The 54,646-nt window shown below is 64.0% G+C and carries 57 protein-coding genes and 1 riboswitch (1 of these 58 running past the window's edge); of the genes, 30 read left to right on the top strand and 27 right to left on the bottom strand.

Translation table 11 applies throughout. The annotated features are described in order from the left end of the window. On the top strand, positions 1–271 hold the 3' portion of the coding sequence (locus NFJ07_RS15065; protein ID WP_269995511.1) for an MFS transporter. It extends 1,214 nt beyond the left edge of the window; the window shows 271 of its 1,485 coding nt (coding positions 1,215–1,485); its start codon lies off the left edge, out of view; its stop codon occupies positions 269–271. Here the strand turns inward: NFJ07_RS15065 and NFJ07_RS15060 are convergent. After that, a complete protein-coding gene (locus NFJ07_RS15060) occupies positions 268–960 on the bottom strand; it encodes an SAM-dependent methyltransferase (RefSeq protein WP_269995509.1) in 693 nt (230 codons plus the stop codon). The two genes, NFJ07_RS15065 and NFJ07_RS15060, sit on opposite strands and share 4 nt — an antisense overlap. A 330-nt stretch (positions 961–1,290) precedes the next feature. Between NFJ07_RS15060 and NFJ07_RS15055 the strand changes: the two genes are divergently transcribed. Further along, complete coding sequence (locus NFJ07_RS15055) at positions 1,291–3,024, top strand: DEAD/DEAH box helicase (protein ID WP_269995508.1); 1,734 nt, start codon at positions 1,291–1,293, stop codon at positions 3,022–3,024. 3 nt (positions 3,025–3,027) lie between these two features. On the opposite strand, the gene NFJ07_RS15050 is transcribed toward NFJ07_RS15055, so the two are convergent. The 5 genes from NFJ07_RS15050 to NFJ07_RS15030 form a co-directional block, all read right to left on the bottom strand. Continuing rightward, on the bottom strand, positions 3,028–3,678 hold the full coding sequence (locus tag NFJ07_RS15050; RefSeq protein WP_269995506.1) for an MBL fold metallo-hydrolase: 651 nt from the start codon (positions 3,676–3,678) through the stop codon (positions 3,028–3,030). A 36-nt stretch (positions 3,679–3,714) separates the two neighbouring features. Then, positions 3,715–4,734 carry an aldo/keto reductase gene (locus tag NFJ07_RS15045; RefSeq protein WP_269995504.1) on the bottom strand — a complete coding sequence of 340 codons (1,020 nt, stop codon included), beginning with the start codon at positions 4,732–4,734 and terminating at the stop codon, positions 3,715–3,717. A gap of 69 nt (positions 4,735–4,803) precedes the next feature. Further along, positions 4,804–5,169 carry a DMT family transporter gene (locus NFJ07_RS15040; RefSeq protein ID WP_269995502.1) on the bottom strand — a complete coding sequence of 122 codons (366 nt, stop codon included), beginning with the start codon at positions 5,167–5,169 and terminating at the stop codon, positions 4,804–4,806. A gap of 2 nt (positions 5,170–5,171) precedes the next feature. Beyond that, the gene (locus NFJ07_RS15035; RefSeq protein WP_269995500.1) at positions 5,172–5,486 is read right to left on the bottom strand and encodes a DMT family transporter; all 315 of its coding nucleotides are present in this window, start codon (positions 5,484–5,486) and stop codon (positions 5,172–5,174) included. Between the two features lie 9 nt (positions 5,487–5,495). Next, a riboswitch (guanidine-III (ykkC-III) riboswitch) is annotated at positions 5,496–5,561 on the bottom strand. Between the two features lie 78 nt (positions 5,562–5,639). Continuing rightward, the gene (locus NFJ07_RS15030; RefSeq protein ID WP_269995498.1) at positions 5,640–6,284 is read right to left on the bottom strand and encodes a HutD/Ves family protein; all 645 of its coding nucleotides are present in this window, start codon (positions 6,282–6,284) and stop codon (positions 5,640–5,642) included. A gap of 133 nt (positions 6,285–6,417) precedes the next feature. On the opposite strand from NFJ07_RS15030, the gene NFJ07_RS15025 reads away from it, so the two are divergent. The 6 genes from NFJ07_RS15025 (at position 6,418) to poxB (ending at position 11,096) form a co-directional block, all read left to right on the top strand. Further along, positions 6,418–7,014, top strand: coding sequence for a phosphoribosylanthranilate isomerase (locus NFJ07_RS15025; protein WP_269995497.1), 597 nt, complete (start codon positions 6,418–6,420; stop codon positions 7,012–7,014). A 242-nt stretch (positions 7,015–7,256) separates the two neighbouring features. After that, positions 7,257–7,607, top strand: coding sequence for an ArsR/SmtB family transcription factor (locus NFJ07_RS15020; RefSeq protein WP_269995495.1), 351 nt, complete (start codon positions 7,257–7,259; stop codon positions 7,605–7,607). Continuing rightward, the gene (locus NFJ07_RS15015) at positions 7,604–8,065 is read left to right on the top strand and encodes an SRPBCC family protein (protein WP_269995492.1); all 462 of its coding nucleotides are present in this window, start codon (positions 7,604–7,606) and stop codon (positions 8,063–8,065) included. Before NFJ07_RS15020 ends, NFJ07_RS15015 begins: the two co-directional genes overlap by 4 nt. 351 nt (positions 8,066–8,416) lie before the next feature. Continuing rightward, positions 8,417–8,680, top strand: coding sequence for a hypothetical protein (locus NFJ07_RS15010; RefSeq protein WP_269995491.1), 264 nt, complete (start codon positions 8,417–8,419; stop codon positions 8,678–8,680). Between the two features lie 196 nt (positions 8,681–8,876). Then, positions 8,877–9,278, top strand: coding sequence for a YccF domain-containing protein (locus NFJ07_RS15005; protein WP_268020242.1), 402 nt, complete (start codon positions 8,877–8,879; stop codon positions 9,276–9,278). 81 nt (positions 9,279–9,359) lie between these two features. Further along, a complete protein-coding gene (gene poxB, locus NFJ07_RS15000; protein ID WP_269995486.1) occupies positions 9,360–11,096 on the top strand; it encodes a ubiquinone-dependent pyruvate dehydrogenase in 1,737 nt (578 codons plus the stop codon). Positions 11,097–11,116: 20 nt separating this feature from the next. Here the strand turns inward: poxB and NFJ07_RS14995 are convergent, their stop codons facing one another. The 9 genes from NFJ07_RS14995 to NFJ07_RS14955 form a co-directional block, all read right to left on the bottom strand. Beyond that, positions 11,117–12,838 carry a sialidase family protein gene (locus NFJ07_RS14995; RefSeq protein WP_269995484.1) on the bottom strand — a complete coding sequence of 574 codons (1,722 nt, stop codon included), beginning with the start codon at positions 12,836–12,838 and terminating at the stop codon, positions 11,117–11,119. A gap of 40 nt (positions 12,839–12,878) precedes the next feature. Beyond that, positions 12,879–13,640, bottom strand: coding sequence for an ABC transporter permease (locus NFJ07_RS14990; RefSeq protein WP_269995483.1), 762 nt, complete (start codon positions 13,638–13,640; stop codon positions 12,879–12,881). Next, the gene (locus NFJ07_RS14985) at positions 13,637–14,437 is read right to left on the bottom strand and encodes an ABC transporter ATP-binding protein (protein WP_269995482.1); all 801 of its coding nucleotides are present in this window, start codon (positions 14,435–14,437) and stop codon (positions 13,637–13,639) included. Before NFJ07_RS14985 ends, NFJ07_RS14990 begins: the two co-directional genes overlap by 4 nt. Further along, positions 14,434–14,814 carry a DUF1048 domain-containing protein gene (locus NFJ07_RS14980; protein WP_269995481.1) on the bottom strand — a complete coding sequence of 127 codons (381 nt, stop codon included), beginning with the start codon at positions 14,812–14,814 and terminating at the stop codon, positions 14,434–14,436. The genes NFJ07_RS14985 and NFJ07_RS14980 overlap by 4 nt, the downstream gene beginning before the upstream one ends. 2 nt (positions 14,815–14,816) lie before the next feature. Then, positions 14,817–15,146: a PadR family transcriptional regulator gene (locus NFJ07_RS14975; RefSeq protein WP_269995480.1), complete on the bottom strand. Its 330-nt coding sequence runs from the start codon at positions 15,144–15,146 to the stop codon at positions 14,817–14,819. Positions 15,147–15,246: 100 nt separating this feature from the next. Further along, the gene (locus tag NFJ07_RS14970; RefSeq protein ID WP_269995478.1) at positions 15,247–16,026 is read right to left on the bottom strand and encodes a 2-phosphosulfolactate phosphatase; all 780 of its coding nucleotides are present in this window, start codon (positions 16,024–16,026) and stop codon (positions 15,247–15,249) included. Then, on the bottom strand, positions 16,023–16,892 hold the full coding sequence (locus NFJ07_RS14965) for a DUF4031 domain-containing protein (protein WP_269995476.1): 870 nt from the start codon (positions 16,890–16,892) through the stop codon (positions 16,023–16,025). Before NFJ07_RS14965 ends, NFJ07_RS14970 begins: the two co-directional genes overlap by 4 nt. Before the next feature lie 16 nt (positions 16,893–16,908). Next, complete coding sequence (locus tag NFJ07_RS14960) at positions 16,909–17,376, bottom strand: SRPBCC family protein (RefSeq protein WP_269995474.1); 468 nt, start codon at positions 17,374–17,376, stop codon at positions 16,909–16,911. Between the two features lie 119 nt (positions 17,377–17,495). Continuing rightward, positions 17,496–17,834 (bottom strand): hypothetical protein, encoded by a 339-nt coding sequence (locus tag NFJ07_RS14955; RefSeq protein WP_269995473.1) that lies wholly within the window; start codon positions 17,832–17,834, stop codon positions 17,496–17,498. Positions 17,835–18,057: 223 nt separating this feature from the next. On the opposite strand from NFJ07_RS14955, the gene clpB reads away from it, so the two are divergent. Then, complete coding sequence (clpB, locus tag NFJ07_RS14950) at positions 18,058–20,727, top strand: ATP-dependent chaperone ClpB (RefSeq protein WP_269995471.1); 2,670 nt, start codon at positions 18,058–18,060, stop codon at positions 20,725–20,727. A gap of 10 nt (positions 20,728–20,737) precedes the next feature. Here clpB and NFJ07_RS14945 read toward each other — a convergent pair whose 3' ends face one another. Then, entirely contained in the window at positions 20,738–21,454 is a 717-nt protein-coding gene (locus NFJ07_RS14945) for a septum formation family protein (protein ID WP_269995470.1), read from the bottom strand. A gap of 221 nt (positions 21,455–21,675) precedes the next feature. Between NFJ07_RS14945 and NFJ07_RS14940 the strand changes: the two genes are divergently transcribed. Continuing rightward, on the top strand, positions 21,676–21,909 hold the full coding sequence (locus tag NFJ07_RS14940; protein ID WP_028265518.1) for a DUF3073 domain-containing protein: 234 nt from the start codon (positions 21,676–21,678) through the stop codon (positions 21,907–21,909). Positions 21,910–22,065: 156 nt separating this feature from the next. Here the strand turns inward: NFJ07_RS14940 and NFJ07_RS14935 are convergent, their stop codons facing one another. Continuing rightward, on the bottom strand, positions 22,066–22,692 hold the full coding sequence (locus NFJ07_RS14935; protein WP_269995467.1) for a GntR family transcriptional regulator: 627 nt from the start codon (positions 22,690–22,692) through the stop codon (positions 22,066–22,068). Positions 22,693–22,803: 111 nt separating this feature from the next. Between NFJ07_RS14935 and NFJ07_RS14930 the strand changes: the two genes are divergently transcribed. The 7 genes from NFJ07_RS14930 (at position 22,804) to NFJ07_RS14900 (ending at position 28,828) form a co-directional block, all read left to right on the top strand. Continuing rightward, positions 22,804–23,838 carry a succinylglutamate desuccinylase/aspartoacylase domain-containing protein gene (locus tag NFJ07_RS14930; protein ID WP_269995466.1) on the top strand — a complete coding sequence of 345 codons (1,035 nt, stop codon included), beginning with the start codon at positions 22,804–22,806 and terminating at the stop codon, positions 23,836–23,838. Further along, complete coding sequence (locus NFJ07_RS14925; RefSeq protein WP_269995465.1) at positions 23,825–24,769, top strand: ABC transporter substrate-binding protein; 945 nt, start codon at positions 23,825–23,827, stop codon at positions 24,767–24,769. Before NFJ07_RS14930 ends, NFJ07_RS14925 begins: the two co-directional genes overlap by 14 nt. Then, positions 24,766–25,752 carry an amino acid ABC transporter permease gene (locus NFJ07_RS14920; protein ID WP_269995464.1) on the top strand — a complete coding sequence of 329 codons (987 nt, stop codon included), beginning with the start codon at positions 24,766–24,768 and terminating at the stop codon, positions 25,750–25,752. Before NFJ07_RS14925 ends, NFJ07_RS14920 begins: the two co-directional genes overlap by 4 nt. Further along, positions 25,749–26,549, top strand: a complete 801-nt coding sequence (locus NFJ07_RS14915) for an amino acid ABC transporter ATP-binding protein (protein ID WP_269995463.1) — start codon at positions 25,749–25,751, stop codon at positions 26,547–26,549. Before NFJ07_RS14920 ends, NFJ07_RS14915 begins: the two co-directional genes overlap by 4 nt. A 64-nt stretch (positions 26,550–26,613) precedes the next feature. After that, positions 26,614–26,943, top strand: coding sequence for an ArsR/SmtB family transcription factor (locus NFJ07_RS14910; RefSeq protein WP_269995461.1), 330 nt, complete (start codon positions 26,614–26,616; stop codon positions 26,941–26,943). Continuing rightward, the gene (locus NFJ07_RS14905; RefSeq protein WP_269995459.1) at positions 26,940–27,920 is read left to right on the top strand and encodes a TIGR03086 family metal-binding protein; all 981 of its coding nucleotides are present in this window, start codon (positions 26,940–26,942) and stop codon (positions 27,918–27,920) included. The genes NFJ07_RS14910 and NFJ07_RS14905 overlap by 4 nt, the downstream gene beginning before the upstream one ends. A gap of 122 nt (positions 27,921–28,042) precedes the next feature. Continuing rightward, the gene (locus tag NFJ07_RS14900) at positions 28,043–28,828 is read left to right on the top strand and encodes a VOC family protein (protein ID WP_269995457.1); all 786 of its coding nucleotides are present in this window, start codon (positions 28,043–28,045) and stop codon (positions 28,826–28,828) included. Positions 28,829–28,899: 71 nt separating this feature from the next. Here the strand turns inward: NFJ07_RS14900 and purM are convergent, their stop codons facing one another. From purM to NFJ07_RS14885, 3 genes are all read right to left on the bottom strand, one after another. After that, positions 28,900–30,060: a phosphoribosylformylglycinamidine cyclo-ligase gene (gene purM, locus NFJ07_RS14895; RefSeq protein ID WP_269995455.1), complete on the bottom strand. Its 1,161-nt coding sequence runs from the start codon at positions 30,058–30,060 to the stop codon at positions 28,900–28,902. Next, on the bottom strand, positions 30,057–31,676 hold the full coding sequence (gene purF, locus NFJ07_RS14890) for an amidophosphoribosyltransferase (protein ID WP_269995454.1): 1,620 nt from the start codon (positions 31,674–31,676) through the stop codon (positions 30,057–30,059). Before purF ends, purM begins: the two co-directional genes overlap by 4 nt. Before the next feature lie 62 nt (positions 31,677–31,738). Next, on the bottom strand, positions 31,739–32,086 hold the full coding sequence (locus NFJ07_RS14885; RefSeq protein ID WP_269995452.1) for a hypothetical protein: 348 nt from the start codon (positions 32,084–32,086) through the stop codon (positions 31,739–31,741). A 136-nt stretch (positions 32,087–32,222) separates the two neighbouring features. On the opposite strand from NFJ07_RS14885, the gene NFJ07_RS14880 reads away from it, so the two are divergent. The 6 genes from NFJ07_RS14880 to NFJ07_RS14855 are packed head-to-tail and all read left to right on the top strand — an operon-like array spanning position 32,223 to position 38,957. After that, positions 32,223–33,767 carry an amino acid permease gene (locus tag NFJ07_RS14880; RefSeq protein ID WP_269995451.1) on the top strand — a complete coding sequence of 515 codons (1,545 nt, stop codon included), beginning with the start codon at positions 32,223–32,225 and terminating at the stop codon, positions 33,765–33,767. Positions 33,768–33,825: 58 nt separating this feature from the next. Then, on the top strand, positions 33,826–34,560 hold the full coding sequence (locus NFJ07_RS14875) for a FadR/GntR family transcriptional regulator (protein WP_269995450.1): 735 nt from the start codon (positions 33,826–33,828) through the stop codon (positions 34,558–34,560). Then, entirely contained in the window at positions 34,557–35,957 is a 1,401-nt protein-coding gene (locus NFJ07_RS14870; protein ID WP_269995449.1) for a glutamine synthetase family protein, read from the top strand. Before NFJ07_RS14875 ends, NFJ07_RS14870 begins: the two co-directional genes overlap by 4 nt. Before the next feature lie 3 nt (positions 35,958–35,960). Beyond that, positions 35,961–36,770, top strand: a complete 810-nt coding sequence (locus NFJ07_RS14865) for a gamma-glutamyl-gamma-aminobutyrate hydrolase family protein (protein ID WP_269995447.1) — start codon at positions 35,961–35,963, stop codon at positions 36,768–36,770. Continuing rightward, complete coding sequence (locus NFJ07_RS14860; protein ID WP_269995445.1) at positions 36,767–38,131, top strand: aldehyde dehydrogenase family protein; 1,365 nt, start codon at positions 36,767–36,769, stop codon at positions 38,129–38,131. Before NFJ07_RS14865 ends, NFJ07_RS14860 begins: the two co-directional genes overlap by 4 nt. Positions 38,132–38,174: 43 nt before the next feature. Continuing rightward, positions 38,175–38,957 carry a 3-oxoacyl-ACP reductase gene (locus NFJ07_RS14855; protein WP_269995443.1) on the top strand — a complete coding sequence of 261 codons (783 nt, stop codon included), beginning with the start codon at positions 38,175–38,177 and terminating at the stop codon, positions 38,955–38,957. Between the two features lie 141 nt (positions 38,958–39,098). Here NFJ07_RS14855 and uraH read toward each other — a convergent pair whose 3' ends face one another. Both uraH and uraD read right to left on the bottom strand, forming a co-directional pair. Beyond that, positions 39,099–39,440, bottom strand: coding sequence for a hydroxyisourate hydrolase (gene uraH, locus NFJ07_RS14850; RefSeq protein ID WP_234754367.1), 342 nt, complete (start codon positions 39,438–39,440; stop codon positions 39,099–39,101). Beyond that, positions 39,437–39,967, bottom strand: a complete 531-nt coding sequence (uraD, locus tag NFJ07_RS14845) for a 2-oxo-4-hydroxy-4-carboxy-5-ureidoimidazoline decarboxylase (protein ID WP_269995441.1) — start codon at positions 39,965–39,967, stop codon at positions 39,437–39,439. The genes uraH and uraD overlap by 4 nt, the downstream gene beginning before the upstream one ends. A gap of 395 nt (positions 39,968–40,362) precedes the next feature. Here uraD and NFJ07_RS14840 point away from each other — a divergent pair, with 395 nt between their 5' ends. Further along, positions 40,363–41,457, top strand: a complete 1,095-nt coding sequence (locus NFJ07_RS14840) for a pyridoxal-phosphate-dependent aminotransferase family protein (RefSeq protein WP_269995440.1) — start codon at positions 40,363–40,365, stop codon at positions 41,455–41,457. A 95-nt stretch (positions 41,458–41,552) separates the two neighbouring features. After that, positions 41,553–44,078 carry an OpgC domain-containing protein gene (gene opgC, locus NFJ07_RS14835; RefSeq protein ID WP_269995439.1) on the top strand — a complete coding sequence of 842 codons (2,526 nt, stop codon included), beginning with the start codon at positions 41,553–41,555 and terminating at the stop codon, positions 44,076–44,078. Between the two features lie 34 nt (positions 44,079–44,112). Here opgC and NFJ07_RS14830 read toward each other — a convergent pair whose 3' ends face one another. The 5 genes from NFJ07_RS14830 to NFJ07_RS14810 all read right to left on the bottom strand — a co-directional run bounded on the left by NFJ07_RS14830 (position 44,113) and on the right by NFJ07_RS14810 (position 49,002). Further along, positions 44,113–44,544 (bottom strand): ATP-binding protein, encoded by a 432-nt coding sequence (locus NFJ07_RS14830; protein WP_269995437.1) that lies wholly within the window; start codon positions 44,542–44,544, stop codon positions 44,113–44,115. Next, complete coding sequence (locus tag NFJ07_RS14825; RefSeq protein ID WP_269995435.1) at positions 44,537–44,869, bottom strand: STAS domain-containing protein; 333 nt, start codon at positions 44,867–44,869, stop codon at positions 44,537–44,539. Before NFJ07_RS14825 ends, NFJ07_RS14830 begins: the two co-directional genes overlap by 8 nt. Beyond that, positions 44,859–46,808 (bottom strand): glycosyltransferase family 2 protein, encoded by a 1,950-nt coding sequence (locus NFJ07_RS14820; protein WP_269995433.1) that lies wholly within the window; start codon positions 46,806–46,808, stop codon positions 44,859–44,861. The genes NFJ07_RS14825 and NFJ07_RS14820 overlap by 11 nt, the downstream gene beginning before the upstream one ends. Positions 46,809–46,841: 33 nt before the next feature. Further along, entirely contained in the window at positions 46,842–47,996 is a 1,155-nt protein-coding gene (locus tag NFJ07_RS14815) for a PP2C family protein-serine/threonine phosphatase (RefSeq protein WP_269995432.1), read from the bottom strand. A 79-nt stretch (positions 47,997–48,075) separates the two neighbouring features. After that, entirely contained in the window at positions 48,076–49,002 is a 927-nt protein-coding gene (locus NFJ07_RS14810; RefSeq protein ID WP_269995544.1) for an Lrp/AsnC family transcriptional regulator, read from the bottom strand. Between the two features lie 298 nt (positions 49,003–49,300). On the opposite strand from NFJ07_RS14810, the gene NFJ07_RS14805 reads away from it, so the two are divergent. The 5 genes from NFJ07_RS14805 to NFJ07_RS14785 all read left to right on the top strand — a co-directional run bounded on the left by NFJ07_RS14805 (position 49,301) and on the right by NFJ07_RS14785 (position 54,458). After that, positions 49,301–50,149 carry a transporter substrate-binding domain-containing protein gene (locus NFJ07_RS14805; protein ID WP_269995431.1) on the top strand — a complete coding sequence of 283 codons (849 nt, stop codon included), beginning with the start codon at positions 49,301–49,303 and terminating at the stop codon, positions 50,147–50,149. Positions 50,150–50,215: 66 nt separating this feature from the next. Further along, a complete protein-coding gene (locus NFJ07_RS14800) occupies positions 50,216–50,950 on the top strand; it encodes an amino acid ABC transporter permease (protein WP_269995430.1) in 735 nt (244 codons plus the stop codon). Then, positions 50,947–51,753, top strand: coding sequence for an amino acid ABC transporter ATP-binding protein (locus NFJ07_RS14795; protein ID WP_269995428.1), 807 nt, complete (start codon positions 50,947–50,949; stop codon positions 51,751–51,753). Before NFJ07_RS14800 ends, NFJ07_RS14795 begins: the two co-directional genes overlap by 4 nt. Continuing rightward, a complete protein-coding gene (locus tag NFJ07_RS14790; protein WP_269995426.1) occupies positions 51,743–52,741 on the top strand; it encodes a C-terminal binding protein in 999 nt (332 codons plus the stop codon). Before NFJ07_RS14795 ends, NFJ07_RS14790 begins: the two co-directional genes overlap by 11 nt. Positions 52,742–52,784: 43 nt before the next feature. Continuing rightward, on the top strand, positions 52,785–54,458 hold the full coding sequence (locus tag NFJ07_RS14785; RefSeq protein WP_269995424.1) for an amidohydrolase: 1,674 nt from the start codon (positions 52,785–52,787) through the stop codon (positions 54,456–54,458). Positions 54,459–54,646 lie beyond the last annotated feature (188 nt).

Below are 54,646 nucleotides of genomic sequence, written 5' to 3'. Positions count from 1 at the left end.
CAAGCCGGAAGACCAAGGCTTCAACAGTTCGGCAATGTCCATCGCCGATTCCCTCGGCGGCGCCCTCTCGCTCGCGGTGACGGGACTCGTCTTTAGTGCGCTGACGACGACGGCGGCTTCCTTCGCTGGCGTGTTCGCGCTGACGTCGACCATCGCCGTCGTCGGACTCATCATTGCGCCGCGGGTTGCCGTCCGGAGGTCCTCGGGTGCTGAAAGTGCGGGGGTCGCCGAGGCGCACCGCGCTGCCGCGGCGGACGACGTGCGGGCCTAGGACTTTCGGGTGGCCCGGAACACGCTGTCGATGGTGGTGGCCTCCTGGCCCTCCGGACCCGTCACTGCGCGCTCCCTGGAGTCGGCAACATTGATCCGCCACGAGCCGGGGCCGAGCGTGAGCGCCTCCACCAAGTCCTCCGGCGTGAAGAACTTGTCCAGCATGTCCTTGTGCGGGCTCCACGGAGTCAGGCCGGCCGGATGATGCCCGACCACCAGCAAAGCGCCTCCGGGAGCCACAGCCGCTGCCGCCGAGGCAAGGGAATCGCGCCACGCGATAAGCGGAGAATGAAGGAATTGCGAGGACACCAGATCGAAGAGCTCTTCCGGTTGCCACGAGCCGAAGTTGCGCTGCAACCAAGCGATCCGGTCCTGTAGCCCGACCTCGACGGCATGGGCTGCTGCCCGTTCAAGCGCGACGGAGGAGACATCCACGGCGGTCACCGTCCAGCCGTGCTGGGCGAGCCAGATGGCGTCCGCGCCCTCCCCGCAGCCGAGATCCAGGGCGGTGCCGGGAGCCAGGCCCGTGGCTTCCGCGATCAGCTGCGGATTGGGATTACCGCTCCACCTCTTCGCCTTTTCCCGGTACACCTCGTCCCAAAACTGCCCCGGGTCTCTAAACTGCGCCGGGTCGGCGTCGTGGTGGGTTTCGCTGTGCAGGTGGGCTCCGCCGTCGTGCTGATGCGTCATGGCTCAAGCCTGCCCTGACGTGCCCCGTGAAGCAACGGCCAGACCAGAAGCCCCCGTGGAAAGGCGGGCTGTTCTCGGATGCTAGAATGGATCTACTTGATGTGCAGTGATGCCCGCTTAGTCCCCGAATTTGGCTTAGTTCCAAACTTGGGAAGTGGGCTTTTTTCATGTGAGAGGCACATCCTGCGTCGATGAACGCGTTTTCTCTGGTCCCGGCCACGGCTTCTTGCCCACCGGTCGATCACTGACTTTTTCCTCGGCGAACCCTTGGCCCAACCGGCGTCGGGGGACGATGTCCGTTGGACACCGCCAGAAAGACCCTAGAAACACATGACTACTTTTGCTGCCCTTGGCACGCCCAAGGCCATCGCCGAGTCCCTCGCTGCAGATGGTATCGAAGAAGCTTTCCCCATCCAGGTCAAGACCCTCCCGGATACGCTCGCAGGCCGCGACGTCCTGGGCCGTGGCCGTACCGGCTCCGGCAAGACCATCGCTTTCGCTATCCCGCTCGTGGCACGTCTCGCCGAGCGCGAAGCCAAGCACTTCCGCAAGCCGGGCCGCCCCATGGGCCTGGTCCTCGCACCGACCCGCGAGCTGGCCACCCAGATCAACGCCACCATCGAGCCGCTGGCCAAGGCCATGGGCCTGAACACCACGGTCATCTACGGTGGCATCTCCCAGGCCCGCCAGGAAAAGGCGCTGCGCGCCGGCGTCGACATCGTCATCGCCTGCCCCGGCCGCCTCGAGGACCTCATCCGCCAGCGCATCCTGACCCTCGAAGCCGTCGAGATCACCGTGCTGGACGAGGCCGACCACATGGCCGACCTCGGCTTCCTCCCGGTGGTCAAGAAGCTCATGGACATGACCCCTACCCAGGGCCAGCGCCTGCTCTTCTCTGCGACGTTGGACAACGGTGTTGACAAGCTGGTCAACCGTTACCTGTCCAACCCGCTGACCCATTCCGTGGACGACCCCCAGGCAGCCGTCACCACCATGGAGCACCACGTCCTGGTGGTCAACGACCAGACCGTCAAGAAGCAGCTGATCGTGGAGCTGGCCTCCGGTGCCGGCCGCCGCGTCCTCTTCATGCGGACCAAGCACCATGCCCGCAAGCTCGCCAAGACCCTGACCGACTGCGGCATCCCCGCCGTCGACCTTCACGGTAACCTGTCGCAGAATGCCCGTGACCGCAACCTCGCCGAGTTCTCCAGCGGTGAGGTCCGGGTCCTGGTGGCCACCGACGTCGCGGCCCGCGGCGTGCACGTCGACGACGTCGAACTCGTCATCCACGTCGACCCGCCCACCGAGCACAAGGCTTACCTGCATCGCTCCGGCCGTACGGCCCGCGCAGGTTCAGACGGCACTGTGGTCACGCTGACGCTTCCCGAGCAGCAGTCCGACGTCAAAAAGCTCATGAAGGCTGCCGGCGTCGACGTTTCGTTCGAGCGCGTCACGGCCAACTCCCCGCTGGTTGCCGAGCTCGTGGGCCAGGTTGCTGACAAGGTTGACCCGCGCACCCGTGCGGCATTGCTCGCAGCGAAGACCCAGCAGCCGGGTGGCGGTACCTCCACCGGTGCCAACGCCCAGCGCAAGCGCAACCGCCGCACCACCCAGGCTGCACCCACTGCGGGTGGCCGTGGTGGCCGCGGTGGCCGTGGCAAGGTTGCGGCCGAGCCCGTGCGCACAGACATCAATCGTGCGGAGCGCCGCGCAGCAGCCAACGACGACGTCGCCCGCAGTTCGCGTGGACGCGGCAACGCAGCTTCCGGTCACCGCAATGACGTTCCCGGTGCTCGTGGTCAAGGTGCGCAGGGTGGTCGCAGCGGCCGTCCGGCGACAGGTCAGCGTGCGGCTGCGGGCAACCGCTCGGCGTCGGCTCCGCGCACGGAATCCGCAACGTCCACGCGCAGCACTGGCAACAAGGCTGTCTGGTCTTCGAACACTGGCGGCAACTCCGGTGGCTCATACGGCTCCGGCTCAGGCAACTCGGGTTCCGGCCGTCCGGCCCGCAGCGGCCCGCGCCGTGCCTCGGCTCCGGCGTCGAACGAGCGCCGCGGCCGCTAGGGATCACCACCCGCGCTCGCGCCATTCCGCAAGGTGTGGCCGCTCTGCACCAAGCGTGGTCGGATCTCCATGGCCAGGATGCACCACGGTGTCGTCCGGGTAGGCCTCGAATAGCCGTTCGCTCACGTCGTTCAACAGCGACGTGAAGCGGACGGCATCGTTCTGCGTGTTGCCCACACCGCCGGGGAACAACGAGTCGCCGCTGAAAATGTGCGCGGGCCCTTCCGGGTCCAGGTAGACGTAGGCGATCGAACCCGGAGTGTGGCCGCGCAAGTGCACCGCGGTGATGTCGAAACCGTCGAAGCTTCCCACATCGCCATGGTGGAGCTGCACGTCCACGGGCACGGGAAGCGCGTCGGCGTCGTCTACTCCGGCCGAGGTCTTCGCGCCCGTGGCTTCCACCAACCCGGGAAGCGCGCGGACGTGGTCCCAGTGCTGGTGCGTCGTGGCGATCAGGGCCAGTTTCGGGGTTGCGGTGGTGTCCGCGGCCGAGTCTTCGATCATCTGTTGGATGGCCGGAAGGTCGCCCGCGGCGTCTATCAGGAGTTGCGCGCCGCTTGCCTTGGCGGTGAGCAGATACACGTTGTTGTTCATCTCGCTGACCGAGATGCGCCGGATGGTGATGTCACGCAGTGAATGAATGAGGGAGTCCATTCGTCCACTCTACGGAAGCCGCATGCGGCTTACTGACTACTCGCGGCCCTGCGAAACCCAGGTGGGATCCGCGGACCGTGAGCCGACGACGGCGTCCACGGCGCCGTCGAGCACGTCCAGTTGAGCGGCACTCAGCTCGAGCGACAAGGCGCCCAGGTTCTCATCGATCCGGTGCGCTTTGCGTGTGCCGGGGATGGGGACCACGCTGAGCTGGAGGCGGCGGCCCTGGGCGAAAAGCCAGGCCAAAGCCACCTGGGCGGGAGTTGCCTCCCGGCCGGTGCTCGCGGACAGCTCGGCGGCCACGGCACGCACCGCGGCAACAACCGCCTGGTTCGCGTCGAGGGCTCCGTCGGCAAAACGGGGGATCCGGTGGCGGAAATCGTTCTCGCCGAGTTGATCGGCGCTGACGGTTCCGGTCAAGAACCCCCGGCCAAGTGGCGAATAGGGTACGAAGCCCACTCCTAACTCGGCCGCGGTCGGGACGACGTTGCGTTCAACGTCCCGGCTCCAGATGGACCACTCGCTTTGCACGGCGGCTATTGGGTGCACGGCGTTGGCTTCCCTCAGCTCCTCGGCCGTCACTTCAGACAGGCCAAGGTGCCGGACCTTGCCTGCCCGGACAAGTTCCGCCATGGCCTCCACGGTTTCCACAATCGGAACGCGGAGGTCCCGGCGGTGCATGTAATAGAGGTCGATGACGTCGGTGCCCAGGCGGCGGAGGCTTGCTTCCGCAGCCTGGGCCACGTAGGCGGTATCTCCCCGGACACCGGTGTAACCATCGCGCGGGTTGCCCGCGATTCCGAACTTGGTGGCCAACTGGACTTCGTCGCGGCGATCCTTCAGCAGTTTCGCGATCAGTTCCTCGTTGTCGCCCGCGCCGTAAATATCCGCGGTGTCAATGAAGCTGATGCCGGCATCCACGGCGTGGTGCAGCGTCTTGAGGGATTCGGCGGGATCCACCTCGCCATACACGGGCGTCAGTGCCATCCCGCCGAAACCGAGGGGGCTCACGGTCAGGCCATCGCCGAGTTGTACATTCGTGGTTTCCGGGCTCACGGTGGTTCTCCTTCGCCGAGTGTTCGTCTCATTGCTGGCAACTCCGTGGAGCGGGGGAGTATTCCGCGCTTATGGCTTGGCTGGCTCGGCCACTTCTTCACGCTTCTCCGTGGGAAGGGCCTTCAACCCGGCCGCGCAACCGACGATTCCCGCGATGAACAGCAGCTTGAGCGGGCTGGCCGGTTCGACGCCGGTGGCCATCGCCCAGCCGACCGTCAGCGCAGCGCCGATCCCGACCCAGACGGCGTAGGCCGTGCCAAGGGGAATCCGTTTTACTGCGATGCCGAGGCCGATCATGCTGAGGGTCGCCGTCACGGCGAAGACCGCGGTGGGGATGGCTTGGCTGAAGCCGTCGGACAGTCCGAGGGCCGTCGCCCAAACAGCTTCGAGCACGGCTGAGGCCAGCAAAACGGCCCATGCGAACTTGGCGGTCATGGCTACGCCACCACCTTCAAGCCGACCACGCACGCACCGATCCCGGCGAGCAGCAGCAGCCGGGCCGCCGTCGGGCGCTCAACTTTGGTGATCATCGCGTAAGCGGCCGTGAGGACGACGCCGACTCCCACCCACACCGCATACGCGGTTCCGGTGGGAATGGATTGCATCGCGAAGGCCAGGCCAGCGGTGCTCGCAACCACGGTGACGAGGAAGACAGCGGAGGGCAGCGGCTTGCGGAAGCCTTTGGAACGGTGGAGCGCTGCGGCCCAGACGGCCTCAAGCGCCCCCGACAGAATGAGGATTAACCACGACATGACAGATCCTTTGGCCAGTCTTGTCGCGTGCCGGGTACTGAACCGTCGTCCGGAGGTCCCTGTGCGGGCCTTCCTTAGAGGCTAGCAAAGCCCGACGCCGGGTGGCCAGCTTTGGTGGCGAGCCTCACCAAGGGACATGTCCAGTGCTGAGACCTAGGAGTGCGCATGCTCCACGCGGTCAATGGAGATGACGGCGAGGAAACCGCGGCCCAGGATTTCCGGGCTGCGCGTGTCGGAACCTACTACTGCGTCATAGCGGCCGAGTTCGACGGGCTCGGCGGTCGGCGCGGCAGCCTCCCCGTCCGAGCTGTCCGCGGGCTCCGCTGTTTCCGCAGGATCCGCGCCGGGACTAGCAGAAGCCTTGCCCTCCAACAGGACCGCCAACTGGCCTTCGAACACCGGGTGTGCGCGCTTCTTGGAGAGCTCGATGATGGACGTGTAGCCCTTGAATTCGCCGGCCCGGGCGATAACGTTGAGGTCCCGGATGTCGCCAGTCGGGAGTGCGCTGGCCGAAGCCGCCTCGCCCGAGAAACGGAACGGCCGGTACTTTTCCAGCGGGTGCTCTTCGCCGTCAACCGTGAGCAGCAGCAATTCGCCGTCGATCACTGTGATGACGCGCTCCATGCCCGGGAACGTCGAGAAATCGCCGGCCGATCCGACGTCGGCGATGCTGACCCGCCAGTCCCACGCTCCGTCTTGCGCCGACGCCGCTTTCGGATGGCTGGCGAGTTCGCGGGTCACCCCGCCTCCGTTGCGCCATGGTTCGGGTTTGAGCTCGGCAAAGCGGATGATCTCCATGCGCTCCAGCCTAGCCCGAGCCTGCCTTTGCCCGGCTGAACGCTCGCGTAACATCGGCGCAACCTTGGCACGGTTCAACAATTCCGGAGCCCCTTGCTAACGTCGTAGGGAGGCAAACGGTTGGAGGCGCGGGATGTTCGTCAAAGTGTGTGGTTTGAGCACACCTGAATCCGTCCAGGCCGCCGTCGAGTCCGGCGCAGACGCCGTGGGTTTCGTGCTGACGAAGAGCCCACGCGAGGTATCGCCTGACCGTGCCCGGGACTTGCTGGTCCATGTGCCGGAAGGTGTCGCCGCCGTCGGAGTCTTCCGCCACGAGACCGCCGCCGACGCCGTCGCAACCGCCCGTGAAGCCGGTCTCGAATGGATCCAGCTGCACGGAAGCCGTTCGCCGGAAGACGTCAAGACCGTGCACGACGCCGGCATGCGGCTCATCCGGGCCGTCACCATGGGCGCCACCCCGGGCGAGTTCGAGGAGTGGGGCGAGGAACTTCTCCTGATTGACGCCGCCGTGCCGGGTTCGGGCGAGTCGTGGGACTATTCCTCGGTCCGGAATCTGGGCCTCGGCGCGCGCAACTGGTTGTTGGCCGGAGGATTGACCCCGTCCAACGTCGGAGCCGCGGCGCTAGAGGCTGAGGCCTGGGGCGTCGACGTGTCCAGTGGCGTGGAGTCCTCGCGTGGGGTGAAAGACCTCGACCTCGTTCGCGCCTTCGTCCAAGCAGCAAAAGCCTGAGGTCCCCGCCGAACGCTCGCTCACCTTTAACGCCTTTTCGACGAACGCTCGCTCACCTTTAACGCCTTTTCGACAAACGCTCGCTCAGATGATGTGAGCGCAGGTCCGCGGTTTTGCCCCCAAAAGTGAGCGAGCGTCGCAAGAAACCCTTGACAGCCGCCATTCGTCGTCGCATATTTAACGCATCGGTTAATTAGCCGAGTAGTTAAATGCGCGAGTAGTTAAATGCGAAGGCACCGCCGATGTCCACAGACCGCCTCAGTCTCATCTTCTCGGCACTTGCCGACCCCACCCGAAGGGCCATTCTGGCTCGGCTTTCGGAGGGTGAGGCCACCGTGAACGAGCTTGCCGAACCGTTCGACATCAGCCTTCCCGCCGTCTCGCGGCATCTCAAGGTCCTGGAAAACGCAGGGCTGATCAGCCGGAGCCGGAATGCGCAATGGAGGTCTTCCAAATTGGAAGCGGAACCACTGCGCGAAGCCACCGAATGGATGGACAGATACAGGCGCTTCTGGGACGCCGGCTTTATCCGCCTCGACGCCCACTTACGCAAGATTCAGCACGATTCAAAGAATCCAGGAGTCAAGCAATGAATACGGAACAGCACATCCTCACCATGACCCGCGAATTCGATGCCCCACGCGAGCTCGTCTTCCAAGCCTTCGTGGACCCCGAGCAGCTCGCCGCATGGTTCGGGCCGGTCGGCGTGAATTCACCGCGCGACCGGATAGCCGTCGACCCCCGGGTGGGCGGAGTCTGGCAGCTCGTCATGACCTGGGACGAGAGCGGCGTCGCCAAGGAATCTCCCATAGACGCCGTCATCACCGCGTACGACCCGCCATCCCTGCTGGTCGCCACCCAGAAAGCAGCGCCCGACGCCGGGATCACACTTTTGCTGGAAATGCGCCTTGAATTCGAGGTACTGGATGGCGGCCGCACGCGGCTTCATCTCGCCCAAGGCCCCTTCGACTCCGACGAGTGGGTGGAAATGACACGAGAAGGATGGGGCTCCTCGTTCACCAAACTGGACACCTTTCTTGTGCGGGAATAGGGAGGCGGTCCAAAGGCGCCCGAAGTCAACTTGGAAGGTCCGTGCCCATTCGGGCTACACTCCACGGCGGGGACAGAATGCCATTGCTCTGGAGGCCGAACGGTTCCGGAGACGGACGATCAAGCAGAATGCGACCTTTTGAAAATCCTTTCCAAACCACTTAACGGCCCTATCCGATACCTGACAGTCGCCCTCTTCGCGGCACTGGCGCTGTCCGGCTGCTCCACTCAGGGAGGGGGCTCCGCCGCGGCGGGCACGCCGTCGTCCTCTTCTGCGGGCGGCTCCGCATCCGCAAGTGCAAGCCCAACTCCATCATCGGGGCCGTTCGGGGGCTTCGCATCGGCTGCCGAAATGTGCTCCACCATCTCTCAAGAAGCCACGGGAGCGTCGTTGCTGCCAATGTCTGCGGCACAGGGAAAGACCGCCGAGCTGGAGCAATACAAGACCGAACTCACCGCCACGGCCGATCGCGTCCCGGATGGTCTCAAAGCTGATTTCGCCAACCTCAAGGACACTGCGATCGCAGGTTTGAAAGACCAAACCGTTTACTCGAGCGGCAAGTTCGAAAAGGCGATGGCTCCCGTTACCGCTTGGCTGAGCGCCAACTGCAAGTAGTCCTTTCCCAAGGGAAACCAGCAGGCGCTGGCCGGCTCGGGCGTTCATATGTGCGCGAGCGTCCGCCGTAAGGGCCATATATGTGAGCGAGGGTCCGCCGGAAAGGCCATATATGTGAGCGAGGATCGGAAGATCAGGGGGATTTCAGGGGGAACCCCTAGGCCTCAACAACGGCCTACGAGGCAGAATTGAAACTATGAAAACGCTGCTCAACATCATCTGGCTCGTCTTCGGTGGCTTCGTTCTGGCCTTGGGCTATTTCATGGCCGGAATTGTCTGCTGCTTGTTGATCGTCACCATCCCGTGGGGCATCGCGTCGTTCCGGATTGCCTCGTACACGTTGTGGCCGTTTGGTCGCATGGTGGTGGACAAGCCCGGAGGCGGGGGAGTCTTCCCGCTTATCGGCAATGTCATCTGGTTGCTGGTTGCGGGCATATGGATCGCGATCGGGCACGTGGTCACGGCCTTCGCCATGGCCATCACCATCATCGGGATCCCGCTGGCCATCGCCAACCTGAAGCTCATTCCGGTATCGCTCATGCCGCTGGGCAAGCAGATCGTGCCTAGCAACCGCCCGTTCGTCAGCACGTACCGCTAGCCTCCCCGCAAAAGGCGCCATGGACTGTTCCGGAGTAGCGTAGGCCGTGTCTGCACTGCCTCCCCTCGAAAGGACCAGTCCATGTCCGCCGCCAGGAACACCGTTGCCAAGAACATCGTCGCCACCCTCAAAGCCAACAACGTCCAGCGGGTCTACGGGATCCCCGGAGATTCGCTCAACGGATTCACCGACGCGCTGAGGGAGGAAGAGAGCATCCGTTGGGTGCATGTCCGGCACGAGGAAGCCGCGGCATTGGCGGCCGCAGCCGAGGCAGGCCTCACAGATGAACTCGCGGTGTGTGCCGGATCCTGTGGCCCGGGCAACCTGCACCTGATCAACGGCCTCTACGATGCCAACAAGTCCAGGGTTCCCGTGCTGGCCATCGCCGCCCACATTCCCAGCGAAGAGATCGGCAGCCAGTACTTCCAGGAGACGCACCCCCAGGAGTTGTTCCGGGAATGCAGCGTTTACGTCGAGCACGTCGCCCATCCTTCCCAGATGCCCAGGGTCTTGGAAATCGCAATGCGAACCGCCGTCGAGAAGCGAGGCGTCGCCGTCGTCGTGATTCCCGGCGACGTCGCCCTCGCGGAGGCGCAGAGCGACCGGACCGCCGTGATCCGGGCCGCCCGGCCGGAGATCCGGCCCAACCCACGGGAGCTCGCCGAGGCAGCGGACATTCTCAACGCGGCCGGCAAAGTCACCATCCTGGCCGGTGCCGGCACCGCGGGTGCGCACGCCGAGGTCATGGCCCTGGCGGACGCACTGGGGGCGCCGATTGTCCACGCAATGCGCGGCAAGGAGCACATCGAATACGACAACCCGTTCGACGTCGGCATGACCGGCCTTTTGGGGTTCAGTTCCGGCTATCGCGCGATGGAGAGCTGCGAGGCCTTGCTCATGCTGGGCACCGACTTTCCGTACCAGCAGTTCTACCCGGAGAACGCCAGGATCATCCAAGTGGACATCAGGGGCGAGCAGCTCGGCAGGCGCTCCCGGATCGATCTTGGCCTTGTGGGCACAGTCAAGGACACTGCGGCCTCGCTCCTGCCCTTGATCGAGCACAAGACGAAACGCACACACCTCCAAACCTCGCTCAAGCACTACGCCAAGTCGCGCGCCAAGCTCGATGACCTCGCCTCTCCGGCCAAGGACGGCCAGCCCATCCATCCGCAGTTCGTGGGCAGGCTGGTGGATGAGTTGGCGGCCCCGGATGCGGTTTTCACGTGCGACGTCGGGTCCCCCACCGTTTGGGCGGCCCGGTACCTGAGCATGAACGGCCGACGCCGACTGCTCGGCTCGTTCAACCACGGAACCATGGCCAATGCCCTGTCGCATGGCATCGGTGCGGCCGCCGCGTACCCTGGGCGCCAGGTGGTAGCCCTGGCCGGCGACGGCGGTCTGACCATGCTGCTCGGCGAGCTCATCACCTTGGTGCAAAACAAGCTCCCCGTCAAAGTGGTGGTGTTCAACAACTCCTCGCTGAACTTCGTGGAGCTCGAAATGAAGGCCGCAGGATTCGTCAATTACGGCACGGAGCTCGAGAATCCGGACTTCGCCAAACTGGCAGAATCGCTGGGCATCCGAGGAATCCGGGTGGACGACTCCTCCGGGCTGAAGGCGGGACTGGCTGAAGCCTTCGCGCACGACGGCCCGGCCCTGGTCGACGTCCGCACGGCCCGGCAGGAACTGTCCATTCCGCCGGCAATCAGCGCCGAACAGGTCAAGGGCTTCACCCTTTACGCGATCCGGACGGTCCTCTCCGGCCGCGGCGACCAGCTCATCGACCTCGCGAAGACCAACATCCGCCAGATTTTCTGACCGGATCCTCAAACACCGCGCTAGCTAGCCGCCACGGCTCCCGTGCACAGATCGAAACTGAAGCTGCGCTCCACGACCCGCGCGCCGCCGTCGTACGCCACCGCAAAGGTCAGCTCAAGCGAGCCCCGCGCCAGATCCTCCTCGGTGACGGTGTACACCGGCGTGAAGTACAGGGCTTCAGCGCCCGGTGCCAGATCGGCGGGCGGGAAGTCCGCCGGATTGGCGTGCGGTCCCATGAGTACGACGCCGGCGGCCGGCTGGGTGCCCAAGTTGCGGGCGCGTCCGGTGAAGGCGAGGATGTCCCCGGCTTTGTAGCCCGGAATGATGGGTCCGTAGTTGAGGTCCTGGGCTTCGCGGGTTCCGAGGATTTGCGCCTGCTCCGCCGAGTAGCCTTGGCCCACTTCCTTCCAGGTCTGCACGTCCCAACCGCCGTCGTTGTCCGGGGAGATGACATGGAATTCGCCGGCGTTCTGCCACACAGCGGGTCGGCCGGGCGTGATGGAGCGCAGTTCCATGTGAAACTCGAGGCCGTGGGGCTGGATCTGGCGCCGGGACTGGGTTTCGGGCGCTGCACCGGCCGCACCGGCCGGGCCCAAGAGATGCTCCGTCAGCTGCTCCACCGGCACGGAAACGAAGACGATCTCGCGGTATCCCTGCCGCTCGTACAAAACGCCGATGTTGCCATCCGGAAGCCGCGCCGCCGTCGAGTAGGCCGAGCTGCCCTCGCACAGGACCAGCTTGGCGGGCCAGCTGGCCCCGTTGTCCGTGGACAGGCTGAGGACTGTGTTGCGTCGCAGGGAGGTGTCCTGGTTGTTGCTCGCGAGCAGCCAGCTATTCGTGGCCGGGGTGGCCAGGGGTGTCACGCCCGGCAGGCCGTCGAAGCGGACAAGGGAGCCGTTGTCGCTCGGGTCGGGGAGCTCTTCCACCGGTTCCAGCCGGCTCCACGTCTCGCCGCCGTCATGGGAGACCGCTGCCAGGCGCCGGGGCGTGGCCCGCGAGTGCAGGAGGAGGCGGCCGTCGTCGAGGCACGCAACCTTGTTCTCGTTGGGGCCGACGCCGTCCGCACTCTTTCCGATGAGCGAACCTAGCGTCCAGTTCTCGCCGCTGTCGTCGCTGTACGCGGAAGCCGCCATGATTTCTCCGTCCACGAGGACCACGAATTGCTGCACCAGGCGCCCGGCGAACGGACCGGTGTGCATCTGGATTCCCTGCCCGGCCGCGGCGAAGATCCCCGTGATGCCGCGGTCGCCAGCGCGGGTACCGCGGCCCAGCTTGAGCTGATCGGTGAGCCGCCGATGCTGCCACGTGACGCCGTCGTCGTCGGAAAAGCTGACGTCGCAGTGCTGCACGTCGTCATCCGGTTCCAGCCCCCCTACCGCCTCGAAGAAACCGGCATGCGTCCCTGCTGCGTGGAACATGAAAATCCGGGCGGTCACGGCGTCCACCAGGAGGCTGGGATCGCCGTAGCCGTTGAGCCCCGAACCGCTGCGGACCACCATCTGTTCCTCCCAGCTGCGGCCATTGTCCTTGCTGCGCCGGAGCAACACGTCGATCGGATTGGGCAGGTCGTCCAGGTTCGGCCGGCCGTCATAGGCGGCGAGCACAGTCCCCGCCGTGGAGACGGCCAGCGCAGGGATGCGGTACTGCCGGTAGCCGCCCATGCCGCGCACCGCCAGGACGTGCTCGACGTCGGGACGGGCTTGGGGGAGTGCGGCACCATTGCGCTGGAGGTAGGAGGTCACACCTCCATGGTACGAGATGCCGCCGCGTCCCTGCGGGTGGTTAGCTGATCTTGCGCCGGTAGGCAGCCGTGGCGAAGAAGTACGCGAGAACGAGGATGCCAAGGCACCATGCGAGTGCGACCCATATGTCGCTGCCGATCGGCCGTTGTTCAAACAGATCCTGGATCGTGTTGACGATCGAAGTGACCGGCTGGTTCTCGGCGAAGGCGCGCACGGGACCGGGCATGGTGGCAGTGGGGACGAAAGCCGAACTGATGAACGGCAGGAAAATGAGCGGGTAGGAGAATCCGCCGGCGCCGTCCACGGACTTCGCTGTCAGGCCCGCGATGATTGCGAGCCAGGTGAGTGCGAGGGTGAACAGCGCCAGGATTCCAACGATGGCGAGCCATGCCAGCAGGTTTGCCGACGTGCGGAATCCCATGAGGAGGGCCACCAGCACGATGATCACGAGCGAGAGCCCGTTGGCCACCAGGGAAGTCAGCACATGTGCCCACAGCACGGATGATCGTGCGATCGGCATGGAGTGGAACCGCTCGAAAATGCCGCTCTTCATGTCGGTGAACAGACGGACGGCGGTGTACGCGATGCCCGACGCGATCGCGATCAGCATGATTCCAGGCAGCAGGTAGTTGACGTAGTTCTCGGTGCCTGTCTTGATGGCGCCGCCGAACACGTAGACGAACAGCAGCATGAGGGCGATCGGCGTGATCGCGGTGGTGATAATGGTGTCCACGCTGCGAAAGATGTGGCGCATGGAGCGGCCCAGCAAGACGGCCGTGTCTCCGAAGAAGTGTGTGCTCATGACTGGTCCTTACTTGACGCGACCTTGCCCTCGTTCCCCACAAGTGCGAGGAAGATATCCTCCAGGGTGGGCTGCTTTTCGATGTACTCGACCTTCGCTGGCGGAAGTAGTTGCTTGAGTTCGGCGAGAGTGCCGTTTGCGATGATGTGCCCCTCGTGAAGGATGGCGATCCGATCCGCGAGTTGTTCAGCCTCGTCGAGATACTGCGTGGTGAGCAGGACGGTGGTGCCCTGATTGGCGAGCTCCTGGATTACCTGCCACACTTCGATGCGTGCCTCGGGGTCGAGTCCGGTGGTCGGCTCGTCGAGGAAAATCACCTCGGGCTTCCCGATCAGGCTCATGGCGATGTCAAGGCGACGGCGCATGCCTCCTGAATACGTGGACACCTTTCGAGATGCCGCATCGGAGAGGTTGAAGCGTGCGAGAAGATCATCCGCCACCTGGCCGGGGTCCTTCAGATGCCGCAACCTGGCAACCAGTACCAGGTTCTCCCGACCGGAGAGGATCTCATCGACTGCTGCGAATTGTCCGGTGAGGCTGATCGATTCCCGAACCCGCAGCGGGTGGGCCACGACGTCGAATCCATTGACGGTGGCCGTGCCGGCGTCTGGGCTTAGCAGCGTGGACAGGATCTTCACCACCGTGGTCTTTCCTGCTCCGTTGGAGCCGAGAAGGGCGAAGATGGTGCCCGGTGCCACGTCGAAGTCCACACCGCGCAGCACGTGCAGCTCCTTGTAGGACTTTTCCATGCCCTGCACACGGATTGCGGGTTCGCGGGTGGTGGATGCATTGGTCATGATTCCCTCTCCTTCCCATCGTTTCCGGCAGCGGCGTCGATTGCCTTGATCAGGCGTTCACGCTCCTTGTTGATCCACTGACCGCCCGTGTAGTTGCGCATGAAGGTTTCGGCGAACTCCACCGGGTCCTCACCGACGATTTCGCGGATCGGAGTTCCGTCCGCGGCGCTCTGTTCGAAGAGATCGGTGAGATCGCCGAGCATCCGCAGCAGCACGTCGCCCTTGGTGATGGCCCCGAAGTACATCAGGTACCGCTCCAGCGCGGTCGCTGCCGCGCGATAGTCCGCGGGAAGCTGCTCTACGCGTGTCTTGTTTTGCCGGTATTGCTTCTTCTGTTCGAGCGATCCCGTGAGCTGCTCGATCCATCCTGCGGCCATGTTCACTTTCCTTCCTTTCGGAGATGTTCCAGTCGCTCGGACAGGAAACTCCATGTATTCCAGAATTCGTCCAGTTCCTTCTCGCCCTGCTTGTTGAGCGAATACACCTTGCGCGGCGGGCCCTTCTCGGAGGGCCGCTTCTCGACATCCACAAGGCCTTTCTGCTCGATCCTGACGAGCAGCGCATACACGGTGCCCTCAGCGATTTCCGTGAAGCCCTGCCCCCGGAGCAGCGTCGTGATTTCGTACCCGTACGCGGGCTTCCCGGTCAGGAGGGCAAGGACGATGCCCTCCAGGGTCCCTTTGAGCATCTCCGTCATCTGCCTGCCCATCGCACACCTCCTTCAACTACTCAGTGATACTAGCTACTAGTACATAGTAGCGCTAAGTAGTGGAAGCGCAAGCCCCTATGAAAACCGCGCTGAAGCGCACTTAGGGCCGCTGGAACGCGCCGTCCCTCAACAAGGCCACAGCGGTCCCGGCGTCAAGTTCGGCGGCGATCTCGACGTCGTCGGCGTACCCTGCGCCGATCAACTCCCGGCCGCTTGAGCAGCCTCGCAGGGCTACACGGAGCCGGGGTTCGGCGGCGTTGAAGACGGCCATCGCTGCTTCCGCCTCGGGTGCGAAGCCTTCCCTGCCGTCTTCCGGCGTGAAGCCGCCCCGGCCCGCGGCAGCGAGCCCGGCAATGAAGGCGCCGGCCCCGATCTGATCCTCCACGGCTGGCCGGAGTGAACCGCCGGGCCATAGCTCGCCGGACGCGATCACAGCCACCACTGCATCCGGGGAGAGTTCGGCTGCCACCCAATCCGCGGTGGCGGCTGCGTTACGCAGTGACACGGCCGCGATGCGTGGGATTTCCCGCGCGAGCTCGTGGGCGATGGAAGAGCCATTGGGCGAAGGCAGTACCACGCGGTCCAGTGTCCGCGCGTCCCGCAAGCTCGACGGCGAGAGGCTCAGCCCGCCTCCACCTCGCGGACCGGCCAGTTGGGCATCATGATGGGCGGCGAAATCCTCGGCCCCCGCGTCCTTCCACGGGTACGGGAACACCACGGCACCGCGGTCGACGGCGACACTGACGCAAGTGGTGAAGGAGAGGACGTCGACCACGACGGCGAGGTCCGCTCCGGACGCAATGGAACGTGCGCCGTCGAGCCCCCACTCAAACCTCACCGTGAACGGAAGCTGCCGGTGCACCGTCCCCGCCATGGTCATGACAGTTCGGCCTCCAGGTTGCGGCGAGCGGCATCCAGCCACAGGCTTTTCGCGCGTTCGCTGTGAAAGAGCGGATCCAAGGCGAGTAGCTGGCGGACTACCGCGGCCCGACCGGCGGCGAAGTCGGCATCGCTGACGTGGGCGTAGTCTTCGCGGACAGCAGCCAGGTAACGCCCGTACGCCGTCGGTTCCGCGCCGAGGATGGACAGATCGGCGTCGCACAAGAGGGCGCCGGCGTGGTCTCCCGGTTCGGGGCTGTGGGTGGAGGTCAGCCTGACCAGCCGGGCAACTTCGCCGATCACTGGCTCGGGAAGACCCGCAATGGCCAGGCGGTCCTCCGCCAGCCTGGCCGATTGCTCTTCGTCCTGCCCGGCGATTCCCTCATAGACGGCGTCGTGAAACCACGCGGCCAAAGTTACTGGGCGCGCAGGCAGCGCGGGTTCGCTGAGGAGGTCCAAGGCTTCCAGGACCGCCAACAGATGGGTGCGGCTGTGGTACTTCCGGTGGTCCTCGCCCCAGCGTTCAAGGAGTTCGAAACCCAGTTCCTCATGGCCCGGAAGCGTCGAATTCCAGCGCTCCAGCAAGGGCACGGTGAGGGCTTTGCTGCGTTGGCGGGCGGGGATCCGCAAGCCGCTCGCGATAAGTTTCCGCACCAAAATTCGGGCCTCCACGGGGATGGCGCCTGCGGAGAGAAGATCCCGGTAGCGGCGTTCCGGGACGTCGTAGTGGTCGCCGTCGAATGCGCGCTCGGGAATCCCCGCGGCCTCGGCGAAGGCATGCAGCTCCTCGAGCGATGTGTCCGAGACGAGATGGGAAAACACGGTTCCGTGGGCGGGCCACAGCGGCGGATCGACGTAGACGGCCATGGCCTGCGCCAGGGGACTACGAGTTCTTCCGGGTGGCTACCGCTGAGAGTGCGGTCAGGCCCTTTTCGAAGTCGCCGCCCACCATCTTGTCCATGTTCATGAACAACGCGAAGATCTTGCCAAGGCCCTTGTTTTCGCCGGTCATTGTCCATGTGACGCGGGTGCCCGCACCTTCGGGCACGAACGTGAACCCAGTGGGGTTGACGGCCTTCATCGGCTTGGTGAATTCGAGACGGATGTCGATCTTGCCGGGATCTTCCGAGCCGACGATTTCCATGGTGCCGGTGCCCGCCTTGTTGTTGCCGCTCCAGGCATACTTTGCTCCGACGCCGGATTCGTTGCCCGAGTAGCTGCGGCTCAGCTTGGGGTCAACGGCTTCCCACGGAGACCATTTGGTCCATTCGTGGAAGTCGTTGACGAGGGGGAAGATGTCCGAGGGTGCGGCGGGGATCAGCGCATTGCGAGTGACTGTGAAGGGTGCCATGTGCATATCGTACGGCGCTTTGTCGGGATAGTGGGTGCGGGCCGCGCGCTGCGTTCCGGCACGCAGCGCGCGGTCCGGACCCCACGTTTTCAACGGTGGGTGGGACGGCGGGTGGTGCGTTACATGCCCGGGATGTCGAGCGCTTCGTAGACGGTGATCGAGGCTTCGGGTGCCATGAGGAAATGCGGGTGGCCTTCGAGGAGCTTCAGGGCTCCGTCCATGTCTTCGGCCTGGAGGACGCTGTAACCGCCCACTCCGGTCTCGGCATCGGATACTCCAGAGTTCCCAACTACCTTGCCTCCGCCGAGGGGCGTGCCAAGATCGGTAATCCCGTCGCCAGCCTTCGCGGCCCAGTCCATCCACAGCTTCATGCCTTCGGCTGCTGCCTCGGGGGTGCTGTCAGCCATGGCCGATTCCGCCGATTGCGGTGCATTGTAGAGAACTACGAACTTCTTCATTACGTGTCCTTTTTCTCATGCTCGCCAGCGGGTGTTCCACCCGGTCACACCTGATCCTAGGGCCACGGGTCGCAAACGGCGAGGGGCTTTTCCGCATAAGCGGAGAAGGCTATGGACAGCAGTTTCGCCGTCGGCAAACATGGAGCAGGAGGGACGAATTGCCAAAGTTGAGCATAGTAGACTCAACTTTGAGAAACTGTCTACTCCCGAAAGGAGCTCTTCCATGGACGTCAAATTCACCACCAAGAGCCAGGAGGCTCTTTCCGCGGCGGCCATGAACGCCTCCACCGCCGGGAATCCGCAGCTGGAGCCGGCCCACCTGCTCAAGGCCCTCATGGACCAGCGCGAAGGCGTCGCGGTGGCGCTTTTGCGCGCCACCGGAGCCGACCCGGATGCCGTGAGCGTGCAGGCAAGTTCGGCCATCAAGGCCCTGCCGTCGTCGTCGGGCAGTTCCGTGCAGCAAGCGCAGCTTTCCCGCCCTTCCATGCAGGCCATCCAGGCCGCCCAGAACGAGGCCGAGAAACTCGGCGACTCCTTCGTATCCACTGAGCACCTCCTCCTGGGGCTCTCTGCCGGAAGCGACTCCGTAGGGAAGCTATTGCGCGACGCCGGCGCCTCCCATGAAGCGCTCCTCGCCGCCCTGCCGGGTGTCCGTGGCGACCGGAAAGTCACCTCGCAAGACCCGGAAAACACCTTCCAGGCGCTAGAGAAATACGGCATGGACCTCACTGCCGTGGCGCGCGCCGGCAAGCTGGATCCCGTGATCGGGCGGGACAGTGAAATCCGGCGTGTCGTCCAGGTCCTGAGCCGCCGCACCAAGAACAACCCCGTGCTGATCGGTGAACCGGGTGTCGGCAAGACCGCCGTCGTCGAAGGCCTCGCCCAACGCATGGTGGCCGGCGACGTCCCGGAAAGCCTGCGGGGCAAGACCCTGATCGCGCTGGACCTCGCGTCCATGGTGGCCGGCGCGAAGTACCGCGGCGAATTCGAGGAACGGCTCAAGGCCGTGCTGGAGGAGATCAAGAACTCCAAAGGGCAGATCGTCACATTCATCGACGAAATCCACACCGTGGTGGGCGCCGGTGCCACCGGTGAAAGCGCCATGGACGCCGGCAACATGCTCAAGCCCATGCTGGCCCGCGGCGAGCTGCGGCTCATCGGCGCCACCACCCTGGACGAGTACCGCGAGAATGTCGAGAAGGACCCCGCCTTGGAACGCCGCTTCCAGCAGGTCTACGTGGGTGAGCCGAGCGTGGAGGACACCATCGGTATCCTCCGCGGCCTCAAGGAACGCTACGAGGCCCACCACAAGGTAGCCATCGCAGACTCCGCCCTCGTGGCCGCCGCCACACTCTCCAACCGCTACATCTCGGGCCGTCAGTTGCCGGACAAGGCGATCGACCTCGTCGACGAGGCCGCGTCCCGGCTGCGCATGGAAATCGACTCCGCTCCGGAGGAAATCGACCAGCTCCGCCGTGCCGTGGACCGCCTCACCATGGAGGAACTGGCCCTCGCCCGTGAGACCGACGCGGCCTCCATCGAACGCCTCGCTGCGCTTCGCGCGGACAAGGCGGACAAGAAGGAAGCCCTTGGGGCGCTGAACGCCCGCTGGGAAGCCGAGAAGGCCGGGCTCAACCGAGTAGGCGACCTCAAAGCAAAAATCGACGAATTGCGTTCGGCTGCCGAAAAGTACCAGCGCGAAGGCGACCTTGAAGCCGCCTCACGCATTCTCTACGGCGAACTGCCTGCCTTGGAGCGCGAGCTCAGCGCAGCGGCCGAGGAAGAGTCCGCCCGGGAAGCGCGGGGCGAAGCGAAGCCCGCCCTGATGGTCGCGGACGAAGTCACGGCGGACGATATCGCCGAGGTCATTTCGGCCTGGACCGGGATCCCCGCCGGCCGCATGCTGCAGGGCGAATCCCAGAAGCTGCTGCACATGGAAGAGGAGATCGGAAAGCGCCTGATCGGCCAGTCCAAGGCAGTGGCCGCCGTTTCCGATGCCGTCCGCCGCGCCCGTGCGGGCATCAGCGACCCCAACCGCCCTACGGGTTCGTTCCTGTTCCTGGGCCCCACCGGCGTCGGTAAAACCGAGCTCGCCAAGGCGCTTGCTGACTTCCTGTTCGACGACGAACGCGCCATGGTGCGGATCGACATGTCCGAATACGGGGAGAAGCACTCCGTAGCCCGGCTGGTCGGTGCCCCTCCCGGATACGTGGGCTACGAGGAAGGCGGCCAGCTCACTGAAGCGGTCCGCCGTCGCCCGTACTCCGTGATCCTGCTCGACGAGGTGGAGAAGGCCCACCCGGAAGTGTTCGACATCCTCCTGCAAGTGCTCGACGACGGTCGCCTCACCGACGGGCAGGGCCGCACCGTGGACTTCCGGAACACCATCCTGGTGCTGACGTCTAACCACGGCAGCCAGTTCCTCGTGGATCCAACCCTGGACGCCACGGCGAAGCGAAATGCGGTCATGGCCGTGGTCAACGCGTCCTTCAAGCCGGAGTTCCTCAACCGGCTCGATGAGATTGTCCTGTTTGATGCCCTCAGCGTGGACGAGCTCGCCAGGATCGTCGAGCTGCATGTGGACGAGCTGACCAAGCGGCTGCACGACCGCCGGCTCACCCTTGAGGTCAGTGACGGCGCCCGCGCCTGGCTCGCGATGTCCGGTTACGATCCCGCCTACGGAGCTCGTCCGTTGCGTCGGCTGGTTCAACGCGAGATCGGCGACCGCCTGGCCAAGGAGATCCTCGCCGGACAGATCGGGGACGGCGACACGGTGCTGGTGGACACCGCGGCCGACGTCGATGAACTCACCATCGAGGGGCTCGAAGCCTTGACGGGTCCCGACGGCGGAGCTCCGGCGGGCAGCGGCCTGATGGTGAGGCGGAAGGACTAACTGGGCGGCACTATTTCTGCAGCACGGATTCCTTGAGCGTGTTTCCCGAGTTCACCACGATGAAGCAGTCCACTCGGCGGTCACCGTTGTCCCAGCTGGAGGCGCTCGGGTACACGTTCTGCTGGAGGAGTGCGTACTTGCTCGATGCCTCGTTGAGCATTACGTCACGGCAGATTTCGCGGCCCTTGTCACGCAACGCATTGGCGCCGGGGAAGGTGTCGTCTGCCTTGTACCGGAAAATGGCGCCCAGCTGGGCCGAATGGTCGGTGGTGCAGTCCACCGCCTTGGACTTGGTGGCGTTGGAGTCGAAATCCGCGAAGCAATCGCCCAGCTGGTAGTCCTTTGCCTCGATGTCCGCCGGGAGGGGGCCGCGGCTGGTGGACGTGGCCGGTTCGGGGGTGGAAGCGGCCACCGGATGGTTGGCCAACGCTCCAACGAGAAGCCAGATCACTACGCCGATGAGGATCAACACAGCCAGCACAATGCCGCCGATGATGAGCCGGTACCGCGTTATGGCGTCCAGGGCGCCCCGTAGGGACGAGACTTTTTCGGCGGGAGTGTTGTCCTCGGGCTCGGTTTCGCCAGGCAGACCATTGTCCGGGTAGTTGCCCGAAGTCCCCGGATCTTCGGTCCCTGAACCAGGGTCTACCGGCGACTCGTTGTCGCCTGTACCGTTGTTGCCCGGGATGGTGTTGTCCTGGCCCATGTCTGAGTTTGCGCCTTTCATGCGTGCGGCCCGATATTAGGGCGACTCTACCCAAGTTTTTCATGCCAATGAACGGTGATGCTGCCAGGTGGACCTGTGACGCTGCTTTCGCGAAGGTCGTGGCACGCAGTTGCTCCAGAAAGCATGTAATCTAGACATACGACAAATTGACCAAACATTCCGGGGCCTCACCGATAGCCAAGGTGACCACCTCCGGTCCAAGTACAAAAGGGGGTCACGCCATGGGGCGCGGCCGTCAAAAGGCAAAAGCTACCAAGCAGGCTCGGGACATCAAGTACTACTCCCCGAACACTGACTATTCGGCCCTTCAGCGCGAGCTGACCGGGCCATCAAGTCGTGCGACGAGCCGCTTCGCGGATGATCCGCCGGAGCCGGACTACTCGGCTTACGAGGACAAGTACGCACAGGACTTGGAAGACGATGACGACGAGGTAGACACCCGCCGCATCGGATAGCTGTAGCAACAATCAGGTGCCTTTCGGCATCGAGTTGCGTACCGCCGTCGTACACGAAGTCATTTGGCATCCCCAGATGCCACCCAAAACGATTGAGCCCGTAGGGCGCGCCATGATTGGCGTGCACTACGGGCCTTTTTCGTCCCCTTTTGCCGGTCAGTCCTTCTCGTGGCACAAATCCAGCAAAGGGATCAGTGTTTCGAGGTCGTTGGCGCGGGCCGCAGCCAGGATCTTCCGGTGGGCATCTGCCACGCGCTCAAGCTTGGCGTCGTCCAAGGGATACGAGCGGCTGATGAGCCGCTGAACCGGGTTGTCCCAGACGGATTCGAGCGTTTTCAGCAGGAATCCGTTGGGCGCAGGTGCTGCCAAGCCCAAATGGAACGCCCGCGTAGCGGTAAACAGTTCCTCCGGGTCCGCGCTTGCCGCACCCTCGGCGATGAGCAGCTCAAGACGCGCAAGCTGAAGGTTTGTGTACTTGGCCCCGCACTGTCTGATGGCCATGATCTCGAGGGCCTTGCGTACCTCATAGACCTCCTCGACAGCTGAGCGGGTCAGCGTCGTCGCAAAATAGCCTGCGCCGGGCACCAAAGTGGCGAGTCCTTCGTGGACCAAACGGTTCAGGGCGTCCCGGACCGGGGTCCGGGAAACGCCGTATTCTTCGGCCAGCTGTTCCTGGACCAGGGGAGCGCCAGGCTCGACCACTCCGTTGACGATCTCATTGCTGATCCTGTCGTAGACGTGCTCGCTCAGCGGCCGTATCCCCTTGGCAGCTTGCGCGGCCATTCGCCTCATCCCCTTTTCGGTATCAAAACTCGGTCAATCCTACGTGCTTTACATCACAGGATTCACTGTATACAGTGAATCCAATTCTACCAACCCTTTGAAAGTTGCCCTATGAGCCTGCACATTCCACGAATACCCGGCATCGATTTTGCCGCTGTCGGCAAGCAGTTGGGTTACCTGGAGATCGAACACTCGGACAACGAGAATGACGCCGCTGTCATCCCCTCGCCGATCGCGGTCCTGAGTGGTGGAGACGGCCCCACGGTCCTCTTGATCGCCGGTACGCATGGTGACGAATATGAAGGCCAGATCCTGCTCCAGGAACTCATCCGCACAGTGAACCCGGATGAGGTGACCGGGAGATTGATCATCCTGCCTGCCCTCAACATCGCCGCTGTCCGTGAAGGAAGACGCGTTTCCAGCGTGGACCGGGTCAATCTGAACCGGGCCCTCCCGGGCCGCGCCGACGGCGGACCAGCCCTGCAGATCGCCTCGATTGTGGCCGGAGAACTCATCCCCATGGCGGACTTTGTCATGGACATCCACTCCGGGGGAATCGCCTCGGAGTATGTTCCGTCCGCGTTCGTCTACCAAGGGCCGACGCCGGAGCTATGGGCTGAGAAGGCGGCGGCGGTGGCCGCGTTCAATGCCCCTTATTCCGTCGTGGTGAAGCCCATGCTGAAGGCGGGATCCATCAGCGGCGCTGCCGATCAGGCGGGCGTACCGATGATCTCGACTGAACTTGGCGGCAGGGGAACCGTATCCCTGCCGATCCTCAACAGGGCCAGGACGGGACTTCGTTCCCTGCTTGGCCACTGGGGCGTGCTCAAGGACGCCGGGCCGCCCACCGCGGAAGCCCTCATCCAGTGGGTCGAGCTCACGGCACAGTCCCCGGTCCATTCCACGATGGCAGGCATCCTCGAGCCGGTGGTCGAACTGGGCCAGAAGGTCACGGCCGGAGATCTCGTGGCCCGGGTTCACTCGGTGGAAGAACTCGAGCGGCCTCCAAAAGACTTCTTTGCACCCATTGACGGGGTGGTCGCAATCGTTCGGCATCCCGCGCTCGTCAATGTCGGCACCACCGTGGTCAACATCGCCGTTGACCACGGAACAAGTTATGAGAAAGGCAATCATGAACCGTCCTAGATACATCTCCACAGGCGCCCTGCTACTGGCCGCCGCCCTCGGGCTCAGCGGCTGCACCACTGCATCACTCGACGCCGGCAAGGAAGCCGCGGCCAGCTCCATTCCCGGCAAAGACGCCGCGATTCCAGCGGCGCCCTTCAACCAGGCCGCCGCGAATCTCTTGCCCTCGGACGTCAAAGCCAAAGGGACGCTGGTGGTTGGCACCGACCCTACCTTCGCGCCTTATGAGTTCTACGCAGCTGACAGCAAGACGGTCGTCGGCTGGGACGCGGACTTTGCGAAAGCCGTTGGCGAGACGCTGGGGCTCGAAGTCAAGATGGTTCCCGCGACCTTCGACACCATCCTCCCGGGCGTGAGCTCGAACAAGTACGACGTCGGCATCTCGGGTTTCAACGTCACGGCCGAGCGCAAGCTGAACGCCGATTTCGCCTCCTACCAAAGCAGTGGCTCAGGCCTTGCCGTCAAGGCGGGCAACCCCAAGAAATTGGCCCTCGAGGCGATGAAGCTGTGCGGCACCAAGGTGGGTGGCGAGAAGGGAACCACGCAGGGAATCGAGACCCTTCCGGCGTTTTCAAAGCAGTGCGTCGACGCCGGCAAGGCGCCGATCGACATTCAGCTGTTTCCTTCCCAGAACGAAGCCAACCTGGCCCTCATTTCGGGCCGCGTGGACGGTGTCCTCTCAGGTCTTGTCGGCATGAGCTACGCAAGCAAGCTCTCCGGCGGCGCCTTCGAGCTCGCCAGCAACCAGGACTTCGAACCGACGCCGGTAGGCATCGCCATGCCCAAGGGTTCGGCACTGACCAGGCCGATCGTCGCGGCCGTCAGGGCTCTGATCGCGGGCGACACGTACAAGGCGATCAACGCGAAGTACGGAATCCCGGACTCCGTGACCATCAGCGCTGACGCGGTGGACGCGAGTGGTGCGAAATGAGCAGCGCGGTCACTGCCTCCAAGATTGGAACAACGGACCGCGGACAATTCACCGTGGTCTCGGCCAGGCACCCCTGGCGATGGGTGGCTGGTACTGCGGTAGCCGCCGTCGTGATCTTGCTCCTTGCTTCCGCGGTGAGCAATCCCCGATTTGGCTGGGACAAAGTGGCCCTCTATTTCCGTGACGTCGCGATCGTCAACGGGATCGGTATCACCCTTTTCCTGACGGTTGTCTGCATGGCTGTAGGGGTGGGGCTTGGCGTGGTGCTTGCGGTCATGCAGCTTTCGGCAAACCCCGTGGTCAAGGCTTCAGCAAGCGCCTATGTGACGATCTTCCGTGGCACGCCGGTCCTGGTCCAGCTGTTGTTCTGGTTCAACTTGTCGGCGCTGTATCCGGAGATCACCTTCGGTATCCCGGGCGTCAGCCTGGACGCCAACCAGATCATCACACCCCTCGCCGCAGCGATCCTCGGCCTGGGCCTCAACGAGGCCGCCTACATGTCGGAGATCGTCCGGGCAGGAATCCAGTCCATCGACCAAGGCCAAGGGGAAGCTGCGGGTGCCCTCGGCCTGTCCCGTATCCAGACCCTCACCCGGGTGATCCTGCCGCAGGCCATGCGAGTCATCATCCCGCCCACGGGCAACGAGTTCATCGGCATGCTCAAGATGACGTCACTGGTCAGCGTCCTGGCCGTGCCCGAGCTCCTGTACTCCGCCCAGATCATCTACTCGAAGAACCTGCAGGTTGTCCCTCTGCTCTTGGTGGCCAGCATTTGGTACATCATCGTCACCACGGTGTTCACCGTGGGCCAAGGTTACCTGGAACGGCGTTTCGCGCGAGGGACGTCACGTTCCGTCCCTCCGACCGCTGCCGAGCGGGTGCGGAAATTCTTCAGGGTTCACTCCGCGCAAGGTTCAGGAAAACAAGGTTCAGGAAAACAGGGCTTAGGAAAACAAGCCCTACGAAAGGACGCGCAGTCATGACCACCGAAACAAAGGAAAGCCGGAATGCGCCGGAGGCGCTTCCGCTGGTGCGCGCGGAAGGCGTGCGCAAGAGTTTCGGCGACAACGAGGTCCTCAAGGGAATCGATCTCCACGTCCAAAGCGGCGAAGTGGTCTGCCTGATCGGCGCCTCGGGTTCCGGGAAAAGCACCTTCTTGCGGTGCGTCAACCACCTGGAAAAGATCGACGGCGGTCTGCTGTGGGTAGGGGACAGGGCTGTGGGCTACCGGATCAAGGGGGACAAGCTCCACGAACAGTCCCACAACGAAATCTGCGCCGACCGCACCGATATCGGGATGGTCTTCCAGCATTTCAACCTCTTCCCGCACATGACCGTGCTTGAGAACCTGATGGAAGCCCCGCTCAGGGTGCTCAAACAGCGCAGGCCGGATGTCCGCCGTCGGGCATTGGATTTGCTGGAGAAGGTGGGCCTGTCGGAGAAGGCGGATGCCTATCCGCGGCACCTCTCGGGCGGCCAGCAGCAGCGCGTAGCGATCGCCCGGGCGCTTTGCATGCAGCCGAAGCTGATGCTGTTTGACGAGCCGACGTCGGCCCTGGACCCGGAGCTGGTCGGCGAAGTCCTCAGGGTGATGAAGGACCTGGCCCGAACGGGAATGACCATGATTGTTGTGACGCACGAAATGGGCTTCGCTCGCGACGTGGCGGATCGCGTGGTGTTCATGCACGGCGGCCGGATCATTGAGGAAGGTCCCGCCGAAGAGGTCATTGGCAACCCGCAGCACGAGCGGACCAGGGCGTTCTTGTCCGCAGTTCTGTAGTCGTTGGTAGTGCACTCTCGGAAGTGATTGACAGGATGCGTTAGTGACGGCTAACGTATTAATCATGCTCGACCGACTGGAAGTTGCCGCGGAGCCGAACAGGCGGCGACTGTTGCACCTGCTTGCGGCGGGCGAGCGCACCGTGACGGAGCTGGCTGGCGAATTCACGGTGAGCAGATCCGCCATCTCGCAGCACTTGTTGTTGCTGGAGCAGGTAGGCCTCGTTTCTGCCCGCAAAGAGGGACGCAACCGCTTCTACCGCTTGGACAACACCGGGATGAGGGAACTCCGGATGCTTTTTGAGCAGTTCTGGACCGCGGAGCTGGACATGCTCCTCGCTGACGCACAAAACTTCACCACCGACCGCCTTCACACAACCGAGGAATCACCATGATTTACGACAAGACCGTTCTTCTTCCCCTCAACGTCGACCAGGCGTTCGAACTCATCACGCAGCCTGCACGCCTCCGCCGCTGGCAGACCGTTGCCGCGCGCGTCGACCTTCAGGTGGGTGGCGAGTACCGCTGGACCGTCACTCCGGGCCACCACGCGGCCGGGACTTTCACCGAAATCGAGCCGGGCAAGCGCATCGTCTTCACCTGGGCCTGGGAGCAGCCCGACGCCCCGGCGGACAACATCTCCACCGTGGCCATCACCCTTGAGCCGGCCGACGGCGGGACCACGGTGCGCTTGGTGCACGAAGGCCTTCCGACGCCGGAAGCCGTCGCCGGCCACTCCGAGGGTTGGAACCACTACCTCGACCGTCTCCTCGCCGAGGCCTCCACGGGCGACGCCGGAGCCGACGAATGGGCGGCAGCCCCTGCCGATCTCAACGAACTCACCTCTGCGGACGCCACGCTTGCCATCGTGCAGCGCGTGCTGGCGCAGGTCACCGAAGCTGACGCCTCGACCCAGACTCCGTGCGCCGACTTCAACGTGTCGCAGCTGCTTGGCCACCTTGCCGGCTCGATTTCGCGCATCGCCAAGGCTCTGGGTGCCGAAGTAGCCGACGACGCCGGAAAGTCGCCTGAGGTGCGCATCGCCGACCTCGCCCAGCCCACACTGGAAGCCTTCTACCGCCGCGGGCTCGAAGGCACCATCGACATGGGCTTCGCTGAACTGCCGGCCCCGATGGTCGCCTCCATCCTCAACCTCGAGTTCCTGGTCCACGCTTGGGACTTCTCCAAGGCCCTGGGCCTCGAAGTGTCGGTGGCAGATGAGCTCACCGACTACGTGGAGGTCCTCGCGCAGAACACCATCAGCGAGCAGGTCCGCGCAAGCGGCAGCTTCGCCCCGGCCCAGGAAGTCGCCGAGACGGCATCCAGCCTGGAGCGCCTGGTCGCCTTCACAGGCCGGACTGTTCACGCATAAAGGTTCCGACTCCGCCGTAAACGCGGGCCGGCCGGCGCTGCCTGTTGTCAGTGTCGGCCCCCCGTACTACTTTGAACGTGGTATCCGCCGGCGCATGCCGGCTACTCAACGAAGGGATAGCAATGCCGCAGGTTGATAGCTACAAGCAGGGAACTCCGTGTTGGGTGGACCTGTCGTCGTCGGACATTGAGGCTTCCAAGGCCTTCTATGGTGATCTGTTCGGTTGGGAATTGGACGCAATGGATGCCGGTAACGGCATGACCTACTACATGGCCAAGCTGCAGGACCGCTACGTCGCGGGCTTGATGCAGCAGATGCCGGACATGGCCGCGGCCGGTGCACCGTCCTTCTGGGCCAACTACCTCGCCGTCGATTCGGTCGATGAGGCCGCTGAACGCGCGACGGCGGCCGGCGGCAGCATCCTCTTCCCGCCGGACAGTGTCCCCAACGGGAGCGGCCGGATGTTCTTCGCCGCCGATCCCACGGGTGCGCAGATTGGTTTCTGGGAGGCCGGAAGCCACCACGGCGCAGGGTTGGTCAATGAACCGGGCACGGTGGTCTGGAACGAGCTGCAGACAAGCGACGTCCCCAAGGCCGTGGCCTTCTACGAATCCGTGACGGGATGCTCCAGTGAGACGGCTGCGGCCGGCGATCTGCAGGAGTACACCCAGTTCGTGGTGGACGGGAAGTCCATAGCCGGCGCCATGAAGCAGCCCGTGGAGGGAATGCCGCCGTTCTGGATGACCTACTTCAACGTTGCCGACGTGAACGAATCCGTGGCGAAGGCCGTGGAACTCGGGGCCCAGGTCTTTGCGCCTGCCTTCGATGTCCCCGGTATTGGCCGTATGGCAGTCCTCGGCGATCCCGCCGGAGCAGCCTTCAGCGTCATGGCCGGCGAAAGCAACTAGGCCTTAAAGCAAGAGTGCCCACCCAATGCCGGATCGGCAATTGGGTGGGCACTCTTTTGCGTTAAGAACCCTTAGGCGTAGGCGTTCACAAGGCGCACGGCGCCGCCGTCGACACCCTTGGCACCCTGGACGTAGTCCGGGCCGCTCTTGATGATCGAGTCGGAGTCCGGAGCCACGGTACCCATGACCCACGAAGGGAGGCCGCGCTCGTTGAGGCGGGCCACGGCGGCGTCGGCGATTTCGGGGGACACGATGGCCACCATGCCGACGCCGAGGTTGAGCGTGCGCTCGAGGTCGGCCAGCGGCACATTGCCGAGCTCGGAGACCAGCTTGAAGATGGCCGGCAGTTCCCACGTGGCGCGGTCAACCGTGGCCACAAGGCCCTGCGGCAGGACGCGGGCCAGGTTGGCCGCCAAGCCGCCGCCGGTGACGTGGCTGAAGCCGTGCACGGCGCCGGGCGCAGCACTCAGGCCGCTGACCGGGAAGGCGCGGGCCAAATCCAGGCAGTCGGCGGCGTATACGCGGGTGGGCTCCAGCAATTCTTCGCCCAGGGTCCGGCCGAGTTCGGAGACCTGGCGGTCCAGGGCCCAGCCGGCGTGGTTGATCACGCGGCGAACCAGGGAGTATCCGTTGGAGTGCAGGCCGGAGGAGGCCATGCCGATCACGACGTCGCCAGCGCGGACGCGGTCCGGGCCAAGCAGGGCGTCGGCCTCGACAACACCGGTAGCTGCACCGGCGACGTCGTACTCGTGCTCACCCAGCAGGCCCGGGTGCTCAGCGGTTTCGCCGCCCACCAGTGCAGTGCCGGCAACGGAACAGGCGGCCGCGATGCCTCGGACGATGTCCGCGATGCGCTCGGGGACAACCTTGCCGCAAGCGATGTAGTCGGTCATGAAGAGCGGCTCCGCGCCGACTACCACGATGTCGTCCACCACCATGCCGACCAGGTCGAAGCCGATGGTGTCGTGGATGTCCATGGCCTGGGCGATGGCAACCTTGGTGCCGACGCCGTCCGTGGACGTGGCCAGGAGCGGCCTCTTGTATGTGAGCAGCTTCGAGACGTCGTACAGGCCGGCGAAGCCGCCGACGCCGCCGAGCACCGAGCTGTTGTGGGTCGCCTTGACGGCGTCCTTCATGAGTTCGACGGCGCGGTCGCCCGCTTCGACGTCGACGCCGGCGGACGCGTAGGTGATGCCGGTTGTGTTCTCAGCGGCGGAGGATGCGGAGGTCATACAGACTCTTTCTTATCGGCGTCGGTCAGCAGGTTCTCAAACTCGGCGTCGGGTCCGGGATCGCAGCCCGTGGCGCCGGGCTTGTTGGCCGGGTCGTCCGAGTCCGCGTTCACGGCTTCGGCGGAGATGCCCGACGTCGGCAGCCCGCCGAGGTCGGTGCGCTCCAGGAGGTTCTTGCCCAGTTTGTCCGAACCCGGAAGTGCGATGGGGTACTGGCCGGTGAAACAGGCGGTACAGAGGCGCTCGCGCGGCTGCTGGGTGGCGCCGATCATGCCATCTTCGGAAATGTAGGCCAGCGAATCCGCTCCAATGGCCTGGGAGATTTCCTCGATGGTGGCGCCATTGGCGATCAGTTCAGCGCGGGATGCGAAGTCGATGCCGTAGAAGCAGGGCCACTGGACGGGTGGGGAGGAGATCTTGATGTGGACGGCTGCGGCGCCGGCTTCGCGGAGCATCCGGACGATGGCGCGCTGGGTGTTGCCGCGGACGATCGAGTCATCCACCACCACCACGCGCTTGCCGCGGATCACGGACTCGAGGGCGTTGAGCTTGAGCCGGATGCCGAGCTGGCGCAGGGTCTGCGAGGGCTGGATGAACGTGCGGCCCACGTAGGAGTTCTTGACGAAGCCGTGCGCGAAGGGGATGCCGGATTCCTCGGCGTAGCCGACCGCGGCCGGGGTTCCGGACTCGGGGACCGGGATGACGATGTCCGCTACCTGGGTGTTTTCGCGGGCCAACTGGCGGCCCATCTCCACGCGGGACTCGTACACGGAGCGTCCGGCAATCGAAGCGTCGGGGCGCGCAAGGTAGACGTACTCGAAAACGCAACCGGCCGGCGTCGCTTCCGCGAAGCGCTGGGAACGGACGCCGTTCTCGTCAATGGCGATGAACTCGCCGGGCTCGATCTCGCGGATGAAGCTCGCGCCGACGGTTGCCAGGGCGGACTGCTCCGAGGCGACAACCCAGCCGCGCTCAAGGCGGCCAAGGCACAGGGGGCGGATCCCGAAGGTATCGCGGGCGGCGTAGAGGGTGCCTTCGTCCATGAACACGAAGCAGAAGCCGCCTCGGATCTTGGGAAGCAGCTCAAGCGCGGTCTGTTCGAGGGTCTTGCCCTCTTCGCCTTCGAGGAGGGCGGTGACCAGGGCGGTGTCCGAGGTGTTGCCCTGCTTCATTTCGCCAGTCAGCTGACCGCCGTTGAGCTCGAGGATCATTTCCCGGAGCTCAGCGGTGTTGGTCAGGTTGCCGTTGTGCGCGAGGGCAACGGTGCCAGTGGCGGTTGCGCCCAGGGTGGGCTGTGCGTTTGCCCAGTGGCTTGCTCCGGTGGTGGAGTAGCGGCAGTGGCCAACGGCAAGGTGCCCGGTGAGGGTGTTCAGGGTTGTCTCGTCGAAGACCTGGGACACGAGCCCCATGTCCTTGTAGACATTGATGCGCTTGCCGTCACTGGTAGCAATACCAGCCGATTCTTGTCCGCGGTGCTGCAGCGCATACAGCCCGTAATAGGTGAGTTTTGCTACTTCTTCGCCCGGCGCCCAGACCCCGAAGACGCCACAAGCGTCCTGAGGTCCTTTTTCGTCGGGGAGAAGATCATGAGAAAGTTTTCCGTCGCCACGTGCCACTGGTCAATTGTCGCATGATGTTGGCGTGGCACTTTCCCTCACGCGGCATTGTGACCGGGATCCTATGCCTCGGCGTCGTCCTCTGCCGGGCTGGGTACGGACTCGACGACGGCACGCCGGGAGCGCCGCACGCTGACTTTGTCCAGGACGAGGGCCGCGATGGCACCCAGCAGCACACCGCCCGCGGCAAAGGACACCAGGAAGAACCCGAAGACCGCCCCGGTGTCGAAACTCTCGTCGCCGGGGATCCCGTAGGCCACGAACGCGGCAACGATGATGCCGAGTACCCCGCCCAGGCCCATGAATGGAACGAACTTCGGCGCACGGCGGACCGTGATCCCGCGGCGCTCCGGGGCGCCGTCCTGTGACGTGCTGTTGTGTGCCGTGCTGCTCGAGTCCTCAGAAACCATGCCTTCCAGTCTACCGTTTCGAGGAGATTGGGTTGTGGTCTGAAGTCAGACCATTGACAGATTGATGTGAAGTGGGTCACTATCGATGCGAGCGGTGTCGGCCCGTTCCCCCCTTCCGTTTAGAAAGAGAATAATCATGAGTGATCGTTCTACGGCAGCGAAGGTGCAGGCTGTGCAAGACGCAGATGCTGCGGCCCTCGCCGAGCTTGGCTACAAGCAAGAGCTACATCGCGGCATGTCCGGCTTCTCCAACTTCGCAGTCTCGTTTTCCATCATTTCGATCCTGGCTGGCTGCATCACCTCCTTCAGCATTGCACTCAAGTCCGGCGGCCCGGCTGCCATCAACCTGGGTTGGCCAATCGTTGGCGTCTTGGTCCTGTGCGTGGCCCTTTCCATGGCCGAGGTTTGTTCCCGATACCCCACAGCCGGTGGCCTGTATTTCTGGGCGGGCAGGCTCGCCAAACGCAACAAGCGGGCCTGGGCCTGGTACGTCGGCTGGTTCAATTTCCTCGGTGAAGTGGCTGTCACGGCCGCAATCGACTTCGGCTGCGCCACGACAATGATGGCTTTCGCAGCGCTGACTTTCGGCGTCGAGCCCACCGCGGGCGGTACGTTCGCGCTGTTCGTCGTCCTGATGGTCATCCACGCCCTGCTCAACAGTTTCGGCGTCAAGATTGTCAGTTTCCTCTCCAATGTCTCCGCTTGGTGGCACATTGTGGGCGTCGCGATTATCGTGGCGGCGCTATGGATCATGCCCACGAGCCACCAGTCCTTCGACTGGACGATGACGGCGTGGCACAACGAAACCGGCTTCACCTTCGGGCCGTATGTCTTCCTCATGGGCCTGCTCATGTCGCAGTACACCTACACCGGCTACGATGCTTCGGCCCACGTTGCGGAAGAGACCAAGAACGCAGCCATCGCGGCTCCCAAGGGGATTGTCATGAGCGTGGTCATCTCCATCATTGGTGGCTGGATTCTGCTCTACTCACTCGTCGCGGCGATCCCGAACGGCTCCGAGGACGGTCTGACCACACTTGGCGCTACGCCAACTGGCTTGCCGCCGGCACAGATTTTCCTGGATGCACTGGGCAACCCCGGCGTAGCGAAATTCCTGCTCGCCATCGTGGTGGGTGCACAGTTCTTCTGCGGCATGGCGTCAGTAACCGCCAACTCACGCATGACCTACGCTTTCTCCCGCGACAATGCCCTGCCGGGCTCCCGCATCTGGGCCAAAGTCAACACCCGGAGCGGCACCCCCACAAATTCGATCTGGCTCTGCGTCGGCTGCGCGATTGTGCTCGCTTCACCCGCGCTGTTCAATACAACCGCGTATTTTGCCGTGACGAGCGTCGCCGTCATTGGCCTCTACATCGCGTACATCACCCCGGTGTTGCTCCGCAGGCTCAACAAGAACTTCGTACCGGGCCCGTGGCACCTGGGGAAATGGAGTCCTATCATCAACTGGGTAGCGATTGTGTGGGTCGCCATCATCGTGATTCTCTTCGTTCTTCCGCCGGTCGCAGATATCACCGTCGACACCTTCAACTACGCGCCAATCGCCGTCGTGGTCGTCTTCCTCCTTGCCACCGTCCTTTGGTACACCACGGGGCGTCGGACGTTCATGACGAGTGCCGAGCAGGAGCACTTGACGATCGACGCAGATAAGCTGCTCAACTAGCACAACCATGGGCCGCCGGCGGTTCTTCGCCGGCGGCCTCCCCGCCAGGAAGGTCGCCATGTTCCTCGTTGAACCGATTGAATCCCCCCTACTGGAGACGGTCTTGCTTCCCGTGCGTGGACACATGGCCTTCGAGTCGTGCGTCGAGCACTTGGGATCGGCAATTCAGTTGGGGATCTTCAAAACCGGCGAGCGCCTACCCCCTGAGCGCGACCTGGCCGAGCGCATGCAGGTCTCCCGGGCCACGCTGCGCGAAGCGATCAGCGCATTGCGCGCCGCCGGCTTCGTCACCACCGTCCGGGGGAGGGGCGGCGGAACCATCGTGGAGCCGGTCGGCAACGCCCGGCCGCCGGAGCGTCTCGGCAACAAGGACCGGCAGGAGGAAATCAGCGACATCCTCATCTTCCGTTCGGTGATTGAACCCGGAGCCTGCCAGCGGGCGGCCTCGCTGCGGTTGAGCGAGGATCAGCGCCGGCTTCTCACTGATTCCCTGGCTGAGGTTGAAAACGCGGGTTCACCGGTGGAATACAGGCAAGCAGATGCCCGCCTCCACCTGGCATTCTCCGCTGTTGCGGGGTCGTCGGAACTCAATAAAGCCAGCACCACCATCCAGACAAAGATCCACGAATTCCTGGCGGAAATCCCCTTTCTGCAACGGAACATCGAACATTCAAACCAAGAACATCGATTGATAGTGCAGGCCATCCTCGACGGCGAGCCTGCAGCGGCCCGAAGCGTCATGGAATTGCATTGCGAGTCCACTGCCGCACTACTCAAGGGACTACTGAAATGAGCAGCACCATGAACGACATTTCGAACACCGTTCACCCTCGCAATGACCGTATGCTCACCGTTGAGCAACTCAAAGCGCAGATTGGCGACGGCGCCATAGACACCGTGATTCTCGGCTTCACCGACATGCAGGGCAGGCTGCAGGGCAAGCTCCTCCACGCGCAATTCTTCCTGGATTCCGTCCTGGAACATGGCACCGAGGGCTGCAATTACCTCCTCGCCGTTGACACGGAAATGAACACTGTGGACGGCTATGACATTTCCTCGTGGGAAAAGGGCTATGGGGACATGCTCTTCGACATGGATTTGGACACCATCCGCATCCTTCCCTACCGCGAAGGGAGTGCGCTGATCCAGTGCGATTTGTCCATGACCGACGGCACTCCGGTCTCTGTTTCGCCCCGCGCGATGCTCAAGCGCCAGGCGGCCAAGGCGGCCGAACGCGGTTGGAAGGCACTTGCCGGAACCGAGCTTGAGTTTGTGGTCTACAACGACTCCTACGAGCAAGCATGGGACCTGGACTACAAGCACCTCAGCCCTGCCAACCAATACAACGTTGACTACTCGCTCCTTGGATCCGGTCGCGTGGAACCCCTGCTTCGCCGGATCCGGAACGAGATGTACGCGGCCGGCATGACCGTGGAATCCGCCAAAGGTGAATGCAACTTCGGCCAACACGAGATCGCGTTCAAGTACGACGAAGTGGTCACCACGGCGGACAACCATTCCGTCTACAAGACCGCGGCCAAGGACATCGCCCACGACATGGGCCAATCCATGACCTTCATGGCCAAGCCCAACGAGCGCGAGGGCAATTCCTGCCACATCCACCTGTCCCTTCGCGGACTCGACGACGAACTAGTCTTCTGGGACAAGGCAAGCGGGGCCCGCACCAAAACCTATGATCACTTCATAGCCGGAGTGCTTGCCACGATGCGGGAATTCACGCTCTTCTACGCTCCCAACATCAACTCCTACAAGCGGTTCGTCAAAGGCTCGTTCGCTCCGACGGCGGTGGCCTGGGGCCTCGATAACCGCACCTGTTCGGTGCGGCTGGTGGGTCATGGCCAAAGCGCGCGGCTGGAAAACCGGCTGCCCGGTGGCGACGTCAACCCGTACCTGGCATTGTCGGCCATGCTTGCCGGCGGGCTTTACGGCATCGAAAATGAGCTCGAACTCGAACCCGCCACCATTGGTAACGCCTACACTTCGGGCGCTCCCACCGTGCCGACCACGTTGCGGGAAGCGAGGGATCTGTTCGCCAACTCCGTGATCGCCAAGGAAGTCTTCGGTGAGGAAGTGGTGCGGCACTATGTGAACTACGCCGACGTCGAACTGGCAGCTTTTGAGTCCGCCATCACGGACTGGGAGCTTCGCCGCGGTTTTGAAAGGCTGTAGGCAATGACTCAGAATCAGACGCCGGCCGCGGCTCCGGATTCAACCCCGAGGCCGCCTCGCATCGCCTTGACCACCTACCTGCAGGACGCGAAATGGGGGGTTTGGGACGCGCAGGCAGCGGTGCTGCCGGCAACATATTTGGAGGCCGTCGTAGCGGCGGGCGGCACGCCCCTTCTTTTGCCGCCCATCGGCACGGACACCTCCGTTCTTGACCTCGTGGATGGCCTGATCGTGGTGGGAGGCGCCGACGTCGATCCCGGTAATTACGACGCCGAGCCTCACCCGAGCACTCGCAGCCAGCCCGCCCGGGACGAGCACGACATCGCCTTGACCCTGGCCGCGCTGGAGAAGGGTGTACCGCTCTTCGCGATCTGCCGCGGTGCGCAAATCCTGAATGTGGCCCTGGGCGGAAACCTCATCCAGCACGTGCCGGACGTGCTGCCCGAGGCGAATTACCAACCCGCGCCAGGGGTCCATGGCGAGGTTGAGTTCGCTACCCGGCCGGGGAGCATCAGCGCGGAGCTACTGGGCGAAAAGGCATCGGCGCCGGTCTACCACCACCAGATTCTGGACCGGGTGGCTGAAGGTCTTTGCGTCACGGCGTACGCGACAGACGGCACGATTGAGGCTGTCGAGTCCACCCAGGGAAGCTGGGCGCTCGGCGTTCAATTTCACCCGGAACAAAACCCTTCCGACATGCGCCTTTTTGAAGGATTCATTGAGGCCGCCCGAAGGTACCGGGACGGCGAACCCTACGCTGGGCGCCTCGACCCATCAACGGAATTCAAACCGACAGAAAAGAGCTGGGCGTGAGTGCCACGACTTTTGACATCATCAATCCGGCCACCGAAGAATTCCTTCAAACCGTTGAACTGGCATCCCTCGCCGAGACCGACGCACTGATTGCCCGCGCGGCTGGCGCCTTTGAGACCTGGCGGAAGGTGTCGCCGTCGGACCGTGCACTGCTCTTGCGCCGGTTCGCGGCCGCCGTCGACGCCGATCTGGAGAACCTCGCACAACTGGAAGTCCGCAATGCGGGACATACGATCGGCAACGCCCGCTGGGAAGCGGGCAATGCGCGCGATGTCATCAGCTACTATTCGGCGGCTCCCGAGCGGCATTTCGGGCGGCAAATACCTGTTGCCGGAGGCCTCGATGTGACGTTCCACGAGCCACTGGGCGTGGTCGGCATTATTGTGCCGTGGAACTTTCCCATGCCGATCGCGGCTTGGGGCTTCGCTCCGGCGCTCGCGGCAGGCAACACGGTGGTACTCAAGCCTGCCGAACTTACGCCGCTTACGGCGATGAGGCTGTGTGAGCTGGCGCGCGAAGCCGGCCTGCCCGACGGCGTGCTGACCATCATCCCGGGGAAGGGCTCCGTGGTAGGGGCGCGCTTCGTCACCCACCCCGCGGTGCGAAAGGTCGTCTTTACCGGGTCTACCGGGGTCGGCAAGCAGATCATGGCCGGTTGCGCTGATCAAGTGAAGCGCGTGACGCTCGAGTTGGGTGGCAAGAGCGCGAACATTGTGTTCGCCGACGCCGACCTTCAGGCCGCTGCTGCGGCCGCTCCCGGTGGCGCTTTCGACAACGCTGGCCAGGACTGCTGTGCCAGGTCCCGGATCTTGGTGGAAAAATCGGCCTACGACAGCTTCTTGGAGCTCTTGGAACCCGCCGTCCGGGCTGTCAAAGTTGGCGACCCGGCGGATGAAAGTACCGTCATGGGCCCGTTGATCTCCGCCCGGCAACGGGAAACCGTCGCGGGCTTCGTGCCCTCGGGAGCGCCCATAGCCTTCCAAGGCGAGGTGCCCGAAGGGCCGGGATTTTGGTTCCCGCCCACAGTCCTGGCTCCGGACTCCTTCGACGACCCGGCGGTGCGTGAGGAGATCTTCGGACCCGTCGTCGTCGTCGTACCCTTCAGCGACGAGGCGGACGCCGTACGGATTGCCAATGACACCGAATATGGGCTCTCCGGATCCATCTGGACCCAAGACATTGGCCGGGCCTTGCGCGTGGCCCGCGGCGTGGATGCCGGGAACCTCTCTGTGAACTCCCACTCTTCAGTCCGCTATTCGACGCCGTTCGGCGGCTTCAAGCAATCGGGCCTGGGCCGCGAACTTGGTCCTGACGCGCTCGATTCCTTCAGCGAAGTGAAGAACGTCTTCATCGCGCACTGAACCCACCAACTTTGGAAGCCCCATCATTCAAGGAGAGATCACCATGACCGAATTCATTTCAAACCGACTCAAGGACCGCACTGCCGTCATCACCGGCGGCGGCAGCGGGATCGGCTTGGCCACGGCAAAGCGTTTCGCCTCGGAGGGTGCCAATGTGGTCATCGCCGATATCGATCCGGCAGCCGGAGAAGCAGCCGCGGCCGCCGTCGATGGCATCTTCGTGAAGGTCAACGTCACAGACGAGCAGGAAGTCATCAACCTCTTCGCCGCCGCCAAGAGCCACTATGGCAGCGTGGATATCGCGTTCAACAACGCGGGTATTTCGCCGCCGGACGATGCGTCCATCCTCGACACCGGGATCGACGCCTGGCGCCGGGTCCAGGAGGTAAATCTGACGAGCGTCTACTACTGCTGTAAATACGCGCTTCCGTACATGCTGGAGCAGGGCAAGGGCTCGATCATCAACACCGCGTCCTTCGTGGCCGTGATGGGTGCGGCAACTTCGCAGATCTCCTACAGCGCTTCCAAGGGCGGCGTGCTGGCGATGACCCGCGAGCTGGGCGTCGAATTCGCGCGCAAGGGTGTGCGAATCAACGCACTGTGCCCCGGACCCGTGAACACTCCGTTGCTGAAGGAACTTTTCGCCTCCGATCCGGAGCGGGCCGCACGCCGCTTGGTCCACGTGCCCTTGGGCCGTTTCGCCGAGCCCGAGGAACTGGCCGCTGCGGTCGCCTTCCTGGCAAGCGATGACGCCTCGTTCATTACCGCTTCGACCTTTATGGTTGACGGAGGTATCTCGGGAGCCTACGTCACCCCGATCGACTAGCGGGAGCTTCCACTTCCATCGATTGCTCCCCACCGGCTCCCAGCCTTCGCAAGCTCAGGCCGGGGCCCTCGCCGGCGTGGGCCCAGTAACGGTCCTTTTGGGACCCCAAAACGACAGCTATGGAGCAATCGATGGGTAGAACTAGCTTCCCCGGTACGTGGAGAACGCGAAGGGGCTGAGCAGGAGCGGCACGTGGTAGTGCTCGCCGGCGTCGGACACCGTGAAGCTCAAGTCCACTTCCGGGAAAAAGGTGTCCACGCCCTGCGCCTTGTAATACGGACCGGTCGCGAAGTTGAGGCGGTAACTGCCGCCGTCGACCCTCTCGGGACCCAGGTCCTTGATCCGGCCGTCCGCATCGGTGGTGCCGCTGGCTACGTGCTTCCAGTTGTCGCCGTCGCGCACTGAGAGAACGACGGCGACGCCGGCCGCCGGGCGCCCGGAGCCGGTGTCCAGGATGTGGGTGGTTATCTGGGAAACGCTCATTTGTTGGGCACTCCTTCGCTGCTGACGCTGGCTTCGTTGATCACGCCGGCCAGGCGCAGCAACCCGATTTCGCGCAACTGTCCGGCCACGATGACGTCTTCTTCTTCAGCTGTGTGGCTCAGGCGCTCGTGGAGGGAGGCCAGGATTTCGCTGGCTGTCCGGCCCGCGGCACGGATCAGGAAGACGCGGCCGAACTTGGCCTCGTACTCACGGTTGCCTTCGGCCAAAGCGGTGGCGACGCCGTCATCGCCGGGGTCGACGCCGGCCTGTTCGGAGCGGGACATCGCGGCTTCGGTGGTCTGGGCCTTGGGCCGTTCGCCGATCCGCGGGTGGTGGGCCATCGCGGCTGCCACTTCGTCCGAGGTGAAGGGCTCGGCGGTTTCCCGGGCGAAATCGAGCAAGGAGTCCAAGCCGCTGAAGGGGCGCGCATCTGCGACGCGCTCCACCCAACGCTGGATGTCGAGGCATGGGCGGAGGACGTCGATGGCGTCCGCACGGTCCACGCTGTTGAATACTTCAAGCTGCATGCTTGTTCATTCCTCGTGCGAGTGCTGGCATCCATGGTGTTGGCTATGCGGAACTCCGGCGATTCCTGCCGGATGGACCTGTGCGTCTCCGCACTTCAGGCCTTCCACATCATGGAACTGTTATTTCAGCATACGTAATAGTGAATCCAATGACTGCCGTGGTGTCAAGAGAATACCGCACCCCGGTCCTCCCGACCCGCCCTGAAACGCTCGCTCACCTTTGGGGGGTTCTGCCGAAACGCTCGCTCACCTTTGGTGGGTTCTACCGAAACGCTCGCTCACCTTTGGTGGTGTTTCCCGAAACGCTCGCTCACCTTTGCTGGTGTTTCCTGAAACGCTCGCTCACCTTTGCCGTCTGGTGGACAATGTCAGCAACGAGCCAAAGGAGTTCCGCCATGCCAGAAGTCCTGACTTCCCGGTATCTCTTCGGACCGGGGCCGAGCAATTGCTATCCGGAAGTGACTGCCGCGTTGGCCTATCCGGTGATCGGGCACCTGGATCCCGTGTTCATCGAGCGCCTTGACCGGACATGTGCTGGGCTTCGGACGGTGTGGGGGACCCGGAATGCCCGCACCCTGCCGTTGAGTGCCACTGGTTCCGGCGGCATGGAGGCCGCCTTTGTTAATACAGTGTCCGACGGCGACGTCGCAGTAATTGCCGTCAACGGGCTTTTCGGGGAGCGCATGTGTGAGGTTGCCCGGCGTTGCGGCGCCACGGTGGTACGCGTCGATCACGAGTGGGGCCAGCCCGTGGATACGGAGCGGGTCCTCGCCGCCCACCCGCATCCCAAGGTGATTGCCGCCGTCCATGCTGAAACCTCCACGGGTGTCCTGTCCGACGTCGCGCCCCTGGGTGCCGGCAAGGGCGACGCGCTATTGATCGTGGACGCGGTGACGTCCATCGGCGGGCTGGAACTCCTGGCTGACGACTGGGGGATCGACGTCGGGTACGCCGGGACACAGAAGTGTTTGGGAGCGCCCCCTGGCTTGTCCCCGTTCACAGTGTCCGAGCGCGCTTTCGAGCGCCGCGTCAAGGAGCCACGTTCGTGGTACCTGGATATCGGTCTTCTGGGTGGGTATGTTGGCGCGGCGAGTGGCAGCCGGACGTATCACCATACGGCCCCGGTGACCATGATCGCCGGGCTCGAGGCCGGACTGGACCGCATTCTGGCCGAGGGGCTCGCGGCTGTTCAAGAGCGGCACCGTGCAGCCGGGGCCGAGTTGCGGGATGGCCTTGAAGCGATGCGGCTTGAGCTGTTTGCCGCGGAGGGCTCGCGATTGCCGAGCCTCACCACGGTCAAAGTGCCCGACGGCGTGGACTCGGCCGCCGTCCGCGCTTACCTTCTGGAGAACTTCAGTATGGAAATCGGCTCCGGGGCGGGTGCGTTTACGTCGACCGTTTGGCGGATCGGCATGATGGGTCCGAATGCCAACAGGGCATCCGTGAAGCTCGTCCTTGGCGCGCTGGAAGAAGCGATCGCGAAAGCCTGATCCTCGACCCACGGAAACGCTGGAAAATCCTCGGCTAAGCTTCTCAGCGTGGGGCATGGCGAGAGGCCACGGTCCGGCACGTGGGGGAGGACCGCATGACCAGCACCGGAGTGCCGAGGCGACGCCAAAGGGAACCCAAGCGCCTGCTCCGGTTTGTGATCGGACTAGTGCTTTGTGCTGTCTTGTTGGGTGCGGGCCCACTGGCCGCTGCTTGGTCAGCAGACGGTGCCGGGTCCGCGACGGCGGATCCCGGCGCGGGACGGCCCTATCTGGGTGCAGCCCTGGATTGGAGCCAAGACGATGCGGCAAGTTTCGCCGACAGGCTAAAGGCAACACCCGCCCTGTTCGCACACGATGTGTCCATCCCAATCACGGACGGCGAGAAAACGTACGTGCGGCAGTTCCTCTCGCAAAGCGCCCAGACAGGCTCTCATGCGTTGCTCAACGTCCGGCCCGCGCTGCCTCTGGCGGAGCTGACTGCGGACCGGGCCGCGGACTTCGCAGCACAGATCAAACAGCTCTCGGACCGGTTCCCTGGCCGGATCTTCATCAGTTTCGCACCGGATATGAACACCGGCTGGGCGGATTGGGGACAGCAGCCGCGCACTTATGTCCGGGCGTTCCGTGCAGTGGCGGCCGCCTTTGCGGCACAGGGCAACACGGCGCAGGGCCGGGCACTGATGGTGTGGCAGCCGTTCGCTGGCAAGGACTACCCGTTCACGAAGAACAGGAACGCCCCGGCCCCCGGCACCGTGGACTTCTCTGCGTTGGACACAAACCACGACGGCGTCTGGGACGCTGCCGACGATCCTTACGCACCGTTCTACCCGGGTGATGACGTGGTGGACTGGGTTGGACTCTCGGCCTACCACGATGACACCGGCGGTGGGGCGGCCATGAACTCCTTGCCGCGCCCAGGCGAACTGGCGGGGATGCTGACCGGGGCTTCGGTCAATGCCGGCCAATCCGGCGCAGGAAATTCCCACGCGGATTTCTACTCCGTGTACGCCTCCGGACGGGGGAAGCCGCTGCTCCTCCAGACCGCTGCATACTACGGCCCCACGGCGGGCGGTCCCTCGGAGACGGACATCAAATCGTCCTGGTGGAGCCAGATTCTCAGCACCATCTCCTCTGCCCAGTTCAGCAGGATCGGCTCCGTCGTCTGGAACGAGAAAACCCAAACCCGTGGCGCAGGGGACGTCACCATCGACTGGCGCATCAGCGGGAAGCCGGACATCGCGGAGGCGGCGGGCGCCCGGGTCAAGGACTCCAATTTCACAACCGCTCCGGTCACGGAAACGGCACAACGGCTCGGTTCGTCCGCTCCTGGCAACGTACTGAGCGGCCCGGCGGCGTGGTTCGCCATGCTCGTCACGCTGTTGGCTGCCTGCGGGCTCTGGCTGCTGCCCCGGTTCGTCGGCGCTATCCGGGGGTGGACATACGACGACGGCTCCTCCCGGGACTCCCGGGTGGACCTCCTGCGAGGCCTGGCCATCGTGTTTGTCGTTGTGAACCACTTGGGGATGACCTCGCTGTTCCAGCTGTTCACGCAGGAGGCGATCGGGTTCGTGTCCGGTGCTGAGCTCTTCGTTCTGCTCTCTGGACTGGTCCTGGGCATGGTTTACGGCCCACGCGCCAAGGACAAGCTGGGTGACGTAGTTGACCGCACCGCCAAGAGGGCCGGGAAGTTGTACGCCATCGCATTGGTGGTGATGGCTGCGGTATTCATCATCAGCCTGGTACCGCAGCTCAACGTGGACACCCTGACGACCTTTACGGACCAGGGAACCGGAGGGGCAGGCCACAGCGCGGCGGGCCGCACGTACGACCTCTACGCGGGCATGCGCGGCCTGCTGCAGTTCCCGGTGCCATCGGCCGTGGTTCCGTCGATCCTGCTGCTGCAGTTCGGCCCTTGGCAGTTCAACGTGATGGGCCTTTACGTCGTGATGCTCCTGCTGAGTCCGTTGGTGTTGCTGGCTGTGGCCCGCGGCAAGACGGTGTGGGTACTCCTCGCCAGCTTTGCCCTCTACGTGGCGGGCTCCGTGTTCCGGTTCCGGCTCCTGCCCTCCCAATTCGAGGATTCGTTCCCACTGCTCGTGTGGCAGGTGCTGTTTATCGTGGGCCTCGTGGCCGGGAGCAACAGACGACGCATCGTGGCATGGCTGACCAAGCATCTCTGGGTGGTGGCAGTCTGTTCGGGGATCACCGCGGTGTTCGCCATCGGATCGTGGGCCAACCCCTACCTCTCCAACGACCTCGACTACCGACTGGCGGTCCTGCCCGACGCGAGCTACCGGGCAATCTACGACCAGTTCTTTGGCCGGACGTTCCTTGGCCCGGGCCGCCTGTTGAACGTACTGGCCCTCGTGGTGACGGCCTTTGCGCTGCTGACGGCTTACTGGAAGCCCGTGGAACGTGCCGTGGGCTGGCTCCTCATCCCGTTGGGCCAGGCCACTCTGTACGTCTTCATCGTGCACGTTGCCTTGATCGCCGTTGTGTCCAACATTCCGTTCCTGCAGGAGGGCAACCTTCTCGTGAACACCCTGGCGTACGCGTTGATCTTGGCGCTGCTGTGGGGCATGGTGCGGACGCGCTTCCTGTTCCGCATCATTCCAACATGAGGTGTCGGGCCGCCAATAGCCCCGCACTTTCGCGTCAGGACTCGGGCGTGGAGTCCCGCGTCAGGACCCACGTGTTAGTGCCGTCCTGGCGCTCGAATGTCACGGTTGTTACGAGAGCCTCGATGAGCGCCAGGCCACGACCGGACTCCGATTCCTCACCCGGCATACTCGGCCGCATCTCCGAGGCGAACGGCTCCCGTGCGTTGTAGGCACTTACACGGGCCTGCAGGAGCATAGGCCGGACGATGATGTCCACCCCTAGTTCCACTGGGTCCTCTGCCACCGGAAGGGCATGCTGCACGATGTTTGCCGCAGCCTCGATCACCGCGGTGGTGAAGGTCATCCTGTCCATGACGGGAACGAATGCGGCGTCATCCCACAGGCTATCGAGTTCGGTGTGTACGGCATCGATGGCGATGTCGTCAGACGGGCCGTGGTAGCTTCTGCGGGCGAGGACGTCAGTCATCGCCGAACGCGGCTTCCGCTGTGGGGTACGAGGTCAGGACGCGGTCCATGTTTGTCAGTTCCAGGACCATCTTGACCTGGGCCTGGACACCGGAAATGCGGAGGTCCCCGCCGGCCTGGCGGGCAGCCTTCAAACAGCCGATCAGGGCACCGAGCCCGGAGGAGTCCATGAACACGGTATCTTCCAGGTTGACCACCACCCGGCTGGCGCCACCGGCTACCACCTCGGCCACTACCTCGCGCAGTTTCGGAGCCGACACCATATTCAGTCGGCCAGCCCCTTTCACCTCCGCGTAGGAGTCCTTCAACTCGTAGCTAAACTGCATCAGCTTTCCTCTCTTCCGGGACAAAACCTCTGTACGTCGCTGCCCTTAGCAGGATGCTCATGACTGCGAGATCGAAGACCACCCACCCCACGTTCACCAGCGTACCTATCGGCTCGGACAAGCCCGCGGCAAGGCGCGCGACGCCTACCACGAGGGCAAGCACCAGCAGCGCCGCGACGGTGATCTGAGGCTGGATCAGGCTCCAGCTCGGCCCGCCGCTCTGCCTGGCCTTCGGGGTCACGGCGAAGCCGAGCGGGCGGCCGAACCAGACGTTGCGGGCCGCCGTCGTACAGGCCTTGATCCAAGTGGGGAATAGAGCAAGGCTGTACTGTTGTCCGCGCCAGGTTTTGATGCCATGGCCGGCCACTTGGAAAAGTAGCTGGTTCGCCACCATGAACGGGATGAAGCGGCTGAAGAAGTCCGGGCTGAGGCTGCTTACGGGCAGGATCCCCAAGACGAGGTAAATGATGGGGGCGGCGAAATACACCACGGCCGTGAAGCCGCTGAGATAGCTCCACATGGTGGAGAAGTACATGAGTCGTTGGCCCCAGGAGAGGCCGCGCTGGACGAGCGGATTTTCGCGAAGCATGACTTGGATGGTCCCCTGTGCCCAGCGGAGTCGCTGGGTCAGCATGGTCTTCAGGTCCTCGGGGGCCAGTCCGTAGGCCAGGATCTCGTGGTGGTAAACGCTCTGCCAGCCGAGGGCGTGCAAGCGCATGGCCGTCGCCATGTCCTCGGTGACAGAGATGGTGGCAAGGGGCATGACGGGCTGGGCCTCCTTGTTGCGTTCCACGGAGATGGCGTCCAGGAGCGCGTGCACGGACTCAAGGGCGCCCAGCGGGGACCAAGCACGGCCGGACATGCGCTCGACAGCGTCGCCCGCCACGACGGGAACGCCGGCTTCTCCCACACTGGCCAGTTCCATCGTGGCGATTTCCTCGAGGTCGGCCTGGAGGGCAGAGAAATCCGCTTCCACGAGGGTCCGCACCGCCTGGTCCACCTGGCGGCCAACCCGGTAGGTGATCTCGCTCAGGGAGAACCCAGCGTCCAGCTGCCGCCGGCCCTCGTCCGTGGCGGCTTCCACGTCGTCGAGCATCTGCGCCACGAGGGGATTCCCGGCGTCGGCGGAGCGCCGCGCCTTCTTGAGTGCGGAGCGGGACGCGGCCAGGGCCCTGCGGACGTTCCGTTCAGTCTCCTTGACGTAGCCTACGAGCCCCAGTTGCATGAGGGCCTCCCTGCGCAGGAGCGCATTGGAGCCACAGAAGAATGCCGCGTTCCAGCCGTCCTTGCCCTGCTGTATCGGGCCATAGAAGAGCGGCGCCTGGCTGCCAAGAGGGTCGTCGTCGGGGACGTTGATGAAGTATTGGGGCGTCTGGACAAGTGCCACGCGACTGTTATTGAAGTATCCCAGGGTTCGCTCCAGGATTTTCGGCTCTGGTACCTGGTCGGCGTCGAGGATCAGCAGGAACTCGCCTTGGGTGATCATCAGGGCGTTGTTGAGGTTGCCGGCCTTGGCATGCCGCGGCATGTTCGCCCAGTCCTCTCCGCGGGTGACGTAGCCAATCCCGTTCGCTTCGGCGAGCTGGCGCATTTCCGCGCGGTCGCCGTCATCCAGGATCCACGTGCTGTGGGGGTGGCCGATGTTCTTCGCCGCCTGGGCCGTGGTCATGACCAGGTCAAGTGGCTCGTCGTAGGTGGTGATGAAGACGTCCACGGTGGCGTCGTCCGGGGCACGGGGTGGGGGCTTGCGGAGCTTGAGGTTCCACACTGTCAGCCCGAAGAGCATGACGTCGATCAGGCTGTAGGTCTCGGCTGCCACCAATGGCACGGCGATCCACCAGGCGTCCCAGTTGAGCGAGGCCATCCACCGCCACGCAATGTAGTTGACGCCCAGCAGCACCGTTAGCGCCACGATGATGCGTGTCCAAAACTGTGTCAAAGATTCCCCCACTCCTGCACAAGGCACTAAGCGCTAGACGTCTGTCAACTCCGGTGCGCGAACCAGTGACCCTTCGGCGCCCGCTTTCACCCCGGCGCTTGGCCTTCGGTGGACCACGAGTGCCGTAACGTCGTCCTCCGCCGTCGCAGCAGGCGCCAGACGAAGCACGGCTTCGCATGCAGCGTCGACGGTGGGCTGCTCACGGACGGCTCGTTCCACGTCCCGGGTGAAGTCCTCCAGCGAGGCGAAGGCGTCCAAGACACCGTCGCTGACGACAACCAATGAGTCGCCAGGGGCCAGGTAGATGTCCGACGGCGCCCATTGCAGTCCCTCCCAGGCCCCCACGGGCGGCCCGCTCGACGCCAGTCTCCGTGCGCCCCCGACAGCCGGGAGGTGCAGCGCCAATCCGTGCCCGGCATCAACATAGCTGACTTTGCCCGAGGCGCTGTGGAGGCGTGCGTGGAAGAGGGTCACGAAGGATCCGGACTGGTCAAGATCGGCTGCGATGGTGCTGCTGGCCGAACTGAACGCGTCGGCGATTCCCGGCCTGGCTGCGACCGAGCGCATTACTGCGCGGACAGTCGCCGCGATCAGGGCGGCGCCCATTCCCTTGCCCATGGCATCGGCGACCGTCACATGCAGACCGTCCGGCGTCTGGTACCAGTCGTAGAAGTCCCCGCCCACGCTGCGCGTCGGACGGAAGCTTCCTGCGACGTCGTAATCATCCAGTAGTGCTTTCTCCTGGGGCAGAAGGCTCTTCTGCACCTCCGCAGCGCGGGTCAGTTCGTCGCTGGCTGACTGTGCTGGCCTGCGGGGGCGCCTGAAGAGGGCCCTGATCCTTGACTGGATCTCCCGCAGGCTGAAGGGCTTGTTCAGGTATTCGTCGGCCCCCGTGTCCAGGCCCGCGAGCCGGTCGATCTCACCCGCCCGGGCAGTGAGCATCATGATGTAAGCGTCGGAGAATTCCCGGAGCCTCCGGCAGACCTCTATGCCGTCCGTGTCCGGCAGGTTCAGATCCAGGGTGACCAGATCTGCGTTCGTGTTCCTGACGGCCTCGATGCCGGAAAGCCCGTTGGCCGCCTCTGTGACCTCGAAGTCCAGCTGCTGGAGCACCAAGACCAACACCGCGCGGATGTCGGCGTCATCCTCGATGACTACGGCACGGCGTCGATCAGGATTTGTAGACATAGACTCATTAACTATCGCTGCCGGGCATTTGTCACCTTGCGTCCGAGGTCATTGGTCAAAACGTGAGTTTGGATGAGAGCTAGTGGCCGTTGGATTGGGCCTTGGTCGCGAGCATCTTGTCGAGGGGCTTGGCGTATCGTTCCTGGACGATTTTCAGGTGCAGCCAGCACTCCACGCTTGCCACCGAGTCCATCGCGCGCACCTTGTCCAGGATCTCGTACATTTCGTCCAGCGAGCTGACGCCCACGGTGGCCACGAGATCGTGCCTGCCGAGGCAGCTGGCGATGAATTCCACGCCGGGGGTCGCCGAGAAGAAGTCGGTGGCTTCCTCGGTTCCTGCCGCCGTCGAGATTCCGAAGCCAAAGGCCATGGACCGCGAAGAACCGGAGCGGCTCCGGATAGGGCCGATCTGCATGACGCGGGCTTCCAGCAGGCGAAGGACCCGGATCCTGGCAGCACTGGACGAAAGGCCGATCCGCTCGCCGAGGGCCTCGAAACCGAGGCGGCCGTCCACCTGCAACTCGCTCATGAGGAGGAGATCCGCCTGATCAAGTTCGAGCCGGGGGTCCGGTGGCTCCTTGCCGAGGAAGAGGCTGCGGACCACCTCCTTGTACATCAGGACATCCACCGCAGCCACGCCCTCGCAAAGGCGGATGGCCTCGACGTCTTCGTAGAGCCTTTCGACGGTGGGCAGGCGGAGTTCGGCGATGATGCCGTACCTGCCCGTGGTGAGGGACGCGAAGACGGCGCCGTCCAGTTGGCTCAACCTCTCCAGGGCCGCTTGTGCGGAACCGTTCAGCTGGATGGAGATGTGCGCGACGGCGGTCAGGCCCAGCAGGCGCGGATGGACTGCCGCGACAATCCGCAGTTCTCCTGAGGACGTGAGCTCATTGACCTTCGCTGTCACGGCGGAGCGCGTCACGCCCAGCTGCTTGGATAGCTCGCTGAACGAGGCACGGCCATCGGCCTGCAGCAGGCGGATCAGCCTGTCGTCCAGATCATGCATGGTCTTCACAATAACCGCCTTGTCTTGGGGGCCGCGGTAGTGGGTGCTTAGCGAAGGTGCGGCGCCCCGGCGAGCCGAGCGCCGCCGTCGTAATCAATACTTTCACGAGCCAAGCGATAGGCAAGTTATTTGAATATAAAAGTAGCGATAGTCGTACAGAAACTGTGTCACATCAGTATTAAACAACTGATTCGCTTGATTTGGTCGATTTTTTCGCTAGCATCGTGATCAGCGCCACATCGGCGTACTCCGACTCGCGTTTCCACGCGACCCCAACAGTTCAATTGGAGATCTGCACATGCTCAAGTTCACGAAGCCCGCTTTGGCGGCCGCTGCGTTGGCCCTGTTGTTGAGTGGCTGCTCCGCCGCAGCTTCCCCCAGTTCCACGGGGCAAGCATCGGCCACCGCGCCGAAGGGACTCACCACGAGCGGCAAGCTCACCCTGTGTATCGACCCCGAATACGCGCCGCTGGAGTACTACGCCAACGGTTCCAGCGGTGACATCGTAGGGTTCGACGCCGACGCCGCACGGGCGCTCGCCAAGCACTGGGGCGTCGACGCAAAGTTCGAAGTGACCACATTCGACGGCCTCATGCCGGGACTCCAAACCCGCCGCTGCGACGCCATCTTCGGCGGCCTGTACATGAGCAAGGCCCGCTTGGACGTCGCCGACGCTTCAGCCGTGATGAACGCCGGTCCCGCGATCCTCTCGGCGCCAAGCAGCGCAGGGAATTACAAGACCGTGCTGGACCTGTGCGGCCACTCCGTCGCAGCGCAGAGTGCTTCGTCCAACGCCGCCCGCATCACTGCGCTCAAGGATGAGTGCAAGAAAGCCGGCAAGGACGAGCCCAAGCTCACCGAATACCCCAAGACCGCTGAAACGGTCCTGGCAGTCATCAACGGCAAGTCCGAGGCCCTGATCGAGACCAACGTGGCGGCCGCCTACATGGCAGCCCAGAACGAAGGCAAGCTCAGCGTGGCCCCGGGAGTCTTCCCGGCCGACACCACCTTCGGCGTGTTCACCCGCAAGAACGATCCGCTGTCTCCCGCCATCGCGCAAGCGCTGAAGGAACTCCACCAGGACGGCACCCTGGGCAAGATCGCCAAGGACAACAAGCTCGATCCCACGATCGTCGACGTCCCCTAGCCATCCTCCCCGCGGGGGCCGCAACAACGCTGCGGCCCCCGCGCCCTAACGCGAAAGGAGTTGGTGATGGAATTCGATGTCAACATCTTCGTCCAACAACTCGTGAATCCGAGCTACGTGTCGGGGGCTTTCCTGTCCGTCGCCGTCGCGGTGCTTTCACTGATCCTGGCCACGGCCATCGGTTTTGCCGTTGCCCTGGGACGCACCTCCCGTAGCCGGATAGCGCAGGGCGTCGCAGGAATCTACACCTGGTTCTTCCGGGCCATCCCGGCGCTGTTGGTGCTGCTCATCATCTGGAACGCCTTGCCGCAGCTCTTCCCCGTCCTGCGCCAGGATTGGTTCTCCCCGTTCATTGCCGCGTTCATCGGCCTGGGCATCGTGGAAGCGGCCTTCATGGCGGAAATCATCCGTTCGGCGTTGCTCAGTATCGACGAGGGCCAGGCTCTCGCCGGCAGGGCGCTTGGAATGTCGCCGGTCAAGGTCATGCTCAAGGTTGTCCTGCCGCAGGCCATCCGTACGGCCCTGCCTCCCACAGGCAATGAGTTCATCGGCCTCGTGAAGTTCTCCTCGCTGGCCTCCGTGATTTCCCTGCAGGAACTCCTCACCACGGCCCAGGTGGGCGTGAACATCACGTTCCGCTACGCCGAGTACTACGCCGCGGCAATCGTCTACTACCTCATCATCGTCAGCCTTCTGACACTTCTCCAAAGCTATGTGGAAAAGAAATTCGTCTGGACGTCACGGTCCAAATCCAAGAAGCCTTCCATCCTGGAACCAGTCGGCCAAGGAGTGCAGCCATGACCCACAGCGGCCCGGAACCCATGCCGGAAACCTGGTCCACCAACGATCCCGTACTCAGCGTGCGCAATCTCCACAAGAGCTACCAGGACCAGCACGTCCTGCGCGGCGTCGAGTTCGATATCCATCAGGGACAAGTCAAGGCAGTGCTGGGTCCTTCCGGTTCCGGCAAGTCCACGATGTTGCGCCTGATGGCGCTACTTGAGCCAGCCGACGACGGCGAGATCCGCCTCCGGGGGCGGCGCATCGGTGTCCGTGAGAAAGCAAACGGAGCCGTGGCCCTCCCCGAACGCGAGCTCGCCAAGGAACGCCGCAACATTGGCATGGTCTTCCAAAAGTTCAACCTGTTCCCGCACCTCACGGCTTGCCGCAACGTGATGCTCGGGCTGACCTCCGTCAAGGGCATCCATCACAAGGAAGCCGAAGAACAGGCCATGGCCATGCTCCAGCGCGTTGGGCTTTCGCACCGCGCCGGGCATTTCCCCTCGGAGCTTTCCGGCGGCCAGCAGCAACGCGTGGCGATCGCCCGCGCCTTGGTGATGAACCCCGACGTCCTCCTCTTCGACGAACCGACTTCCGCCCTGGATCCCGAGTTGGTGGGCGAAGTCCTGGACGTCATGGAGAGCCTGGCCAACGACGGCATGACGATGATCGTGGTCACCCACGAAGTCCGTTTCGCGCGCCGGGTTGCCGATGAAGTGACCCTGTTCGACAGCGGCGTCATCGTGGAACAAGCCACTCCGGACGAGTTCTTCGACAACCCCCAACACCAACGCACAAGGAAGTTCTTGAGCCATGTCCACTAAGCACCGCCCCCTCGCCGTCTACACGGACATGGAAGACCTCGATTACTCTGCCGGCGTCGCGCTGCTCGAGGACAACGGTTACGACGTCCGGTACCTCGGCACCCGGGATCCCGCGGTCATCGCGGAGCAGGCGAAAGACGCAGAAGCCTTGCTGGTGGGCTACGCCCCCGTGACCGCCGAGGTCATGGACGCCATCCCGGGCTTGAAAATCATCGCCCTGGTCTCCATGGGCTTCGACAACGTTGACCTCGATGCCGCCAAGGAGCGGGGTATTTGGGTCAGCAACCTTCCGGGCGTGGCCACGGAGGAAGTAGCCTCGCACGCGCTGGCGCTTACCCTCGCCGTCACGCGCGAAATTCCGTTCTTCCAGGGACGCGTGGCCGAGGGGGACTGGAACGCCCGCCCGGACAGCACCGTGTTCCGGCTCAGCCAGGAGCGGCTGGGGCTGATCGGACTGGGGCGCATCGGCACTCGTCTCGGAGAGCTTGCATCGGGCGTCTTCGGCGAGGTAGTCGGCTACGATCCGTACCTCCCGGACACTCCGGCTACCAGGGAGATGCTGGCGAAGGCAGGCATCCGCCGGGCTGGCCTGGAAGAAGTCCTGGCGGAATCCGCCGTCGTGTCCCTGCACATGCCGCTCACGGACGAAACCCGGCACATCATCAATGCCGAAAGCCTCGACGCGATGCGGCCGGGCAGCTACCTCGTGAACGTGAGCCGCGGGCAGCTGATCGACGACGAAGCCCTGCGTGCCGCCGTCGACTCCGGCCACATCCGTGCAGCGGCGCTGGACGTGCTCGACGTCGAACCGGCGCCTGCCGACCACCCGCTGATGGGCCATCCGCGGATCCTCGTGACACCCCACGTCGGCTTCCTCTCGGACTACACGCTGGCCGAATACGTCAGGATCCAGGCGCAGAACGTCATCTCCCAAGCCCGCAGCGGCGCCCCGGACACCCCGTTGTTCGAGCTGGCACCCGCCCGCTGAGTACCGGCCGTACCGCAAACTTCAACACGCAAAGGTTATTCCCATGTCATTCCTGGCATCCCATGAAACTTCGCCCATAGCCCCCGCTGCAACGCTGTTCTTCGGCGGCCGCATCCGGACTGTCGACGCCCTGAACTCCGTCGCGGAGGCGATGCTGGTCATCGGCAACCGTGTTGCCGCCGTCGGGACGCCGCACGAGTGCCGCGACGCGGCGCTTAAGCTCACGACGGCGGTGCCCGACGTCGTCGACCTCCGGGGCCGCACGCTGGTGCCGGGCTTCATCGACCCGCACGCGCATCCCCTGATGTACGGACAGTTGCTGTCCTGGGTGGATTGCGGTCCGGAGGCTGCGCCGGACATCCCCACCATGCTTGAACAGCTGGCGAAGGCGGCGGCCGACAACCCGGGCGACACTCCGATCAGGGGCTATGGCTACGAGCACCGCAACCTTGCCGAGCAGCGCCACCCCACGCGGCAGGAATTCGACACCGTCTCCACCACGCGCGAAGTGTACGTCATGAACGCGAGCGGTCACGGCGGGGTGGTGAACTCGTACGTGCTCGCGAAGGCGGGAGTGGGCCGCGACACTCCCAACCCGCCGGGCGGAACCTTCTTCCGGGACGCCGACGGCGAGCTGACGGGTGAGCTCTCCGACGCCGCTTGCGACATCCTCACGGGAGACGAGGGCGTCAAGCTGGGGCACCACGGACCGAACTTCCACCTCGGGGACAGCAAGGAACATCACCGCGCCCAGCTGCTGCACGCCCAGCGCGAGTTCCTCAGCCACGGCGTCACCACCATCGGCGACGCACAGGTGACCAAGCGCGAGTTTGGCGCCTACCTGGACCTTGTGGAGCGGGGCGAACTGGTGACGCGCATCAACGCCTACTTCCTGTCGAGCCTCCTGGACGAGGTGTTGGAACTGGGTCTCGTGGATAAGTTCGGTGATTCCCTCCTTTCCTTCGCCGGGATCAAGCTCTACGCGGACGGGACCCTGGGCGGCTGGACGGCGTACTTCCCGGAGGGCTATCGCGATGATCCCTGCCGCACAGGCTCGCTCTACCATGAGCCGGCCGAATACCGTGCCCTCGTCGCCAAGGCGCACAACGCCGGGCTGCAGACGGCGACCCACGCCCAATCGCCCACTGCCATCCAGCTGGTGCTGGACGCCGTCAGCTCGGCTTTGGCTATTTCGCCACGAGCCGACCACCGGCACCGGATCGAGCACTGCGGACTGCCCACGCTGGAGCAGATCGAGCAAATGGCCGAGCTCGGCATCATGCCCGTCAACCAGCCGCAGCACTACTACAACTGGGGTCCCGGCGTCACGGATGCGATCGGCTCCCCGGGCGAGCGCTTCAACCCCCTCGGCGAATTCGTGGCCGCAGCGGTGCCCGTGACCATGAGCTCTGATGCTCCCGTGGCCGATCCCCGTCCGCTGGAAGCCATCCAGACGTCCGTGACCCGCCTGACCCGCTCCGGCGTCCAGTTGGGCTCGGATGATCTTAAGATCGACGTCGTCGAGGCCCTCCGTGCCCACACCATCAACGGGGCGCGGGCCATGGGGCGCGAGAAGGACCTTGGCTCCCTCGAGCCGGACAAGCTGGCCGACTTCGTGATCCTCGCCGCGGACCCGCTGGAAGCACCTGAGGGTGACATCAGCGGCATCGGGGTTGTGGAGACCTGGGTCAACGGCGTACGGGTGTACGCGGGCTGAGGCTTTCGACGCATCGTGGCGCGCGCCCGGCAAAGGGCTCCCGTCCCTTCGCAGGCGCCGTCCTGACCCTGTCTGAGCCCGGCAGCCCGCGCGACATACCCGGTTTCCGGCGTGTCGAGGCAGTTTGAGAATCAAAGAAGGTCAGGACGGCAAGGCCAGCACAGTTAAACCCCGACGTCGGCACTCAG

Origin of the sequence: Arthrobacter sp. B2a2-09, from assembly GCF_027587375.1 — a bacterium.
In the GTDB taxonomy this organism is placed as follows: Bacteria; Actinomycetota; Actinomycetes; order Actinomycetales; family Micrococcaceae; genus Arthrobacter.
Note: the sequence above shows the minus strand (reverse complement) of the source record. Positions and strands in the feature narration are given on the sequence as shown.

Bases quoted from the DNA above. Each gene is read 5' to 3' on its own strand.
- NFJ07_RS14880 (WP_269995451.1), top strand. From the start codon at position 32,223: ATGAGTGATCGTTCTACGGCAGCGAAGGTGCAGGCTGTGCAAGACGCA.
- NFJ07_RS14800 (WP_269995430.1), top strand. From the start codon at position 50,216: ATGGAATTCGATGTCAACATCTTCGTCCAACAACTCGTGAATCCGAGC.
- NFJ07_RS14815 (WP_269995432.1), bottom strand. From the start codon at position 47,996: ATGTCTACAAATCCTGATCGACGCCGTGCCGTAGTCATCGAGGATGAC.
- NFJ07_RS15060 (WP_269995509.1), bottom strand. From the start codon at position 960: ATGACGCATCAGCACGACGGCGGAGCCCACCTGCACAGCGAAACCCAC.
- NFJ07_RS14940 (WP_028265518.1), top strand. From the start codon at position 21,676: ATGGGGCGCGGCCGTCAAAAGGCAAAAGCTACCAAGCAGGCTCGGGAC.
- NFJ07_RS15040 (WP_269995502.1), bottom strand. From the start codon at position 5,169: ATGACCGCCAAGTTCGCATGGGCCGTTTTGCTGGCCTCAGCCGTGCTC.
- NFJ07_RS14900 (WP_269995457.1), top strand. From the start codon at position 28,043: ATGCCGCAGGTTGATAGCTACAAGCAGGGAACTCCGTGTTGGGTGGAC.
- NFJ07_RS14805 (WP_269995431.1), top strand. From the start codon at position 49,301: ATGCTCAAGTTCACGAAGCCCGCTTTGGCGGCCGCTGCGTTGGCCCTG.
- NFJ07_RS14965 (WP_269995476.1), bottom strand. From the start codon at position 16,892: ATGGCCGTCTACGTCGATCCGCCGCTGTGGCCCGCCCACGGAACCGTG.
- NFJ07_RS14795 (WP_269995428.1), top strand. From the start codon at position 50,947: ATGACCCACAGCGGCCCGGAACCCATGCCGGAAACCTGGTCCACCAAC.
- NFJ07_RS14855 (WP_269995443.1), top strand. From the start codon at position 38,175: ATGACCGAATTCATTTCAAACCGACTCAAGGACCGCACTGCCGTCATC.
- NFJ07_RS15030 (WP_269995498.1), bottom strand. From the start codon at position 6,284: ATGGAGATCATCCGCTTTGCCGAGCTCAAACCCGAACCATGGCGCAAC.
- NFJ07_RS15050 (WP_269995506.1), bottom strand. From the start codon at position 3,678: ATGGACTCCCTCATTCATTCACTGCGTGACATCACCATCCGGCGCATC.
- NFJ07_RS14870 (WP_269995449.1), top strand. From the start codon at position 34,557: ATGAGCAGCACCATGAACGACATTTCGAACACCGTTCACCCTCGCAAT.
- NFJ07_RS14810 (WP_269995544.1), bottom strand. From the start codon at position 49,002: ATGCATGATCTGGACGACAGGCTGATCCGCCTGCTGCAGGCCGATGGC.
- NFJ07_RS14970 (WP_269995478.1), bottom strand. From the start codon at position 16,026: ATGACCATGGCGGGGACGGTGCACCGGCAGCTTCCGTTCACGGTGAGG.
- clpB (WP_269995471.1), top strand. From the start codon at position 18,058: ATGGACGTCAAATTCACCACCAAGAGCCAGGAGGCTCTTTCCGCGGCG.
- NFJ07_RS14915 (WP_269995463.1), top strand. From the start codon at position 25,749: ATGACCACCGAAACAAAGGAAAGCCGGAATGCGCCGGAGGCGCTTCCG.
- NFJ07_RS15025 (WP_269995497.1), top strand. From the start codon at position 6,418: ATGTTCGTCAAAGTGTGTGGTTTGAGCACACCTGAATCCGTCCAGGCC.
- NFJ07_RS14865 (WP_269995447.1), top strand. From the start codon at position 35,961: ATGACTCAGAATCAGACGCCGGCCGCGGCTCCGGATTCAACCCCGAGG.
- NFJ07_RS14985 (WP_269995482.1), bottom strand. From the start codon at position 14,437: ATGACCAATGCATCCACCACCCGCGAACCCGCAATCCGTGTGCAGGGC.
- opgC (WP_269995439.1), top strand. From the start codon at position 41,553: ATGACCAGCACCGGAGTGCCGAGGCGACGCCAAAGGGAACCCAAGCGC.
- NFJ07_RS15015 (WP_269995492.1), top strand. From the start codon at position 7,604: ATGAATACGGAACAGCACATCCTCACCATGACCCGCGAATTCGATGCC.
- NFJ07_RS14955 (WP_269995473.1), bottom strand. From the start codon at position 17,834: ATGAAGAAGTTCGTAGTTCTCTACAATGCACCGCAATCGGCGGAATCG.
- NFJ07_RS14945 (WP_269995470.1), bottom strand. From the start codon at position 21,454: ATGAAAGGCGCAAACTCAGACATGGGCCAGGACAACACCATCCCGGGC.
- NFJ07_RS14925 (WP_269995465.1), top strand. From the start codon at position 23,825: ATGAACCGTCCTAGATACATCTCCACAGGCGCCCTGCTACTGGCCGCC.
- NFJ07_RS14960 (WP_269995474.1), bottom strand. From the start codon at position 17,376: ATGGCACCCTTCACAGTCACTCGCAATGCGCTGATCCCCGCCGCACCC.
- poxB (WP_269995486.1), top strand. From the start codon at position 9,360: ATGTCCGCCGCCAGGAACACCGTTGCCAAGAACATCGTCGCCACCCTC.
- NFJ07_RS15020 (WP_269995495.1), top strand. From the start codon at position 7,257: ATGTCCACAGACCGCCTCAGTCTCATCTTCTCGGCACTTGCCGACCCC.
- NFJ07_RS14935 (WP_269995467.1), bottom strand. From the start codon at position 22,692: ATGGCCGCGCAAGCTGCCAAGGGGATACGGCCGCTGAGCGAGCACGTC.
- NFJ07_RS14875 (WP_269995450.1), top strand. From the start codon at position 33,826: ATGTTCCTCGTTGAACCGATTGAATCCCCCCTACTGGAGACGGTCTTG.
- NFJ07_RS14990 (WP_269995483.1), bottom strand. From the start codon at position 13,640: ATGAGCACACACTTCTTCGGAGACACGGCCGTCTTGCTGGGCCGCTCC.
- NFJ07_RS15035 (WP_269995500.1), bottom strand. From the start codon at position 5,486: ATGTCGTGGTTAATCCTCATTCTGTCGGGGGCGCTTGAGGCCGTCTGG.
- NFJ07_RS15055 (WP_269995508.1), top strand. From the start codon at position 1,291: ATGACTACTTTTGCTGCCCTTGGCACGCCCAAGGCCATCGCCGAGTCC.
- NFJ07_RS14910 (WP_269995461.1), top strand. From the start codon at position 26,614: ATGCTCGACCGACTGGAAGTTGCCGCGGAGCCGAACAGGCGGCGACTG.
- NFJ07_RS14975 (WP_269995480.1), bottom strand. From the start codon at position 15,146: ATGGGCAGGCAGATGACGGAGATGCTCAAAGGGACCCTGGAGGGCATC.
- NFJ07_RS14825 (WP_269995435.1), bottom strand. From the start codon at position 44,869: ATGCAGTTTAGCTACGAGTTGAAGGACTCCTACGCGGAGGTGAAAGGG.
- purM (WP_269995455.1), bottom strand. From the start codon at position 30,060: ATGACCTCCGCATCCTCCGCCGCTGAGAACACAACCGGCATCACCTAC.
- NFJ07_RS14980 (WP_269995481.1), bottom strand. From the start codon at position 14,814: ATGGCCGCAGGATGGATCGAGCAGCTCACGGGATCGCTCGAACAGAAG.
- NFJ07_RS14930 (WP_269995466.1), top strand. From the start codon at position 22,804: ATGAGCCTGCACATTCCACGAATACCCGGCATCGATTTTGCCGCTGTC.
- NFJ07_RS14830 (WP_269995437.1), bottom strand. From the start codon at position 44,544: ATGACTGACGTCCTCGCCCGCAGAAGCTACCACGGCCCGTCTGACGAC.
- NFJ07_RS14785 (WP_269995424.1), top strand. From the start codon at position 52,785: ATGTCATTCCTGGCATCCCATGAAACTTCGCCCATAGCCCCCGCTGCA.
- uraH (WP_234754367.1), bottom strand. From the start codon at position 39,440: ATGAGCGTTTCCCAGATAACCACCCACATCCTGGACACCGGCTCCGGG.
- NFJ07_RS14790 (WP_269995426.1), top strand. From the start codon at position 51,743: ATGTCCACTAAGCACCGCCCCCTCGCCGTCTACACGGACATGGAAGAC.
- NFJ07_RS14840 (WP_269995440.1), top strand. From the start codon at position 40,363: ATGCCAGAAGTCCTGACTTCCCGGTATCTCTTCGGACCGGGGCCGAGC.
- NFJ07_RS14920 (WP_269995464.1), top strand. From the start codon at position 24,766: ATGAGCAGCGCGGTCACTGCCTCCAAGATTGGAACAACGGACCGCGGA.
- uraD (WP_269995441.1), bottom strand. From the start codon at position 39,967: ATGCAGCTTGAAGTATTCAACAGCGTGGACCGTGCGGACGCCATCGAC.
- NFJ07_RS15010 (WP_269995491.1), top strand. From the start codon at position 8,417: ATGTGCTCCACCATCTCTCAAGAAGCCACGGGAGCGTCGTTGCTGCCA.
- NFJ07_RS15005 (WP_268020242.1), top strand. From the start codon at position 8,877: ATGAAAACGCTGCTCAACATCATCTGGCTCGTCTTCGGTGGCTTCGTT.
- NFJ07_RS14905 (WP_269995459.1), top strand. From the start codon at position 26,940: ATGATTTACGACAAGACCGTTCTTCTTCCCCTCAACGTCGACCAGGCG.
- NFJ07_RS14885 (WP_269995452.1), bottom strand. From the start codon at position 32,086: ATGGTTTCTGAGGACTCGAGCAGCACGGCACACAACAGCACGTCACAG.